Annotated in this window: 48 protein-coding genes and 2 pseudogenes (2 of these 50 only partly in view); 18 read left to right on the top strand and 32 right to left on the bottom strand. The window is 62.5% G+C overall.

Annotated elements, in window-relative coordinates:
* The 5 genes from J0A91_RS16430 to J0A91_RS16410 all read right to left on the bottom strand — a co-directional run.
* Positions 1-507, bottom strand: the start of a protein-coding gene (locus J0A91_RS16430) for a type I restriction-modification system subunit M (protein WP_069205803.1). It extends 963 nt beyond the left edge of the window; the window shows 507 of its 1,470 coding nt (coding positions 1-507); it begins with the start codon at positions 505-507; its stop codon lies beyond the left edge, outside the window.
* 10 nt (positions 508-517) lie between these two features.
* The gene (gene hsdR, locus J0A91_RS16425) at positions 518-2,869 is read right to left on the bottom strand and encodes an EcoAI/FtnUII family type I restriction enzme subunit R (RefSeq protein WP_069205802.1); all 2,352 of its coding nucleotides are present in this window, start codon (positions 2,867-2,869) and stop codon (positions 518-520) included.
* Between the two features lie 450 nt (positions 2,870-3,319).
* Positions 3,320-4,708 carry an MFS transporter gene (locus tag J0A91_RS16420; protein WP_083224729.1) on the bottom strand — a complete coding sequence of 463 codons (1,389 nt, stop codon included), beginning with the start codon at positions 4,706-4,708 and terminating at the stop codon, positions 3,320-3,322.
* Between the two features lie 19 nt (positions 4,709-4,727).
* Positions 4,728-5,747, bottom strand: coding sequence for a FecR family protein (locus J0A91_RS16415; protein ID WP_240502048.1), 1,020 nt, complete (start codon positions 5,745-5,747; stop codon positions 4,728-4,730).
* Positions 5,677-6,462, bottom strand: a complete 786-nt coding sequence (locus J0A91_RS16410) for a sigma-70 family RNA polymerase sigma factor (RefSeq protein WP_240502047.1) — start codon at positions 6,460-6,462, stop codon at positions 5,677-5,679. Before J0A91_RS16410 ends, J0A91_RS16415 begins: the two co-directional genes overlap by 71 nt.
* 18 nt (positions 6,463-6,480) lie before the next feature.
* Between J0A91_RS16410 and J0A91_RS16405 the strand changes: the two genes are divergently transcribed.
* From J0A91_RS16405 to J0A91_RS16385, 5 genes are read left to right on the top strand one after another with little or no spacing between them, the layout of a single operon-like run.
* Positions 6,481-9,333 carry a TonB-dependent receptor gene (locus J0A91_RS16405; RefSeq protein WP_069205799.1) on the top strand — a complete coding sequence of 951 codons (2,853 nt, stop codon included), beginning with the start codon at positions 6,481-6,483 and terminating at the stop codon, positions 9,331-9,333.
* A 16-nt stretch (positions 9,334-9,349) separates the two neighbouring features.
* The gene (locus J0A91_RS16400; RefSeq protein WP_069205798.1) at positions 9,350-11,458 is read left to right on the top strand and encodes a penicillin acylase family protein; all 2,109 of its coding nucleotides are present in this window, start codon (positions 9,350-9,352) and stop codon (positions 11,456-11,458) included.
* 23 nt (positions 11,459-11,481) lie between these two features.
* Positions 11,482-11,952, top strand: a complete 471-nt coding sequence (locus J0A91_RS16395; RefSeq protein ID WP_069205797.1) for a hypothetical protein — start codon at positions 11,482-11,484, stop codon at positions 11,950-11,952.
* Positions 11,949-13,220, top strand: a complete 1,272-nt coding sequence (locus tag J0A91_RS16390; RefSeq protein ID WP_069205796.1) for a dipeptidase — start codon at positions 11,949-11,951, stop codon at positions 13,218-13,220. The genes J0A91_RS16395 and J0A91_RS16390 overlap by 4 nt, the downstream gene beginning before the upstream one ends.
* Before the next feature lie 37 nt (positions 13,221-13,257).
* On the top strand, positions 13,258-14,838 hold the full coding sequence (locus J0A91_RS16385; RefSeq protein WP_069205795.1) for a CRTAC1 family protein: 1,581 nt from the start codon (positions 13,258-13,260) through the stop codon (positions 14,836-14,838).
* A 163-nt stretch (positions 14,839-15,001) separates the two neighbouring features.
* Here J0A91_RS16385 and J0A91_RS16380 read toward each other — a convergent pair.
* Both J0A91_RS16380 and rlxS read right to left on the bottom strand, forming a co-directional pair.
* Positions 15,002-15,419, bottom strand: a pseudogene (locus J0A91_RS16380) (transposase); the annotation flags it as partial.
* A gap of 350 nt (positions 15,420-15,769) precedes the next feature.
* Entirely contained in the window at positions 15,770-17,722 is a 1,953-nt protein-coding gene (gene rlxS / locus J0A91_RS16375; protein ID WP_069205793.1) for a relaxase/mobilization nuclease RlxS, read from the bottom strand.
* A gap of 281 nt (positions 17,723-18,003) precedes the next feature.
* Here rlxS and J0A91_RS16370 point away from each other — a divergent pair, with 281 nt between their 5' ends.
* Positions 18,004-18,366: a hypothetical protein gene (locus tag J0A91_RS16370; protein ID WP_069205792.1), complete on the top strand. Its 363-nt coding sequence runs from the start codon at positions 18,004-18,006 to the stop codon at positions 18,364-18,366.
* On the opposite strand, the gene J0A91_RS16365 is transcribed toward J0A91_RS16370, so the two are convergent.
* The 3 genes from J0A91_RS16365 to J0A91_RS16355 all read right to left on the bottom strand — a co-directional run bounded on the left by J0A91_RS16365 (position 18,363) and on the right by J0A91_RS16355 (position 21,481).
* Positions 18,363-19,274: a nucleotidyltransferase and HEPN domain-containing protein gene (locus J0A91_RS16365; protein WP_069205791.1), complete on the bottom strand. Its 912-nt coding sequence runs from the start codon at positions 19,272-19,274 to the stop codon at positions 18,363-18,365. The genes J0A91_RS16370 and J0A91_RS16365 overlap by 4 nt on opposite strands.
* 72 nt (positions 19,275-19,346) lie before the next feature.
* On the bottom strand, positions 19,347-19,676 hold the full coding sequence (locus J0A91_RS16360; RefSeq protein WP_083224728.1) for a sigma factor-like helix-turn-helix DNA-binding protein: 330 nt from the start codon (positions 19,674-19,676) through the stop codon (positions 19,347-19,349).
* A 56-nt stretch (positions 19,677-19,732) separates the two neighbouring features.
* A complete protein-coding gene (locus J0A91_RS16355) occupies positions 19,733-21,481 on the bottom strand; it encodes a ParB/RepB/Spo0J family partition protein (protein ID WP_069207414.1) in 1,749 nt (582 codons plus the stop codon).
* A gap of 503 nt (positions 21,482-21,984) precedes the next feature.
* On the opposite strand from J0A91_RS16355, the gene J0A91_RS16350 reads away from it, so the two are divergent.
* The 5 genes from J0A91_RS16350 to J0A91_RS16330 all read left to right on the top strand — a co-directional run bounded on the left by J0A91_RS16350 (position 21,985) and on the right by J0A91_RS16330 (position 27,887).
* Positions 21,985-23,922, top strand: coding sequence for a hypothetical protein (locus J0A91_RS16350; RefSeq protein WP_083224727.1), 1,938 nt, complete (start codon positions 21,985-21,987; stop codon positions 23,920-23,922).
* 346 nt (positions 23,923-24,268) lie between these two features.
* Positions 24,269-24,619: a hypothetical protein gene (locus J0A91_RS16345; RefSeq protein WP_150126945.1), complete on the top strand. Its 351-nt coding sequence runs from the start codon at positions 24,269-24,271 to the stop codon at positions 24,617-24,619.
* 89 nt (positions 24,620-24,708) lie between these two features.
* A complete protein-coding gene (locus J0A91_RS16340) occupies positions 24,709-25,461 on the top strand; it encodes a hypothetical protein (protein WP_150126944.1) in 753 nt (250 codons plus the stop codon).
* 450 nt (positions 25,462-25,911) lie between these two features.
* Positions 25,912-26,858 (top strand): IS630 family transposase gene (locus J0A91_RS16335; protein ID WP_150126793.1). Its coding sequence is split into 2 segments (ribosomal slippage): positions 25,912-26,257 and positions 26,257-26,858, totalling 948 coding nucleotides; the frame shifts between segments, so codons are not numbered across the junction.
* A gap of 66 nt (positions 26,859-26,924) precedes the next feature.
* Entirely contained in the window at positions 26,925-27,887 is a 963-nt protein-coding gene (locus tag J0A91_RS16330; RefSeq protein ID WP_206364916.1) for an IS5 family transposase, read from the top strand.
* Between the two features lie 428 nt (positions 27,888-28,315).
* On the opposite strand, the gene J0A91_RS16325 is transcribed toward J0A91_RS16330, so the two are convergent.
* From J0A91_RS16325 to J0A91_RS16305, 5 genes are all read right to left on the bottom strand, one after another.
* Entirely contained in the window at positions 28,316-29,575 is a 1,260-nt protein-coding gene (locus tag J0A91_RS16325; protein WP_069205790.1) for an NAD(P)/FAD-dependent oxidoreductase, read from the bottom strand.
* Positions 29,576-29,583: 8 nt separating this feature from the next.
* Positions 29,584-29,907, bottom strand: a complete 324-nt coding sequence (locus J0A91_RS16320; protein ID WP_069205789.1) for an NIPSNAP family protein — start codon at positions 29,905-29,907, stop codon at positions 29,584-29,586.
* Complete coding sequence (locus J0A91_RS16315; RefSeq protein WP_069205788.1) at positions 29,904-31,511, bottom strand: spinster family MFS transporter; 1,608 nt, start codon at positions 31,509-31,511, stop codon at positions 29,904-29,906. Before J0A91_RS16315 ends, J0A91_RS16320 begins: the two co-directional genes overlap by 4 nt.
* Positions 31,512-31,609: 98 nt before the next feature.
* Positions 31,610-32,107 carry a cupin domain-containing protein gene (locus J0A91_RS16310; RefSeq protein WP_069205787.1) on the bottom strand — a complete coding sequence of 166 codons (498 nt, stop codon included), beginning with the start codon at positions 32,105-32,107 and terminating at the stop codon, positions 31,610-31,612.
* A 192-nt stretch (positions 32,108-32,299) separates the two neighbouring features.
* Positions 32,300-33,244 carry a LysR family transcriptional regulator gene (locus J0A91_RS16305; protein ID WP_069205786.1) on the bottom strand — a complete coding sequence of 315 codons (945 nt, stop codon included), beginning with the start codon at positions 33,242-33,244 and terminating at the stop codon, positions 32,300-32,302.
* A 305-nt stretch (positions 33,245-33,549) separates the two neighbouring features.
* On the opposite strand from J0A91_RS16305, the gene J0A91_RS16300 reads away from it, so the two are divergent.
* The 4 genes from J0A91_RS16300 (at position 33,550) to J0A91_RS16285 (ending at position 36,710) form a co-directional block, all read left to right on the top strand.
* Complete coding sequence (locus J0A91_RS16300) at positions 33,550-34,248, top strand: dienelactone hydrolase family protein (RefSeq protein WP_069205785.1); 699 nt, start codon at positions 33,550-33,552, stop codon at positions 34,246-34,248.
* A gap of 31 nt (positions 34,249-34,279) precedes the next feature.
* Positions 34,280-35,269 carry an amidohydrolase family protein gene (locus J0A91_RS16295; protein ID WP_069205784.1) on the top strand — a complete coding sequence of 330 codons (990 nt, stop codon included), beginning with the start codon at positions 34,280-34,282 and terminating at the stop codon, positions 35,267-35,269.
* A gap of 38 nt (positions 35,270-35,307) precedes the next feature.
* Complete coding sequence (locus J0A91_RS16290; protein ID WP_069205783.1) at positions 35,308-35,919, top strand: glutathione S-transferase family protein; 612 nt, start codon at positions 35,308-35,310, stop codon at positions 35,917-35,919.
* Between the two features lie 65 nt (positions 35,920-35,984).
* Positions 35,985-36,710, top strand: a complete 726-nt coding sequence (locus J0A91_RS16285; RefSeq protein ID WP_069207412.1) for a class II aldolase/adducin family protein — start codon at positions 35,985-35,987, stop codon at positions 36,708-36,710.
* A 7-nt stretch (positions 36,711-36,717) separates the two neighbouring features.
* Here the strand turns inward: J0A91_RS16285 and J0A91_RS16280 are convergent, their stop codons facing one another.
* The 9 genes from J0A91_RS16280 to J0A91_RS24880 form a co-directional block, all read right to left on the bottom strand.
* Positions 36,718-37,227 carry a MarR family winged helix-turn-helix transcriptional regulator gene (locus tag J0A91_RS16280; RefSeq protein WP_150126943.1) on the bottom strand — a complete coding sequence of 170 codons (510 nt, stop codon included), beginning with the start codon at positions 37,225-37,227 and terminating at the stop codon, positions 36,718-36,720.
* Positions 37,228-37,345: 118 nt separating this feature from the next.
* Positions 37,346-37,693, bottom strand: coding sequence for a non-heme iron oxygenase ferredoxin subunit (locus J0A91_RS16275; RefSeq protein WP_069205781.1), 348 nt, complete (start codon positions 37,691-37,693; stop codon positions 37,346-37,348).
* Positions 37,690-39,021: a Rieske 2Fe-2S domain-containing protein gene (locus tag J0A91_RS16270; RefSeq protein ID WP_069205780.1), complete on the bottom strand. Its 1,332-nt coding sequence runs from the start codon at positions 39,019-39,021 to the stop codon at positions 37,690-37,692. The genes J0A91_RS16275 and J0A91_RS16270 overlap by 4 nt, the downstream gene beginning before the upstream one ends.
* Before the next feature lie 166 nt (positions 39,022-39,187).
* Positions 39,188-41,320, bottom strand: a complete 2,133-nt coding sequence (locus J0A91_RS16265) for a TonB-dependent receptor (protein ID WP_083224725.1) — start codon at positions 41,318-41,320, stop codon at positions 39,188-39,190.
* Between the two features lie 112 nt (positions 41,321-41,432).
* The gene (locus J0A91_RS16260) at positions 41,433-42,086 is read right to left on the bottom strand and encodes a c-type cytochrome (RefSeq protein ID WP_083224724.1); all 654 of its coding nucleotides are present in this window, start codon (positions 42,084-42,086) and stop codon (positions 41,433-41,435) included.
* A gap of 3 nt (positions 42,087-42,089) precedes the next feature.
* Complete coding sequence (locus tag J0A91_RS16255; protein WP_069205777.1) at positions 42,090-44,027, bottom strand: thiamine pyrophosphate-dependent enzyme; 1,938 nt, start codon at positions 44,025-44,027, stop codon at positions 42,090-42,092.
* 128 nt (positions 44,028-44,155) lie between these two features.
* Positions 44,156-44,677: a hypothetical protein gene (locus J0A91_RS24885; RefSeq protein ID WP_240502301.1), complete on the bottom strand. Its 522-nt coding sequence runs from the start codon at positions 44,675-44,677 to the stop codon at positions 44,156-44,158.
* A gap of 77 nt (positions 44,678-44,754) precedes the next feature.
* A complete protein-coding gene (locus tag J0A91_RS25075) occupies positions 44,755-44,943 on the bottom strand; it encodes a DODA-type extradiol aromatic ring-opening family dioxygenase (RefSeq protein WP_276204576.1) in 189 nt (62 codons plus the stop codon).
* Entirely contained in the window at positions 44,858-45,235 is a 378-nt protein-coding gene (locus tag J0A91_RS24880; protein WP_276204615.1) for a DODA-type extradiol aromatic ring-opening family dioxygenase, read from the bottom strand. Before J0A91_RS24880 ends, J0A91_RS25075 begins: the two co-directional genes overlap by 86 nt.
* Before the next feature lie 336 nt (positions 45,236-45,571).
* Here J0A91_RS24880 and J0A91_RS16245 point away from each other — a divergent pair, with 336 nt between their 5' ends.
* The 3 genes from J0A91_RS16245 to J0A91_RS16235 all read left to right on the top strand — a co-directional run bounded on the left by J0A91_RS16245 (position 45,572) and on the right by J0A91_RS16235 (position 47,997).
* Positions 45,572-45,946 carry a c-type cytochrome gene (locus tag J0A91_RS16245; protein ID WP_083224723.1) on the top strand — a complete coding sequence of 125 codons (375 nt, stop codon included), beginning with the start codon at positions 45,572-45,574 and terminating at the stop codon, positions 45,944-45,946.
* 107 nt (positions 45,947-46,053) lie between these two features.
* Complete coding sequence (locus J0A91_RS16240; RefSeq protein ID WP_069207410.1) at positions 46,054-46,809, top strand: class II aldolase/adducin family protein; 756 nt, start codon at positions 46,054-46,056, stop codon at positions 46,807-46,809.
* Positions 46,810-46,977: 168 nt separating this feature from the next.
* Positions 46,978-47,997 carry an IS110 family RNA-guided transposase gene (locus tag J0A91_RS16235; RefSeq protein WP_069205776.1) on the top strand — a complete coding sequence of 340 codons (1,020 nt, stop codon included), beginning with the start codon at positions 46,978-46,980 and terminating at the stop codon, positions 47,995-47,997.
* A gap of 273 nt (positions 47,998-48,270) precedes the next feature.
* Here J0A91_RS16235 and J0A91_RS25240 read toward each other — a convergent pair.
* The 8 genes and pseudogenes from J0A91_RS25240 to J0A91_RS16200 form a co-directional block, all read right to left on the bottom strand.
* A pseudogene (locus J0A91_RS25240) lies at positions 48,271-48,411 on the bottom strand (IS701 family transposase); the annotation flags it as partial.
* A gap of 147 nt (positions 48,412-48,558) precedes the next feature.
* Positions 48,559-50,049: a sulfatase family protein gene (locus J0A91_RS16230; protein ID WP_069205775.1), complete on the bottom strand. Its 1,491-nt coding sequence runs from the start codon at positions 50,047-50,049 to the stop codon at positions 48,559-48,561.
* Positions 50,050-50,102: 53 nt separating this feature from the next.
* Positions 50,103-50,633: a hypothetical protein gene (locus J0A91_RS16225; RefSeq protein WP_069205774.1), complete on the bottom strand. Its 531-nt coding sequence runs from the start codon at positions 50,631-50,633 to the stop codon at positions 50,103-50,105.
* A complete protein-coding gene (locus tag J0A91_RS16220) occupies positions 50,603-51,535 on the bottom strand; it encodes a formylglycine-generating enzyme family protein (protein ID WP_069205773.1) in 933 nt (310 codons plus the stop codon). The genes J0A91_RS16225 and J0A91_RS16220 overlap by 31 nt, the downstream gene beginning before the upstream one ends.
* Before the next feature lie 33 nt (positions 51,536-51,568).
* Positions 51,569-53,290: a sulfatase family protein gene (locus J0A91_RS16215; RefSeq protein WP_069205772.1), complete on the bottom strand. Its 1,722-nt coding sequence runs from the start codon at positions 53,288-53,290 to the stop codon at positions 51,569-51,571.
* Positions 53,291-53,306: 16 nt separating this feature from the next.
* Positions 53,307-55,202, bottom strand: coding sequence for a sulfatase-like hydrolase/transferase (locus tag J0A91_RS16210; RefSeq protein ID WP_069205771.1), 1,896 nt, complete (start codon positions 55,200-55,202; stop codon positions 53,307-53,309).
* 161 nt (positions 55,203-55,363) lie between these two features.
* Positions 55,364-56,416 carry a LacI family DNA-binding transcriptional regulator gene (locus J0A91_RS16205; protein ID WP_069205770.1) on the bottom strand — a complete coding sequence of 351 codons (1,053 nt, stop codon included), beginning with the start codon at positions 56,414-56,416 and terminating at the stop codon, positions 55,364-55,366.
* Positions 56,417-56,455: 39 nt separating this feature from the next.
* On the bottom strand, positions 56,456-57,671 hold the 3' portion of the coding sequence (locus J0A91_RS16200) for an MFS transporter (RefSeq protein ID WP_069207409.1). The gene runs 131 nt beyond the window's last position; only the last 1,216 of its 1,347 coding nucleotides appear in the window; its start codon lies beyond the right edge, outside the window; it ends in the stop codon at positions 56,456-56,458.

Here is a 57,671-nt window from a genome sequence, read left to right as displayed (position 1 = left end):
GCGAGGGGTGTAAAACTCGCCCGCGTTGCCCGCGCTCTGAAGGTCTTTCAGAATCTGCTCATAGATCGCGCCGAAGGTGTGGCGGTCATGGGTGCTGTTGAAGTCGATTCCGTTGATTTTGTTGACCACCTGCCGCATCAACGTGCCGGATTTCATGTAGTTGTAAGTATCCTCGAACACATCGCGGATGACCTGCGCGCGCTTGCCCACATCGCCGATGGTGGGAAGCTGGGTTTTGAGGGTGACGAACAGCTCTTCCACGAACTTAACCAGCGCATCGCCGGTGATGCCTTCGCGGTCCTGCGCCCAATTGCGCCAGCGAAATCGATCGGGGATAGGGGAGGTGAAACCGTCCTCGGTTAGTTCCAGCTCTTCCTCGCGGTCGTCGTAGATTTTGAGGAAAATCATCCAGACCATCTGGCTGATGCGCTGCGCGTCGCCATCGACACCAACGTCCTTGCGCATGATGTCCTGAATCGATTTGACCGCGCCGGAAACGTTGCTCATTCGCCGAAACTCATTCGTTGCCTGCCTGATCGTAAATCTGGTGTTCTAGCTCACTGAGGGCGGCTTCGTATCCGGCCTTGCCGCCGAACGCACCCTTGATGATTTCCAGCGGGGTGCCGATGCCGTCGAAGGGCTTGAGCCGCAACACCTTCGAATCCTCAATGGTGGAGATGCCCTCGTCCGCATATTTGTCGAGAAGCGCCTCCAGCACGGCGCGCGCCTTGTCACCATACTTGGTGAAGTAGTTGCGCTTCTTGACCTGCTCCGCCCGTTCGCGCCGGGTCAAAGGCGGCTGATCGTAGGCGATGTGGGCCAGCAGATCGAAGTCGCCGATGTCGCGCCCGACTGCCTCCTGGAGATTGGCGAGGACAACCCCGTATTCCTCCAGTTCGTCGATGATCGCCTGTTTGCGGTCAGCGTCGTTCCACCGCTGGATAAAATCATCCAGTGAGCTGAACTCCGACATGATCGCCTTGCGCGCGTAATCCCGATAGCTTTCGGTAATCAGCTTCCCGTCGCTGCCGACATATTCAATCCGCTCGGCAATGATGCGCACGGTGACACCGGACACTACAAGCTTGGTCCTGCCGCCTGAATCATCGTCGTCGTCATCATCGTCTTCGTCACCCGGCTCTTCCGGGTCCGGCGGGACAGGATCATCGTCATCGTCGGGTTCGTAGATGACGACCGGCGCACCGTCGAAGGCGTCATCGCGGAACAGCTCAGTCGCCTTTTTGAAATCCATGATGGTGAAAAAGAACTTGTTGTTATCTTCGTCGATCCGCGTCCCACGGCCAATGATCTGTTTGAAAATGGTCATGGATTTAATCGTCTGATCGAGAACGATCAGCTTGCAGGTTTTGGCATCGACGCCGGTGGTCAATAACTGCGACGTGGTGGCGATAACGGGAAACGGCTGTTCCGGGTCGATAAAATTGTCGAGTTGGGCTTTGCCTTCGACGCTGTCGCCGGTGATCCGCATGACATACCGGGAGTTGTCACGGGCGATCTTGCCAGCCGCGTTGACGATGGCCTTTCGCATCCGTTCGGCGTGGTCGATGTCCTCGCAAAAAATGATGGTCTTTGCCATCGGATCGGTCGCGTTAAGGTATTGCATAACCCGCTTGGCGACGAGCTTGGTCCGCTGATTAAGAACAAGAATGCGGTCCATATCGGCGCGGTTGTATTCGCGCTGTTCCACCGCATTGCCGAGATCATCAACCATACCCGTTGGAGGCGTCCACCCAAGGACGTCCTTGTCGATGTCGATGCGGATGACCTTGTAAGGAGCGAGGAAACCGTCCTCGATGCCCTGCTTAAGGCTGTAGGTGTAAACCGGGTCGCCAAAGTAGGTGATGTTGGACTCGTAAGCGGTTTCCTTCGGGGTGGCAGTCATGCCCACCTGAATCGCGCCGTTGAAATAGTCGAGAATCTCCCGCCACGCGCTGTCCTCCGAGGCGCTGCCCCGGTGGCATTCGTCGATCACGATCAGGTCAAAAAAATCGTGGGACACGGATTTGAAGATTTTGTCGGATTCCTCAGGGCCGGTCAGCGCCTGATAAAGCCCCAAATGAATCTCATAGGCGGGGTCGATCTTGCGGTTGCGCACCTTGGTCATGGCTTCGCCGAACGGCTTGAAGTCGTTCACCAACGTCTGGTCCACAAGGATATTGCGGTCCGCGAGGAACAGGATTCGCTTGGCCTGTCCAGCCTTCCATAGACGCCAGATGATCTGGAACGTCGTGTAAGTCTTGCCCGTGCCTGTTGCCATGACGAGCAGCACCCGGCGCTGCCCCTTGGCGATTGCCTCGATTGTGCGGTTGATGGCTTCGACTTGGTAGTAGCGCGCTTCCTTGCCTGTGCTGTCGAGATAGTAGGGCTGCTCGACCAACGGTTTTTCTTCAGGCTCAATGCCGTGAAATTGGCAATAGCGCGCGTAGAGAGTTTCCGCGTTCGGGAAGCCGTCCATCCCGAAAGATGTTTCTGTATCCTCGCCATCGGGCGCGGCGCGATTGTGTTGCGCGAAGCCGTCGCCGTTGGAACTAAAGGCGCTCGGAAGGTCTAGAATTTCAGCGTAGCCTAGCGCCTGCTGCAATCCATCGCTAACACCATGTTTGTTGTCCTTCGCTTCGACGATGGCGAGCGGCAATCCCGGCTGCCACGATAAAACATAGTCCGCGAACTTCTTTTTCTTCTTATTTCGAGACGAAAGGTTGCCCCGCACGATCACGGGGCCGGGGGTTAGCGTGACTTCGCGCCGCACTTGCTTGAACTGATCCCAACCGGCCTGCTTGATGGCAGGGGTTATGAATATGTCGCAAATATCGCTTTCACTCAGTTTTTGCTTTTCGACCTTGTCCACGCTGCCCCCTTCACCGCTCCCAATGCAGAATGTTGAGGGTGCACGCTACTAGTTTGTACGCCTTTTAAGCGCCCGCAGGCAAGCTACCCAACTGTCCCTTGAGGGTACCGGGCGTCCGCAGCAACACCGGGCAACGATATGGTTTGGTTGGGAACAGCCGTAACAGGAATGGCAGCAATCTCAGCTTCACGGATCGGAACCGGATAGTCGCCTATCGGCCAAGACTGCTCGGCCGAGAGCAGGATGTTGAGCACTCTCGAACGTCAGCTCATGCCTGAAGCGGACCTTCGCCCCCTGGCCCGTGAATGGCGTGTTTGTCCCACTTCGCGCCCTTCGCCGTCCCCGAATGTGCCCCTAAGTGTGAAAGCCAAGCACATCAACGAATGACCGGAATCGGGGAGCGCGCCGGGCAATCCGAACGGCGACTTATGGGTCATCTTTTCATACCATTTATTCGAAACCACGTCTCGGCGGATCGCTCGCACGAGCAGAAGCTTTCCGCGCCGCTGCCTTACGCTCCCGCTTTAGCTGCCGATCCAGTGCGATCTCGCTTGTCTCGCTCATGCGCAGATAGACGATTAACGATATCGCGATCATGCCCGAGACGTACCAGTAGAAGCCGCGCTCCAGCCCTGCGGATTTGAACGCCAGCGCGACATATTCCGCCGTGCCGCCGAAGATCGTGTTCGCCAGTGCATAGGGCAGGGCCACGCCCAGGGTACGGATGTTCGCCGGGAACAGTTCGGCTTTCACCACCGCGTTGATCGCGGTGTAGCCGGTTACGATCACCAGCGCGCCGAGGACGAGCAGGAAGGCCTCGAACGAGGTCGAAACCGTTTCCAGCCGGGTGAAGATCGGCACGGTCAGCGTCATGCCGGCAACGCCGAAGCTGATGAGCAGGGGCTTGCGGCCGACGCGATCCGACAGCCAGCCGGCAACGGGCTGCAACAGCATGTAGATGAACAACGCCGCCGCCATGATACCGGTCGCGGTATCGCGCGCGAAGCCGACCGAGTTGACGAGGAACTTCTGCATGTAGGTCGAGTAGGCATAGAACGCGAGCGTCCCGCCGGCGGTGAGCGCCATCACGATCAGCACCTGCTTGGGGTGATGTCTGAACAATTGGAGTCCGCTCGACCGCGGCGCCTTCGCGTCGGCTGCGACCGCTTTGAAGTCCTGCGTCTCGAGCAAACCGCGGCGCAGATAGAACACGCTGATCGCCAGCACCCCGCCGATCGCGAACGGCACGCGCCAGCCCCATTGCTCCAGCGCCGCGTCGGGCAACACGGTCTGAAGCAACAGCAGCACGCACAAGGCGATCAACTGCCCGGCGATCAGCGTGACATATTGGAAGCTGGAGAAGAAGCCGCGATGCTCGCGTTGCGCCATCTCGGAGAGATAGGTCGCGCTCGCGCCATATTCGCCACCGACCGAGAGACCCTGCAACAGCCGGGCGAGCAGCAGCAGCGCCGGTGCGCCCGCGCCGATCGTCGCATAGCCGGGGGTCGCCGCGATCAGCAGCGATCCGCCGCCCATCAGCATCACCGACAGCGTAAGCCCGGCTTTGCGGCCGTGGCGGTCGGCGTACATGCCCATCAGCCACGCGCCGAGCGGCCGCATGAGGAAGCCGACTGCGAAGATCGCCGCCGCGTTGAGCAATTGCGCCGTTCGGTCATCGGCGGGAAAGAACACCGGCGCGAAATAGAGCGTAAAGGCGGAATAGACGTACCAATCGTACCATTCGACGAGGTTGCCCATTGACCCGCCGAAGATCGAGCGGATGCGGCTGGATGTCGAGGGTGCGGCGGCGCCGGGATCGGCCGAGGATGAAACTGTCATGCGCTCCCAAACGGACGGGTCAGCGATCTCTGCCAGCGCTCGCCGAATCCGGCGAGCGATTTTCGGCGGGCAGCAGGATGATCGAATTGTCCTTGCCCGACACCGAGCGGACGTCGAAGCTCTGCGACAGCGCGGTCACGAACTGGTCGGAACTGCCGGCCTTGAAGGTGCCGCCGACCCGCAGCGAGGCGATCTGCGGATCGCCGATCACCAGCGGCGCGGTGCGATAGCGGTTGAACTCCTCGACCGCCTGCGCGAGCGTTTCGCCATCGAACTGGATCACCCCTTCCTGCCAGGCGGTGCGCTGCGCGATCTGGTCGGGCAGCAGCGCCGTCATCGAGACGGTGCCGCTGCGGATCGCGGCGGCGGTGCCCGCGCCGACCATCTGCGTCGGCGCGGCGCCTTCATGGACCGCAACCTTGCCTTCGATCACGGTCAGTTCGGTCAAATCGTTGCGGAGTCGCACCGCGAAGGCGGTGCCGACCGCGCGCACGGTCGCATCACCGGCCTGCACGATGAACGGGCGTTGCGTGTTGTGCGCGACATCGAATCGCGCTTCGCCCTTGAGCAGATGGACCAGCCGTTCCTTGTCGCGCATCGCGACTTCGACCGTGCTGTCGGTGTTGAGATGGACGATGCTGCCGTCGTCGAGCCGATAGCTCTTCTCCTGGCCCACGGCGGTGTGGAGGCGTTCGACCGCAGACCATTTCTGCAAGCCGATTGTCCCGGCGGTCGCGATCAGCATCGCCGCGACCATGCCCGCCACCATGCGGCGATCGAAGAACGCCTCGAACCGGCCCGCCGGGCCGGCGATCTCCTCCGGCCCGACCGAGGGCGCGACCTCGGTCAGCCGCTCGGCGAATTCCCAGGCAGATTCGGCTTGGGCGAATGCGAAGCCACGCGCGGGGTCTTCGGCGATCCAGGCGTAAACGGCATTCCAGGCATCGGGCGTGTCTAGCGTGCGCGCCTCAAGAAAGCGACGCGCTGCTTCCTGGTCGATCGCTTGCCGTTCCTCGGCGTTTTTGTATCGACCATCCAAAACCCAGATCCTCATATTGGCCGATGGCCTGCATGATCTTCAACGCGGCGCGGCCGATATGCTTGTCTACGGTCGAAACGGACAGACCCATCTCGTCTGCTATCTCCTGAACCGATTTATCGTGGACGCGTCGCAAAATAAATGCGCGACGGCATTGAATCGGCAGAGTTTCGATGATCGCTTCCAGCCGCCGCAACTCGTCGCGGGCCTGTAGCCGCGCCTCGGCGCCGCTGTCGATCGCGATCAGGTCGAGATCGGCGACGAGCGACAACGACACGATCTTGTCGCGGCGAACCTCGTCAATGATCATGTTGCGCGCGATCTGGAAGAGATACGCGCGGCCATGCACGATATGGTCGAACTCGACGGTGGCGAACGCGCGCGTCATCGCTTCGGATACGAGATCGTCGAGATCATCGCGCCGCGGCAGGATACGGCGAACGCGCTCGCGCAACGCTGCCTGATGCGGCAGGATCGTCGCTTTATACCAATCCAGACGCTTTCTGACCGACTCCACCGCAAACCCCCGATTGCCCGTATTCGATCTGCGATTCGCACCGCCCGAACGGTATTCCGAGGCAACATGGTTGCCGCTGGCGAATGGAATGTCCAGCGTTTTGCGCGCCGCACCTATTTGCGATGCAGTGCAATATATTTGAAATGCGCATTGGCAGAAGTGCGTGTGCCCTCCGTTATAGCAACCCGAACATAGCAAATTCGGGGGGTCTCAATAATGAAGCGGCGCAATCGATCACTCATCATCGCGGCCATCCTGTCGTCGACCGCCATCGTGGCGGACCCGGTCGCGGCTCAGGCAACGACCAAGGTCAGCGCGCGCTCGTTCGACATCCCGGCGCAATCAGTCGCGAGCGCAATGAGCGTCTTCGCCAGGCAATCGGGCGTGCAGATCCTGTTTCCCTACGATCGGGTGCGCAATATGCGAACGCACACGATCAGCGGCATCATGACGCCTGAGGCCGCGCTCAGCCAGATGATCGAGGGGACCGGCCTCAAGGTCGCGCGCTCGGGCAACGGCGTCGTCGCGCTCGCCGCGACCGGCGATACCAACATGGCGACCGCGATCCGCAAGGCCAGCCTTGACGTAGAGGGTGGCCGTGCGGCGGCGCCGGCGCCCATCGCGGCGCAGGCGCCTGGTCAGCAGCCCGAGGCGGCCGACGCGACCATCGACGAGCCCGAAACCGTCATCGTCACCGGCAGCCGCGGCATCCAGCGCAGCGTCGCCAAGAGCCCGACGCCGATCGACGTGATCTCCGCGACCGAACTGGAGAAAACCGGCAAACCCGGCGTCCTCGCCGCGCTGAACTCGCTGGTGCCATCCTTCAACGTGCCGACCCGTGCGGGCGGCGGCACGTCGACGGTGATCTCCACCGGGGGCTTGCGCGGTCTCAACCCGGATCAGACGCTGATCCTCGTCAACGGCAAGCGCCGCCACAAGACGTCGCTCATCAACGCGGTGTCTTCGCTCTACAATGGCTCGGTCCCCGCCGATCTCGACATGATCCCGACCTCGGCGGTGGATCACATCGAAGTGCTGCGCGATGGTGCCGCCGCGCAATATGGCTCGGACGCGATCGCTGGCGTCATCAACATCATCCTCAAACACGGCACCAACGGCGGCTCGGCGAGCTTCACGGCGGGTCAAAACATGGATCGTTCAGATGGCGAAAATTACCTCGCGCAACTGAGCTATGGCATGAAGCTCGGCGATGCCGGCTTCGCCGATGTCTTTGTCAACCTCAAGAAGCAGCAGGCCTCGAACCGCGCTGTGCCGATCGCGGGCTGCACGACGCTGGCGGCATCGACCTGCCTCTATTACCGCGCCGGCGACACCGCGATCGACCCGCGCGAGGCGAGTGCGGATCGGCTCGTCACCAAGAATTACGGTGCGTTCCCGACCCGGCAGATGAACCTCGGCTACAACGCCGGTTACGACATCGGTGGCGTGCAGGTCTATTCGTTCGGCACCTACAGCCAGCGCAACTCGCAGCTCGACTTCACCTTCCGCTACCCGAACAACGCGGCCTCGCTGCCCAACGTCTATCCCGATGGTTTCCGGCCGCGACTCAACATCTCCGAGGAGGATTTCGAGTTCGCGTTGGGCGTGAAGGGCACGCTATCGGGCTGGAACTGGGATCTCAGCAGCACCTATGGCAGCAACCGCGCCGGCCAATATGGCAGCAATACGCTCAATCCGTCGCTCGGGCCGACCAGCCCGCACGACGTCTATGTCGGTACACTGAAATCGACCGAATGGGTCAATTCGCTCGATATCACCAGGGGCTACGCGCTTGGCGGCGGCAACCTTCAGGTGTCGGGCGGCTTGCAGCACCGGCTTGAAACCTATGCGGTGATGGCGGGGGAACTCGCCAGCTATCAGGCGGGCACCTACACCTATGTCGTCAACGGGCGCACGATCCGTCCGGCACCTGGCGCGCAGGCTGCGGCCGGGTTCACCCCCGCCGACGCCGGCAGCAAGAAGCGCAACAATATCGCCGCCTATGTTGATCTCGCCTACGATCCCACACCCAATACGACGATCGGCGTGGCAGGCCGGTTCGAGCATTACGATGATGCCTCGGGTGACACCGCGATCGGCAAGGCCAACATCCGGCAAGCGATCACCCCCTGGCTGGCGCTGCGTGGTGCGGTCAGCTCGGGCTTCCGTGCGCCGGCGCTCGCGCAGCAGATCTATGCGTCCACCACCGGTCAGTTCCGCAACTTGCCAGACGGAACGCTTAACCTGTTGCAGATCAAGACGCTGCCGGTCGGTTCACCTGCCGCGATCGCGCTCGGGGCGACACCCCTCAAGCCCGAGACCTCGACCAACTTCAGCGCCGGCTTCGTGCTGAACCCGATCCACAACCTCAACATCACGGTCGATGGCTATCAGGTTTCGGTGAAGGACCGCATCGCGATCACCAGCACGCTAACCGGCACGGCAGTATCGAACATCCTCGTCGCCAACGGGCTGTCGCCGGATATCAGCGCGCAATATTACACCAACGCGATCGATACCCGCACGCGCGGTATAGACGTGGTCGCGAGCTACCGCCACAAGATCGCCAATTTCGCGACGATGTCTTGGAACATCGGCTACAATTACAATCAGACCGACATCACCCATATCAAAGCCAACCCGTCGCAGCTCGCCGCGCTGGGTACGAACTTCGTATTGTTCGATCGCCTGTCGCAATCGAACCTGACCACCAATCTGCCGCGCACCAAGCTGTTCATCGGCAACCTCACCACCCTCGGCAAGTTCACGGTCAACACGCGTGTCGTGCGCTACGGCAAGTTCGACGGCATCGCCAATCTGGTGGCTGGCGCCAACCCGACCGCTAACGACCGACACTTCAGCGCCAAGTGGATCACCGATCTCGAAGTCGGTTATGATCTGACACCGAAGATCAATCTCGCGGTGGGCAGCAACAACCTGTTCAACGTCTATCCCGACTATACCACCGCCTCGTTCAATGCGACGCTCGGGTCCAGTCAATATCCCACTACCGGCGGCTACGGCTTCACCGGCGGCTATTATTACGGCCGGGTCACGGTCGGTTTCTAAGCGCGAGGACGAGACGATGCGAAAGATGCTATTGAGTCTGGCCCTGGCCGGGGTTGCAGTGGGAGCGGCGTCGGCGCCGCTCCAGTCGAAGACCGCGAGCACCGCTTGGGCTGGCGGCGAGATTCTGTGGGACAGCTTCGGCGTGCCCCATATCTACGCCAAGACCGAAGCCGGCACCTTCTACGGCTTCGGCTATGCGCAGGCGCAGAGCCACGGCGACCTGCTGCTCCACATGTACGGCGAATCGCGCGGCAAGGCGGCCGAATATTGGGGTGCGAGTTTCGAAAGCCAGGACAAGTGGATCGCCGCCAACGACGTGCCGAGCCGCTCGATCGCCTGGTACAAGGCGCAGAAGCCGCAGATGCGCGCCGATCTCGACGCGTTCGCGGCCGGCATCAACGCCTATGCCGCCGCGCATCCCGACAAGATCGACCCTGCGGTGAAGATCGTCCTGCCGATCACCGGGCTGGACGTCATCCAGCACGCGCACCGGCTGATGAACTATATGTACATCGCCTCGGATCGGCGCGTTCTGGTCAACCCGGCGACCAACGAGGCGGGCGGATCGAACGCGTGGGCGGTCGCGCCGGCGCGTTCGGCGAGCGGTCATACGATGCTGCTCGCCAATCCGCATCTGCCCTGGGCGCCGAGCTTGCTGACCTATTACGAGGCGCAGGTGACCGGCCCCGGCATCAGCCTGTACGGCGCGACTCAAGTCGGGCTGCCGGTGCTGCGCTTCGGCTTCAACAACGATCTCGGCTTCACCAACACCGTCAACACCATCTCGGGCTATACCAGCTACGTGCTGAAGCTCGCCGATGGCGGCTATATGTTCGATGGCAAGGTGCTCCCGTTCAAGACGGTCGATAAAAGCTACAAGGTCAAGCAGCCCGACGGCACGCTCAAGACCGTCACTTTTACCCAGCGCTACGCGGTGCAGGGGCCGGTGTTCGATCTGCCGGGCGGCACCACGACGATCGCGCTGAAGGTGGCCGGGCTCGACCGGCCCGGCGTGCTCCAGCAATATCTCGACATGGGTAAGGCGCGCAATTGGGCGCAGTTCGAGGCCGCGCTCAAGACGCTGCAAGTCCCGATGTTCAACATCGTCTATGGGGACCGCGCCGGCAACATCCTGTATCTCGACAACGGCATCCTGCCCAAGCATCCCGAGGGCGGCGATTTCGCTCACTGGAGCCGTCCGGTGCCCGGCGACACCTCGGCGACGCTGTGGAAGGATGTCCATCCTTATGAAGACATGCCGAAGGTGTTCAACCCGGCCGGCGGCTTCGTGCAGAACACCAATGATCCGCCCTGGGTCTCGACCTGGCCGCGCGTGCTCGATTCCAAGAAATACCCGGCCTATGTCGCCATCGTCGGGCCGATGAGCCAGCGCTCGCAGATGTCGAACCGCCTGCTCGCCGGCACGAACAAGATCAGCTTCGACGATTTCGTCGCCAAGAAGGTGACCACCACCGCGCTGATGGCCGACCGGATGCTGCCCGATTTGCTCAAGGCGGCATCGACCAGCGACGATCCCGACATCAAGCAGGCGGTGGCGGTGCTGTCGGCGTGGGATCACCGCGACGAGCCGGACGCGCGCGGCGCGTTGCTGTTCGAGACGTGGGCGCTGATCTTCGCCCCCAACAACTTCACCAGCCAGGCCAATTATGCCGAAAAGTGGACGCTCGACAATCCGCTCGAAACCCCGCGCGGCCTGAAAGATCCGGCGGCGGCGGTGGCGATGCTCAAGCAGGCGGTCGCCAAGACCAAACAACTCTACGGCGCAATCGATCGGCCATATGGCGACGTGTCGCGCTTCCACATCGGCGACGTCAACCTGCCGGCCAACGGCGGCATGGGCAACACCGGCATCTTCCGCACGATCACTTGGGGGCCGATGAAGAACGGCGAGCGCACACCCGTCGCTGGCGAGACCTGGGTCTCGATGGTCGAGTTCGGCACGCCGATGAAGGCGGTTGGCATGATGAGCTACGGCAACAGCAGCCAGCCCGGCTCGAAGCACGCCAACGACCAGTTGAAGTTCCTCGCCAGCAAGACGTTCCGCACGCTCTGGATTAGCCGCGCCGACGTCGAGAAGAACCTCGAAGAAACCGATAAATTCTAAGCCTTTCAGCACAGGATCACGCCATGAAGATGCTATTTGCGCCGCTGCTGCTCGCCACGGCTGTCGCCGCGCCGGCGTTCGCCGCCGATCACAGCGGCACCTATCATTCGGTCGAATCGAAGAGCTTCTGGAGCAACGGCGAATTCCCAAAGGGGTTCAGCCTGACGATCGACCTGAAGTTCAGCCCCAACAAGCTCGAATATCACGCCGTCAACGACACGATGAAGGGCAAGCCGCCGTACAAGAACGATTTCGTCGCGACGCTCGACGATCAGGTCGGCCCGCTAAACGACAATGCACGCTACAATCAGATCCGCATCAAGACGCTCGGGCCGAACACCTATCAGGTGCTCGAGCAGAAGGACGGCGACGTGATCGTCGGGCAATATTGGGAATTCTCGAAGGATGGCAAATCGCTGGTGCGCTGGGGCGTCGGCAAGGCGCCGGATGGCAAGTCCAAGGCGTTTCAGGAGTGGTTCGAGAAGGTGAAATGAGCCAGCGCTCCAGCCGCACGGCGGCCGCTCTGGCAGGCGCTGCGCTGATGTTGGGCGGGGTAGGCGTCGCGATCGCATCGGCGGGGAAGGCCGCTGCCGATCCGGCGCGGGCCGTTCATGAGAAACTGATCGTCCTCGATACGCATTTCGACACGCCTGCCAATCTCGGTCGTCCCGGCTGGAGTATCATGGACCACCACGTCGCCGTCACCGATGGCGATCAGGTCGACTATCCGCGCATGGTGGAGGGCGGCGTCGATGGTGGGTTCTTCGCGATCTACACGCCATCCGGCCCGCGCACGCCGGAGGGCGACCGTGCCGCGCGCGATTTCGGTATCCAGCGTGCGGCGCAGATCCGCGAGATGGTGGCCAAGCACAGCGACGTGTTCAGCCTCGCCCTGACCGCCGACGATGCCCAGAAGGCGGTCGCGGCGCACAAGCGCTTCGTGTTCCTGAGCATGGAAAACGGCTATCCGTTCGAGGGCGATCTGACGCTGATGCGCACATTCCGCGCGCTCGGCGTCACGATGATGAGTCCGGTCCACTTCAAGAACAACGATCTCGCCGACAGCGCCACCGACGCGCCCGAATGGCATGGCCTCTCGCCCAAGGGTAAGGAGTTCATCGCCGAGGCCAATCGGCTCGGCATCGTCATCGACGTGTCGCATGCCTCTGACGATGTGCTGCGGCAGGCGATCGAACTTTCGAAGGCGCCGATCATCCTCTCGCATTCGGGAATGCGTGCGATCCATGACCATCCGCGCAACGTGTCGGACGCGGATGCCACGCTCGTTGCCGCAAAAGGCGGGGTCATCCAGATCAACGCGTACAGCGCCTATATGGTCGCCGCGCCTGCGCCCGATCCGGCGCGTGATGCCGCGATGAAGGCGTTGATGGCGGGCTTCATGCGGATGGACAGCATGAGCGTCGCCGACAAGCGCGCGCTGATGGCGCAGCGCAAGGCGATCGAGGCGAAATATCCGGCACCGCGCGCGAACTTCGCGATGTTTATGGCGCACCTGCTCCACGCGATCCGGCTGGTCGGTATCGACCATGTCGGTATCAGCGGCGATTTCGACGGCGGCGGCGGCATCGACGGACTCAACGACATCACCGACTATCCCAAGGTCACTGCGGCGTTGCTCAAGGCCGGCTACACCCCGGCCGATATCGGCAAGGTTTGGGGCGGTAACGCCTTGCGCGTGCTGCGCGAAGCGCAGGCGCTCGCCGATCCGGCGGCGGTGCCGAAGGTTCTCGTTACCAATTGATTTCAGCATTTCGGCCAGCAGGCGAGGCGAGGACACGATGACCAAGACACGAACACTCGCCCGGCTCGGCAGCGCGGCAACGGTGATCGCGGCGGCCTTTGTCGGCGTGCATGCGATCGCGGCGGCGCCCGCAGGCGACCAGCCGCCGGCCTTCTCCGAGCGGCAGCCCGAGACGTTCCACGTGCCCGGGTCGCTCTCCAACGCATGGGCGGATTTAGACCGTGACGGCGATCTCGATCTCGCGGTCTCGCTCAAGAGCGGCGAGATCCGGCTGTACCGCAACGACGCGGGCGCGCTGGTCGATATTGGCGCGGCGGTCGGCCTGCCGCGCGCGGGGCCCAAGCAGGAAGCGCGTGGGCTGAGCTGGGGCGATTACGATGGCGACGGCTATCCCGATCTGCTGGTCGGTTCGTCGATGCCGACGGGCGTGAGCATGCTGTTCCACAATCTCGCCGGCAAGCGCTTCGTCGATGTCGCGCCCGAGGTGGGGCTGACGATGCCGGGTCGGTCGTCGCGCCAGAACAATTGGATCGACTACGATAACGACGGTGATCTTGACCTTTACGCGACCGACCGAATCGGCGCGAACCGGTTGTATCGCAACGACGGCGGCCGGTTCGTCGACGCCTTTCCCGGCGCCGGGCCGACTGATGCGCGCTCGACCGTCGGCGCCTGCTGGCTCGACTATAACAAGGACGGCTATCTCGATCTGTTCCTCGCCAACCAGTCGGGCAAGACCGACGCGCTATGGCGCAACGACGGCGGCAACGGCTTCACCGATGTCGCGCCCGCGCTCGGCATGGCGATGACCACGCGCACCAAGGACGAAGGCGGCGTCGGCTGCGCGATCGGCGATTACGACAATGACGGCAATCTCGATATCTTCGTGCCCAATTACGGGCGCAACGTGCTGTGGCACAACAATGGCGACGGCACCTTCACCAACGTCGCCGAGACGATGGGCGTCGGCGTTGAGAATCATGCGGTCGGCGCATCGTGGGGCGATTACGACAATGACGGGTACATCGACCTGATGGTGATGTCGTACCACGGCGAGGCCGGGCAGCAGCAGCCGGCCGATGCCCTGTTCCACAATCTGAAGGGCGGGGGCTTCGTCAACGTGCTCAAGCCCGGCGATTTGCTCAGCGCGGGCGATCACGGGGTCGAATGGGTCGATTACGACAGGGATGGCGCGCTCGATCTGTCGATCACGCGCGGTTATAGTCCGGTCGGCGGCCACTATCTGTTCCACAACGATCTTCCCAAGGCGATCGCCCAGCGGAGCCTCAACGTGCTCGTGCTGGGGGCGGACGGTCACTACAATCAACAGGGCGCCGAAGTGCGGCTCTACGACGCGGCGGGCAAGATTCTGGGTGCGGCGCAGGTCTCGACCGGCGGCGGCTACGGCGTACAGGACGAACAGCCGCTGCATTTCGGCCTGGCGAAACTCGCAACAGTCACCGTCGAAGTGACGTTCATGGGCACGAAAGGGCGGACCATGCAGCGGATCGTCAAGGTCGATCCTCGCAAATACTGGGGCGGCGCTTTTGTTATAAAGCGTCGAGCCGCCTTACGGCGTTCAGGTCTAGGAGCCGATCGCGCGAAACATAGAATTTGATCAATTCAAAGCCGAAATCGTTGATGAATAAGTGGAAGGTTTCGGGAAGTGGAAAAAAGGGAAAATGAATTGTAGAATGTGTGGAGGTTGTTGTACGAAATAGATTGATTGGTATTTATCATATAATTTAATATAAGTATAATTATAGGGTTATTAGTGAATATTATAAGATACGGAGCGTCATCCGCGTACCGATTTCCGAGAAGCGATTTAGTATTGCGGCGCGGATTTTGAGATCGGTAACCTGCCGTTCGAAGGTTCGCGCTGCGGCGCGCTGGCCGGGGAGCTTGAAGCAACGCATCTTGGTCTCGACGAGGCTGCGGCGATGATAGCCGCTCCATGTCTTCCAGATTGTTCGGCCGAGCCGTTTGATCGCGCGAAGGGTTCCGTTGAGAGCCTCGACGCCTGCACCATCCTCCTTCCATGGCCGACCATTGCTGCGTACCGGAATGACGGCGTCGGCATGGCCGCCCGGCGATGGCAGCGCGGCACGTTTTTGTATCATAGGCGCCGTCCCCACCGACGGTCGCGATCCGCTCATTCGTCGGGATCTGCCACGAGAGTTGGTGAAGCCGATTCGCAGCGTACAGGCGCTGGACCGAACTCAGGGACACGCCCATCGCCTTGGCCATCGCCCGTCCAGTCCAATGGTTGGCTTCGCTTGGCGGCTCGGCGCCAGAACCTTGGCTATGAGTAAGGTGGTGAGCGGTGCCTTCCAGGGCGGCCTCTCATGAGTTGGGGCCTTCGAAAAACTCGTCGCGGTGCAAACGCCAAGTGGGCTCGTTCGGATGGAGGATGCAGGAACTCCTTCGAATGTCTGCTTCTGCCATAAACTAACCGTCGCTATCGGACCCACGAACGACGGGTTCAGTGCCAAAGCCGGTCTTCCACGACACCGATCAAGAACGGCCGCAAGGTTCGATTCCCCGGCTCAAAACGTGGCGATGCTGGGGCCGCTCCTTTCCCGTCCGATCGTCCAGCTTATGCCGCCCTCGCGCATGACGCCGGAGACCGACTTGCCGGCGGCGCGTTCGAGTACCGGCCGCCAGGGCGCCAGCGTGAACTCGCGAGACTTCTCGAGCACCGCGAACTTGCTGTCGCCGACCATCACGCTGCAACGATAAATTCCGTCCACCGATTGCCCATTGCGCGCTTCGTTGAAGACCAGTCCAAGCTCATCGGAAAGCTGTCGCGCAACACGGGTCAGTTCGCGCTGCTGGAGTAGCGTCAGCATATTGGCGCGGAACCGGATGGTCTCGCCGTCCTGCTCGGCAAGTTGCTGGTCGATCAGCCATTGCTGGCGCAGCGCCATCGCCTCGCGCACATCAGCTCCGAACCCGCGGCCAAGCTCGACCGGCGTTTCGGCGAGCATTTCGCGGTCGAGCCAGGTCGCGCCGTTGTGGCTGGTCTGCCGCTCGATCGTTTGCGCGGCCAGCGTGGTGATGACCACCGGCGTCCGCGCGGCGCGCTCGCGCTCATAGGCTTCGACTCGTTCGAGATGGTCGGGCGGGATAATCCATGTCCCATCGGGCTCGCGCTCGACACTCCGGGACTGCCGGCGGATCGCTTCGAGCCGGCGAACATGGGTTTGCGCGAACGTCTCGGTGGCGCCGGGGTCGTGCCTGAGATGTAGATCGACGCTGTAGCGGCCGCGGTTGGCGGCTGCGACGGCTGCGATGGTGCGATCGACCTGCCGGCTCGTGATTGGCGTTGGACTCACTCGGACGATGCTGCCGGGCGTGGTTTCAGCGGCATCCACGCCGATATCGACATAATGGCTGATGCCGTTGGTGCCATCGACGATGAGATAGTGGCGGTCGGCATGTTCGTCGGACAGGCCGCGCGCGATCACCTTGCCGGTGAGCGGGGAGGGGGCTTTGTCGGGCGCATAGATGGCATGGTCACTGGCGACCCGCTCGGGCGCGTGTTCGCGCATCTGGCGCTGCATGGTGCGGATGATGTCGTTGCGCTCACCCATGTTGCGCAGCGTCGGTTCAAGATCGTCGGCAAGCTGCCAGACGCCGCGCGAACGCTCGGTCGCTAGACCCATGCGGCCGAGCGTCTGCAAGCGCCCGGCGCGGAGTGATTGTTCGATGCTGTCGGAATGGGCAGGGCGCACCATGCCATCGTCGCCGATCGCAGCGATCAGCCGGCGGTCGATGCCGGTAAACCGCTCCTGCTCGATTTCGCGGGCGGCGGCACGCAGCATTTCCTGTGGCGAGCGCGGCCCGAGATCGAGATCGACCAGCTCGGCGGCGCGGCCACGCAGCCCGTGGGTCATGTAGCTGCGGGCAATGATCAGGTCTTTGCCGCGATCGTCCTTGCCGCGCACGATGACATGGGTGTGGGGATGGCCGGTATTGAAGTGATCGACCGCCACCCAGTCGAGCTTCGTACCGAGATCCTGTTCGACCCGATCCATCCAGCGCCGGACCAGCGGTTTGAGATCTTCATATTCGGCGCCGTCCTCAGGCGCGACGATGAACCGGAACTGGTGGCGATCAGCACTGCCGCGTTCGAGAAGTGCCTTGCCGTCAGCGGGCTCGTCGCCACGATCGTAAAGCTGGCCGCGTTCACCGTCGCGGGTCGTGCCGTCACGCTGGAGATAGCGCAGGTGCGCGGTCGCCCCGGCCAGCCCCTTGCCGGCGAGCTTGACGATCCGCGCTTTGACGATGACGCGGCGGCCCGACGCGCCGCTGCGATAGCTGGGCGACGACAGCATCGCGCCGGCGCCGCTGCCGCGCCCGATACGCGCACCGGTGAAGCTGCTGCGCTCGCGGCCGTTCATGCCGCCAGCGCGATTGATCTCGGCGCGCATTCGGTGGAGCAGGGGGCGGTCTTGGCCGACGCGGTTAAGCCAGATGTCAAAATAGTCGTCGGGCACGGATCGTCTCCCAAACCGGTCGGAACCGCCCCGATGAGGGGAGCACGAGGCGCGCCTTCAAGGTGCTCCAGCAAGAAGCCCGGAATTCCGCCATTTCCAATATCGGTGGAGGCAAGCCCTCGGGGGTGCCTCCATGGAAAACGACGTGCAGGTGCGGGTTAGCGGGCCTCGTGGAGGCACAGCTTTCAATCTTGCCTTACCGCCCACACCCGCTAGCTTGCCATATGTTCCTAATATGTTCTATTTCGATGCCACACGGAGTCGCAGCAGGGAGCGTCCAAATGGCCATTCGGATCGAGAGTATCGAAGGCGCGAAACTGCGGCTGAGCGGTGACATTCATGCCGTACTCGACCTGCCGGTTCGAGCCGCGCGTGAAGGGTTCGGGCTGGCGTTTTCGGACGGAACCTTGGTGCGCGGCGACTATGATAAAGCCACCGATCGCTGCCGGTTTTCATGTGCCATCGAGGGCGCAGGATTGATCGCGATCGCGTGCAAGGATGACGGCGATGTGCTCGATATCGGCTGGCGGATCGAGTGGATCAGCCTCGCCTCGGGGAACACGACGCTGTGCCCCAGCGCCCTCGATGCCGCCGAGAACGACGCTCAATTGTCGCTGGAAATCGGGATGCGCGAAGCCGCCTAAGCGGCTTCGGCGAGGCCTGCGAGGCGCTGTTCACAGGCATCGCGGACGAGGCTTTGCAGCCGTTCGATGCCTTCGGCAATCCAGTCGAGTTGCTCGCGCGTGATGGTGTAATGTGGCGAATAGCGTGCGTTGACATAGGCTTGCCGCAGCAGTTCGAAACAGCGTTGCTCGGTCTTGGTCGCGCGCGGCCATGCCTCGATCAGCGCAGGCACAAGGTCTTCGGCTTGCCCACGCAGGAAGTTTAGTTTGTGCGATTTGGGGCTGTAGAGAGTGAGGACCAACAAGACGCAATGGTATAGCCGCTCGACCGTTTGATGCATGAGGAAGGCGGCGTCGTTATTGTCGCCCTCTGCAACGTAGAAGTTGGCGCCCTTCAGCGCTGTGAGCGATTTGGGGAACCACTGATCGAAGTTCGCCCGCGCCTCGATGAGCGCGGCTTCCGGCGTCAACGGCTTGGGTTTGGCGAACGGGTGACCCTCTGCTTCGTACAGCACGATGCCTTGTTCGACGACATCGATGAAGAACGACCGGCCCCGCTGGAGTTGGTCGTTCACATCCTCGAAGCCGTGGACGATGAAGTTCACCGGCGCGCTGATCGTCCTGGCGATCGTGACCTCGCGGGTGAGATGGTCGTCGGCCTTGGCCCAATAGTCGACCGTGTCGGTAAGGCGCTGATCGCTCACCACCACCAGCAGATCATAGTCGGAGAAATACCCGCCGACCGGGTCTTCGACCCAGTCGCCACGCGCGTAGGAGCCATAGAGGATGACCTTGAGGATGCGGCCCTGCTTCTTCCACTTCTGGGTAGTGAGCACGATGGCGTCCTCGAACTCGGCGAACAGTATCTGCACCGCGCGTTCCAGATCGCGGCGTTTGCGGTCGGGCAAATGGTCGAGTTCGGATGTCATCGCAGTGATCCTACCCCCAGCCGACGAAGCCGCCAACCTCGCCACGAAGGACGAGGTTGGCGGGCGGCATTTTCACAGGCGCAGCCAGCGCCGCCACCACGATTTGCGCGCCGGGCGATCCGACATCATGCACACGAGATGCCGCATCGCGCGGGCCATATGCCGCTCGACCTGTGCGACCGATAGCCCGGTCACCTCGGCGATCTGCGCATAGGTCAACGCATCGAGCCGTACCGCGAGGAAGATCTCGCGCCGCAATCTCGGCATCGATGCGACCGCCGCCTCAAGCTTGCGCAGCGTCTCGGGATCGGGGCGTTCGACAGACGCGGGTTCGACCGCGCCGATCGTGCGCTGATAGGCGTGTCGGGCACGGTCTTGCGGGGATTGAGGATCATTCGTCATGGGATATCTCCCGTTTCGAAAAGACCGGCGGCCCGAAGACCGCCGGCCGATGGGGATCACGCCGCTTCGGCAAGCGGAGCGGGAATGAAATCGCTGCCATCGGGAACAGCCATCGGAGCGATGGCCGCACTGGCGGATGCCGAGCGTATGACGCTGCCGATGCCACCGCGATCGGTGTAGCCCGAGGCCGGAAAGCGCAGCCAACGCGGCACCCAGCGTTCGACCTTGCGGCGACCGCCTTCCCCTTCGAGATGATCGCGGATGATCTGGCGTTTGACTGCGCCGGTCGCCTTGGCGTTGGCCTCGGCAACCATATTGCCCGCCACCTCGGCCAGCATCGCATCGAGCACAGCACGATCGCGAACGGTGTCTAGCAAGGCGGCATCGGCCTGCCAGACGTCAGCCATATCGATGCCGAGATGCGCCCCGAGCAGATCGACGATGTCGCTGCGGGCATCGAGCGTCTCGCCCATCACCACCGCCTGAATGTCGAGCACGGTGGCATCGTCGAGCGAAATCAGCCGGGACAGTAGCTGCGCCAATCCTTCATCACTGCCGCCCGCGATGGTCGGAGCCTCGGCATCGAACCCGAGTACCCCCAGCAAAGCGCGGCGCTTGGCGTCGAATAGCGCTTCGGACAGACTGCTCTCGACGCTCTCGGCGGTGGCATCGGCAGCACGCTGCGGCTCGACCTTGACGGTCCAGAGCGATGATCCCGCGATCATGTGCGCGACCGCGACCCGCAAGGCGATGCCGGGGTGCCCGAGCAACCGCTCGCGCACGGCGGCATGGCGGTGCAAGTCGATATAGTCCTGTTGGCTGCTGGTGACCTCGCCGCGTTTGGGCTGCTCGATTGCCTCGCCCTTCGCGAGCTTGCGCGCTTCCTTCGCGGTCACATAGCCTTCGTGCAATGCGACGTCACCGCGTGGACTGGTGGCGATATAGACCCGACCGCCTTTGCGCTTGGGGCAGCGCACATGTTCCCAGCTATGGAACGGCTCACCCTGTGGCAGCACGACGACATCCTGCCAGCCGGCTTCACGATAGGCTTCAACCCGCGCCTCGATCGCCGCCGTCTGCGCGGTCCAGAACGATGCGACATCCGCGAAATAGCGATCGTCGCCGAACAGGTCGGAGACGATGCCGCCGGTGTAGCTGTCGAGATCGAACAGCGCCGCCGTCACCGGGATCGACGCCCCGCCGAAGGCCCATGATTTGAGCTGGTGCCCGGTCGGGCAATAAGCTTCGGGATCGTCGAGCAGCGCCAGCCACGCTCGCTGCTGTGCTTTCGAAATGAGCGTCAGATGCCGAACCGTGGCGGCATCGATCTCGCCACGCCGGTACAAGCCCCGGATGCGGGGCAGCAGATTGCCGAGCGCGAGCGTGCGCTTCACCTGTAGCTCGGTAAGTCCGAAGGTGGCGGCGATCTGGTCGGGTTTGCGGCCCTCACGCACTAGCCGGGTGAAGCTTTCCCAGCGCGTCACTTCGTCGGGATCAAGCCGGGCGATGTTCTCGATCAGCGAGGCTTCGAGTGCCGCCGCATCGTCACCGGCCTCGATCACCGCACAGGGCAGCGGATCATGCTCGCCGATCTCTTCGGCTACGGCCAATGCTGCCTGATAGCGCCGCTTACCCGCTACGATCTCATAGCTGTCGAGTGTCCCATTCGCCCGCACGATCAGCGGCACGAGTACGCCGCGTGCTCGGATGGAGGGCAGGATGTTGGCGATGTCGGCTTTGCCCTTGCCGCGCATGTTGAGGCCCGAGACAGTGAGGTTGGCGATGTCGATATGCTTGAGGTCCATGATCTTCACTCCTTCTCAACCGCCGCAACCGGCGCCGGAATGGCGGGTGGGCGGCAGGAGCGAACCGGCAGGCCCGCCGGCTGAGCCGGGCTGCATCCGCAGGACCGCAATGCAATGGAGGACCGAGGCATAGCCTCGGTTGCGGCCCGGCGCGGCGGGCCTAAAGGGTAGCGACGCCCACCCGCCAGATCGACGCCGCCAGGCCAACGCCGCCGCGCGTTCGCGCGGCGACCGCAGCGGACGGCGCATCAGCGCCGGCCTCTCCCGCGTTACGGATCGTAACCCCTTGTGGGACGAGACGCGGCAAGCGGCTCGGTGGCGCGCACGCGCCATAGAGCCGGGTCGCGCCAAAGGCGCGAAACGCCCTGTGCATGCCCCGACGTCCGCTTTCAAAAGAAGCTGTGGATCATTCGTTGCATTAACGAAACGGAAATCAAAAATCCCTTTTACGCGCGGCCCGGCCGCCGTTTGGCGGTTTGTCACGTCAAAGGTCCGTTCAATCCATGCCAATCAAGAAGACCGTCGACAGCGCTTCGAGCCTTGGCGGAGCCATCCCCGCCAAGCGCGGTCCCAAGCCCAAGCCCGTCGTCGAATTTCCTACTCCTCTCACGCTGGACTGGGTCGATCCAGCCACTTTCGCCGCCGCGCTGGTTCTGCACGCCGTGCGACACGGAGACAGCTTCCATCACCTCCAGCGCGCGATCGTCCGGCAGGACGAACGTTTCGATCGCAAGACCTTACGAGATTGGGCGGCTGGCACGAAGATCCCAGGCACCGCGATCAGCTTCACGATGCTCGAGCGCATCGAACGTCGCTACCGTCTGCCGGCGGGGTACTTCCGTGCCAAACTGCCGGAGTCGGGGAGGGCGGTCACCAGCCGGGAACGCTCGAATATTCCGCAGTCAGAGCGTCGACGGCTCGCCTGGCACCTCCCGCACGATTTCGACCAGCGTCCAGCCAGGGAGCGTGATGAGATCCTCGATTGGGTGCGGATGGTCATCATATCTGGAAGCACCAACTATCGGCGCTTTCAGGCCGAGGCGATGAAGCTGCGATATGCGCTACGCTTTCCAGCCCTCGACGAGATGGCAGGCCTCGCGCCGAAGCTTGGCCGCAAGGTTGCCGTCACCGGCGCCGGCGCGCCAGCCGAATTGGTGGCCGAGGTCGCTGATCTCATCCGCTTCAAAACGAAGACGCTCACCGCGATCGGCGAACAGCGAAGTGGCGTGTGGGGTGATGAGACCGCGTCCCAGAAGCTCGAGCATCTCGCGCTCATGTTCGGTGCCTTGGCCGCCGCACCGCAAGGCGAAGTGGCCGGCCTGGGATTGCCTGTAGAGAATTTGTCGATGGCGATGCTCGTCTTGCCGGCGCTGTGGGACTGGTATCTGCAATGGCGAGAGGCCCGACGCGGCTTCTACACGGCTTGGGAAATCAATATGCTGGGTCTGATCCTGGCGCTCACCCGCCGCGAAACGGGTTGGCTGTGGCAGAACGAGCATCTTGCCGAGCGTCTTGTTGCAGTTCCGCCGCTTGCTGATGACGCCGAGGTGCAGTCCGCCCGCGCGGACTGGAGGGCGGCGTGTGAGAGAATGCATGTCCATGCGCTCGCCCGGACAAAGGAGGTGGCGCGTGTTGCCCGCGTGCATCGCGACCCCTTCGAACCGATCCTCGCCGTGCTTGAAAGCGATAGCCCGGTTGGAGAATATCGCCGCATCACGACCACGATTCTGGATCGTCTGCCGGACGCGGATCGCTATCCCAAGGCTGCCGCGGAAGCGGTTCGGGGGTTTCTGATGCTCCGACTGGGCCTGCATCTGGGCGTCAGGCAAAAGAACTTGCGGCAGTTGCTGATCTGTCCGCGCGGCGGCACGCCGCGATCGGAGCGGCAGCTCGAGATCCTGAAGCGGGGCGAAATGCGCTGGAGCGCGCGTGAGCAGGGCTGGGAGGTTCTGATCCCGTCCGCCGCTTTCAAGAACGCGAGCTCGTCATTTTTCGGCAAGAAGCCCTTCCGGCTGTTGCTTCCCGATTTCGAGCAATTGTACGAACAGATCGAAGCCTACCTATCGATGCATCGCGGTGTGCTGCTCGGTGCGGCGGTCGATTCGGGCACGTTTTTCGTGAAGACCGTCAAACTGTCCAGTTCCGATGCGGCCTACAACCAGGCGACCTTTTACGAGGCATGGCGGCTGACGATCCAGCGCTACGGCATCTACAATCCCTATACAGGCAAAGGGGCGATCAAGGGCTTGCTGCCGCATGGGCCACACAATGTTCGCGACATCCTCGCGACGCATATCCTCAAGCAAACTGGCTCGTATGAGCAGGCGAGCTATGCCATCCAGGATACGCCCGAGATGGTTGCAGAGCATTACGGCCGGTTCCTGCCCCAGGATAAATCCGCTCTCGCCGCCAAAATCCTGAACCAGGTTTGGGCGGCTTGAAACACGTGGAATTGCTCGCAGCGTCGGCTGCCGAGTGTTTCTATGACCGATAGCATGAATTCGATTTGAAGAGCAGCGCTTGGGACAATCCTGCCGTTCCAGAGCGACAGGCCGAACAGCAGATCTCGTTAGAACCCGACATTCAGCAGCTGCCTTGGGGCTATGTCGCCACGCCATCCTATGCCGCGAGGCTCGTTTGGGCTAGCTAACGTGCAGCGATCTGTGTCCATCGATGCAAATGGTCGAGGGTTATCGAGGTACTCTGATGGTGGCGCGACGGTGGAAGCAAAATCGAGACCCCCTCTATCGAGGGGATCATTCCGTGTCAGTCTGCGCACCAACGTCCTTGGCCGATGAATCCATTGTTCGCCATATCTTGTATTTAGAAGGGCCGGGTCGTGAAACACCCTACCTTTCGACGACTGAGCATCGCGAGGTAGCCAGTAGATTTGCCCAGCCTAATGGCGTTTGGGAGACAACCGTTCCCATCGCAGCCAGTGTCGGCGTTCGCCACATTAGCAATGTCGAACTTCTCGGACTGATGAAAGGGAATGGCCAAGGCTTGGCGAAATGGCCGAGCGCATCTGAGGTTTCAACCGCTCGCCGCTATGCCGAAGAGAGGGGAGAGCATTTACTCGACTTTCGAACGGTTAATGACCCTTCGACTTCTACAAAAGAAATATTTAAAAAGTCATGATGCTGCAATCTTGCCAGAATTGTTGGTTCAATGGCCTTCAATATGGGTCGGTAGGGCTCTCATACGGGTATTGTGCGCGCCACAAAGTAGTGCTCAATAACGCTGATGAGACGACTTGTGGTCAGCATATTAGAAAGGACTTAGGATTTGAAAGAGCGCAAGAAGTATCGAGGGTTCACTCAAAGCATTTCGATAATAGAATAATTGTTCGTGTTCTCGGTGGAGAGCACCTAGCTAGAGACTTTTCGTCCTCCTTGCAGGATGAGGAGCGGCTCAGACGTGACGAAGTAGCGGATGCAGTAATAGACTTCGGTGTTCTAGACACAACGATATCGTCACTTGCTCAGCTTAAGCCAATGCATACAGCACGCTCTGTTATTGCAATGACGAGTCTTGGGCGAGCATATGTTAGGAACTGCAGGATTAGAGGAGGCTCTTGGACGAGCGGTATAAACCTTTATTGGTGGAATAAAAACCGCTTGGATCAAATTCCAGAATTATTAGTCGATGACATAAGATACACGGGAGCGACCAGTTTGAAGCGTCAAGCGGATCTGGCGATCTGGTCTGTGATGATGCTACGTTTGTGCTTCATAGACGATATAGTTGAAGCCGCATTCGTCGAGAATGATGAAATAGGCCTTGAGAGAGGAATTACTGACCGAGCTGCAACCGCAGTTCAAGACTTTGATCTGAGAAAGTTAGGAGTGTGGATTCGTAGAGAACTTCTTCCCTCCCTTGCCGCGAGGCTTAACAACGATCGGTATCGCAGCATAGTTGGTGAGTTGAAGCGCAAATCCGAGGACGGATTTATATTGCCCGGGGAAGAGATTAATAAATAAAGACGTGTTGCGATCGAAAAGAGCGCTTATCGTATTACATAAAGTTCACCTTTGTACCAACACAGCGCGTTCGTCTTCCCAATTGTCGGCAACCGTAGATCGTCACTTAGCCGGCGGTTTTGGGCAATAGCAGTCGTTCAGCCACAGGTTTCGGAACGGCTGGAGGTGGTCGGCCGCAGAAGGGCCTCGCAGCGCAGGCGGGCGGAATGACTACCAGGCGCCCGAAGCTGAGGCCAATCCAAGCCTACAGCAGGCGCTCAGAATCTTCACCCAGAAGTAGCAACCCGATCGCTCGCACCGCCGTTTATAGGCGCTGTGAAGCATGCCTCCGGCCCCGCCTGTTAATTTTAGTGGGGTATTAGAGCATAAATCGACCTGATTGAATCGCGGGCGATTCCCAAAGCCGTTGCGATCTGATTCAGTGCGACCTCCGATCAAGGAGGTTGATACATGCCCAGGGCGTTGTCGGTTGATCTACGCAAGCGGGTAATCGCGGCGATCGAGGCTGGCGCGTCGTGCCGGCAGGCTGCGAAGCGGTTCGGCATCAGCGCGTCGAGCGCCATCCGGTGGCATGCGCTTTCGAAGGCCAGAGATGACGTCGCCCCGCAGCGACAAGGGGGCGACCGCCGATCGAAGCGGATCGAGGGCCATGCCGATACGATCCTGGGAGAACTGGCCAGAACACCGGACATCACACTTGTGGATCTGCGGAACTCGCTTGCCGGGCAAGGGATAGCGGTGAGCGTGGCAGGCCTGTGGCGCTTTTTCGAGCGGCGGCAGATCACGCTTAAAAAAAGTCCGGGCATGCGACCGAGCAGGATCGCCCCGACGTCTTGATACGGCGCGAGGCCTGGTTCGAGGGTCAGCCCGATCTCGATCCGCACACGCTGGTGTTCATCGACGAAACCTCGGCCAATACGAAGATGGCCCGTCTGCATGGACGTGCGCCGCGAGGCGAACGCCTACGTGCCTCCATCCCCCACGGCCATTGGAAGACCACCACATTCGTCGGCGCCCTAACGACTTTGGGGATGACCGCGCCGATGGTGCTTGACGGACCGATGACCGGCGAATGGTTTCTCGCCTATACCCAGCAGGTGCTTGTGCCCACGCTCCACCGTGGCGACGTCGTCATTCTCGACAATCTGCCCGCTCACAAGGGCGATGAGGTGCGTAAGGCCGTCGAGGCCGCCGGCGCCACGCTCTTGTTTCTTCCGCCGTATTCGCCCGATTTCAATCCGATCGAGAACGCCTTCTCGAAACTCAAGACCTTGCTACGCAAAGCCGCCGCCAGAACGGTTGATGAACTCTGGCGCATTATCGGTCAATCTATCGACGAATTCACCCCGGCAGAGTGCAAAAATTACTTCGCTCACTGCGGATATGATGCTTTTTGATCGAAAAATGCTCTAAAGAGACCTGTGCGCGGGTGGGCGTAGACGGCGGTCGCAAGTCGTGATTCTATGGTGCCTCTGGTGGCGGAGGCGGGTGTGGCGCATCGGGCGATTGGGCAGCAGGGTTTCGGGTTTTCGCAGCGGGAGCGGCCGCGATCGACGCTGGACGAGATCGCCGCGCTGATCGAGTGGGAGCCGATTGCGACGTTGCTGGGGCGGCTGTATCCGGCGACGAAGGGAGAGCCGGCTTGGCCGCCGCTGGCGATGTTCAGGGGGATGCTGCTGGCGGTCTGGTACGACCTGTCGGATGTGAAGCTCGCCGATGCGCTTGACGATCGCGCTTCGTTCCGCCGCTTCTGCGGTTTCTCCGGCACCGAGGCGACGCCCGAGCGCACGGCGTTTGTCCGCTTCCGCCGGCTGCTGGTCGCCCATGACCTCGACCGCGCGCTGTTCGATGCGGTTACAAGCCAGCTCACCGCCAAGGCGATCACGGTGAAGGCCGGCACCATTGTCGATGCAACGATCATCGCATCTGCGAGCGAGAACGACGGCGATGGCCGGTGGGTGAAGCACCGCGGCAAGCGCGCGACGCACGGCTTCAAAGCGCATGTGGCTTGCGATGCGGACACCGCCCTGGTCGAGCGGATCGCGGTCACGCCGGCCAACGTCAACGATGGCCGTGCCGGCCCGGACGCGCTGCCCGACTGTCCCGGCGAGGTCTTCGCCGACAGCGCCTATCGCGGATCGCACTTCGGGGGCGCCGTCCGCGCCAAGGGCGGCACGCCGCGTGTCGTGCTCAACGCCATGTGGGGCCGCGACGAGGAAGAGACGCTCGGCCGACTGCGGGATTGGAACCAGCCGATCCATCGCGTCCGGGGCCGGATCGAGAAAGTCTTCGGCACCTGGAAACGCTCGTACGGACTGCGACGGATGCGATGGCGAGGCCTAGCCAAAGCCGCCGCCCAGATCCACCTCACCGCCATCGCCTACAACCTCAAGCGAACCTTCAATCTCCTCGCCGCGACCGCCTGAAAAGCGGAGAGGACCGATCGCGTCGATCGAGACGCCGGCCAACGAGCGATCCGACAAAAACACGCTAGCACAATGCCCTACGCCCACCCGCGCACAGGTCTCCTAAATATCTGTTAAAGCCAATAAAGGTGGCGTTAGAGGGGGTCCCAATCGGCGCCGATCGGGACCCTTTGAAAAATCATATTCCTCCGCGCTTTCAAATGGTTGCGCTGAGAAGGAACGGGGTCCCGCTTCGATGCTTATCTGCACCCGTGTCGCGGCCGGGAAAGCGTAGCCAGAAAGGCGAGGTGGCCATTGGGCAAATCGAACCTGATCCGGTCGGCGAAGGTCTCTCCCAGACGTTCAGCGAAGCCGAGTCGCCGCTCGGCATAGATCTGGCGCACCTTACGCGCGTGCACTCACGTCTTTCTCCTCCATCAGCTTTCAGGTCAGGCGCCCGCGATCTCGGTGAGCAGCACCTCCCTCAGCGATATGTGCAAACGGGCGAGCATCGCCCGGTCGGGACGAGTTCCTCGCGCGACGAGTGTGCGTCCCTGGACGTAGTCCTTCGAGGAGTTGACGCAATCCAGAGCGACCACTCGTCCCTGCTTGAGATAGACGACGCTGAAGCTGCGTGCCGCTGGGTCGCCCCGCAATACGACGTCGTCATGCCCCGCCGAGAGTCCCACGCTCTGCAGTTTGAGGTCGTACTGATCAGACCAAAACCATGGAGGCGTCTCGTAGGAGGCGCCCTGGCCAATGATCGTCTTCGCCGCGACCACGGCTTGGTCGGTGGCGTTCTGGACGGATTCGACGCGCACCTCGGCGCCATCGGCATAGCGGTTCGCATGGACCGCACAGTCGCCAACGGCGAACACGCCGAATAAGCTGGTTCGGCACTGCGCGTCCACCACGATGCCGCGCTCCCCCCCGACCGCACCAGCTCCGAGCAGCGGAGCCACCGCGGGAACGATGCCGATGCCGACGATCACGAGGTCGCACTCGATTAGCGTGCCGTCCGTCAACCGAACGCCGCATATTTTGCCATCCCGGCCCCGGAGGCTGTCCACTGCGGTCTCGAGCCTGATATCAACGCCGCGGGCCCGGTGCTCGGCTTCGTAGAAGCGCGAGATTCGCTCGCCGGCCACGCGCGCCAAGACCCTGTCGAGCGCTTCGACGAGCACGACATCCTTGCCGAGTTCCCGCAGGACTGCTGCGGCCTCCAATCCGATATACCCGCCTCCGATCACAACCGCTCGGCGGATGACAGGTAGCTCGTCCCTGAGGTTGCGGACGTTGGCATGCGAACGAATGGTGTGGACGCCTTTTAGGTCGGCCCCTTCGCATTTGAGCCGGCGAGCCGTGCCACCGGCGGCCCACACCAGTTGATGATAGGCTATCGGCGGTCCGCCCTCCAACGTGACGAGACGCGCAATGTGGTCAACCGCGATTACCCGTTGTCCCAGCAGCATTGTTATGCCCTGCGCACTCCAGAAGCCCGGCGGCCGAATAAGGATTTGATCGAAGGTTGCCTTGCCCGAAAGATATTCCTTCGATAGCGGCGGTCGCTCATAAGGAAGATCCGGCTCTCCGCCCATGATCGCGACGGTTCCCTTGAACCCGCCGTTCCGCAGTGCGATCGCGGTCTCAGCGCCGCCGTGGCCGGAGCCGACGATCAGCACGTCGTAGCCGGTCGCCGGATGTTCCATTGGAGACATCATTCATGGGCCTCGGGCGATGTGAGAGGTGCGTCGATCATGAGCCGGCTTTCCTGCGCCATGATGATCGGTGAGATCGCCTCCGCGAACGCGAGCCACCCGGCGTCTTGCCAGAGGGCAGAGCGTCGCGCTGCACGGTCCGCAAACGAGGCGTAGCGCCATAGGTGGACGATCTGATTAAGGTCGCCGACCTCGGTCGCATAATATCCGAGTGGCGACCCCAAGGTGCGCCACTGGATCGCCTGGCCGAGGTTGCGGTAGAGTTCAAAGTAGCGGACCATCGATCCGAAGGAGAGGGTGTAGATGCGCATCTCGACGATCATCGATTGCGCTCCGCGCGAGGCATGGTGAGCGGAATGGCGACACCGGCGCGTGCCTCTCTCGTACTCTCGAGTGCGACCAATTGTCGCGACGCGTACCAGAGAGCCGCGAGGATCAACGGCGCGGCTGCATAGAGCGAAAAGATGCCGATGCGCAGGCTGCCGGCCGCCATGCCGATCTTCCCCGCGACATATGGGCCTAGTGCAAGCCCTACGAGGCTCATTCCGAGCAGGAAGGTCGCGCCCGCGGTTGCGCGCATTCGGGGCAGGACAAGATCGTTGATCGTCGCGATGGCGGCGCCGGACCACGCCGAGCTCACGAAAGTCGTGGCGGGCACCAGGATGAAGTAAAGCAGCGGATCACTGGTCGCGAACATCGCGACGGTCAGCGGCACCGACAGGATGAGTGACGCCGCTACCGTGAAGAGGCGACCTCGAGGGTCGCCTCGTCGCCAGCGATCGGCGATCAGCCCACCACAGATCACGCCAAGCGCAGAGCCCAGCGCCGACCCCCAGCCGACCAGCATCGAGACCTCCTGCAGAGAGGTGATCTGCGACAGGAAGAGAGCGGGCGCGTCAGGGCCGTCATAGAAGGTGCGCAGCGCGTAGGGCGAAGCCCAGAAGCCGGTCGAGTAGGTTATGAATGCGATCGCGCCGAAGGCCACCACGAGCACCACCACGACGGGCGTTCCCCATATCAGGCGAAAGGTCGCTACGTCTCGATGGCGCAGCGTCTGCACCCACGACGCGACCGCATACACACCGGTCCCGTAGATAACCCACTGTGCGACGTCGCCGCTGACGGCGGCGACTGCCGCCGCCGCCACGCCGATGGCCGCGAGCATCGCGAGGTTGACCCCGAGCTCGCCGGGCCGCCGTGCTGCCGTGATCATGGTCAGAGGGGGAACGATGGTGGCCAGCTCTTCGCCCAGTCGGCGCCATGGGGAGACACCGCGTATCCTTCGCTCACGCCAGTCGGGATCGCGGATGCCGAGGACGAGCGCCGCCATCAACAATCCGGGGAAACCGAGCATCACGAACGTCGCTTGCCATGGGGCGAGACCGAGAGGGGCAGTGCCGGGATCTGGGAAACGGGTCCGCCACCAGGACATTAGCAGGCCGCCGGCGGGCAGGCTGAGACCCAGGCCAATGTAGAGGCCGCTCGTGTAGATCGACAGTGCTGTCGCCCGGCGCTTTTCTGGAAAGAGGTCGGTGATCAGCGAATATGCGGCGGGTGACGTGCTTGCTTCGCCGATGCCGACACCCACGCGGGCCAGCGCCAGCATCGCAAAGGTAGCCGCAAATCCCGAAAGGGTTGTCATGAGCGACCAGCCGATCAGGCCCGCGGCCACCATCCAGACGCGGTTCCAGCTGTCGGCGAGACGTCCCAGCGGAATGCCGAAGAGCGCGTAGAAGATGGCGAACGCTGTGCCGTATAGGAAACCGAGCTGGGCATCATTCAATTTGAGGTCGAGCTTAATGCCCTCGGCAAGGATGGATAGGATCTGCCGGTCGATGAAGCTGATGATGTAGACCAAGGTAAGCACGGCGAGGATGAACCACGCTCGTGCCCCACCGACCGCGTCGGACTTCGCGCCAGGCGACATTCTTCTCTCCCGTCTGGCGTCATACGTTCACTTCGCCGCCGGAGGTGCATAGGAGTTGAAGGAGATATCGTCAACACATTGATGATATCTCCTGTGTCTCAGGTCTTCTCGCTTTTGCGGGCGTCCGTGATCGCCTGGAAGTGTTCGACCTGTTCGGCGAACCCCTCCTGGAAGTTCCTGATGAGGTTGGTCGTCTTGCGGCTGCCGTCGGGCTCCTCGGTGATGCGCTCGTAAGCGCCGACTGCCTTCGCGAACACCTCGACCGTGGTGCAGCCATTTGGGCCAGCGGTCTTCGGACCATATAGTTCGTGGGCCGCATGCATGAGAACGTCGCCGGGGTGGAGGGTTCGCCCATCGACTTCGAGAGAGCCCCGGACGACGGTCTCGAAGCGATCGCAGGGGTGCGCGTGACGGGTAATCACGAATCCTGGCTCCATCTGCAGGATGAAGGCCATAGGTGTGTCGTCGTCGTCGGGGTCGCCAATGGCGAAGAGCGACGCTTTGTTTCCGATTGTGGAGGCCTGCTCGAACATGGAGCGGAAGCGCTCGGGCGATTGCCAATAGTCGGCATCGTGATCCAGCGAATAGGTGGGCATTGTTTTCCTCTCGGCGGGCCGCCTCGCATGTGCTCGAGAGGCCGCTTACCAGAGTATCCGCAGCGCACCTCCCTCGGCGGGTCGGGTCGGTGCTCGGACTAAATGTTGGAGCTGCCGCCATAAAACGACTTATGAAGCCCGAGTCATGACGGAAACGACTAGCACGAGCGCGCGGCGAACCACTCCCTGAAGCTAGGTGAGAGGGCCGATCACAGTACCTTCGAGGACGAGCTCCTCGATACTGTTGCGCAGGAACGCGGCTAGCCGTTCCGCCCCCCGGGTCCGCGATCGGTCCGCGAACCACACGAGGCCGGCAGGCCTGCTGGCCTGTTCGGCCTGGATGGGCATCGCCTTGAGACTTCCCCTCTGAAGCTCGCCCGCCACCATGAGGGCCGGCAGGACGGTGATCATGTCTGACGATTGGAGAATTTCGCACAGGAACCCGACCGAACCCGCGCGGACGAGGCCAGAGGGACGAAGTCCCAGCTCCTCGGCGAACGCCTCGATCTCTGGCCCGAAACGCTGCGAATAGGTCGGCAGAACCGCCTCGAAGTCGAGCACACTTGTTGACGCGTCGGTGAACAACGGATGACCGGGTCGCGCGACGAGGGCCAGTGGCTCGTTGTAGAGGCGTTCCATGACGAACCTGTCCTCCTCCGGACCGCGGTAAATCCGTCCCAACATGAGGTCGATCTCGCCCGAAGACAGCTGCACCAGCAGGTCGTTCGTCAGGCCCTCGATCACGCGCACCTGAAGGCCGGGGACGCTCTCGACGATTGTCGTCAGGAATCTCGGCAGCAGGCCGAGCGCCGCCGACGGTAGCGCCCCGATGGTGACGGTGTCGGTCGAACCCGCCATGCTGCGGTCGAGCTCGTCCTCGAGACGCCGGAGCGTTGCAAGGATAGACTTCGCCGCGCGCACCGGCCCGTCGCCGTGCATGCTTCTAACGACTCCGCGTGCCGAACGGTCGAACACCCTTGTCTGCAGGATGGTCTCGGCCTCGTGAAGTGACTTCGACAGCGCCGATTGCGTCATGCCGAGCGACACAGCGGCGCGCGACAGGCTGCCGCACTGATCGATCGCGGCGATCGCCCTGAGCTGACGCAGGGACAATCTGCTATCCAGAAAACGTTGCATCGTGGAACTCCGTTCGCTGCCACAGCCATTGGAGCGCAGTCTCTTACTCGCGATGGTATTACGAGTCCGACTGGCTTGGAAGGCGTAGAACAAGTGTGGTTGCCCTAGCCCGCCTTTTTGGGATGCGGTTTCCGCCGCGTGAAGGCATGACCAACTGGAATGGCTAGGGCGGGATTATTCGCGGCGTGGTGCAGCGCCGAGGTCGTATTGAGCCGCCGGCGGGCGAAGCCGCCCGGAGGCAGGATGACCGGGGTTGATGCGAAGTTGAACTCGGCACTCGCCGGAATTGATTGGAAAGATGAAGCATGACTTACTCCACCACCATCGCCGCGTCTGACCAAAGCGGCGAGTTCGCGGTCTACGTCGCCGAGCCCGCTGGCACGCCGCGCGCCGCGATCGTCGTTGTTCAGGAGATCTTCGGCGTGAATGCCGGCATCCGCCGCAAGTGCGACCTGCTCGCGCAGGAGGGCTATTTGGCTCTGGCGCCCGACCTGTTCTGGCGGCTCGAGCCGGGACTCCAACTCGATGCCGACAACGCGGCTTCGATGGCCAAGGGCGTCGAGCTCGTCGTCAAGTTCGACACTGACGTCGGGGTCACGGACCTCCAGACGACGATCGACCAAGCGCGTGCCTTGTCCGGAAATCGCAAGGTCGGGATCGTCGGCTACTGCCTGGGGGGAAGGATGGCAGCTTATGCGGCGGCACGCACCGATGTCGATGCATCGGTCGGCTATTACGGGGTCATGATCGAGAACATGCTGGGCGGGAAGGACGCGATCCGCAATCCGCTGATGCTGCACATTCCAGAGCACGACGACCACGTGCCGAAGGAAGTGCAGGAGAAGATCCATGCTGCCTTCGATGCGCACCCCCAAGTCACGCTGTATGACTATCCCGGCGAGCACCACGGCTTTGCCGACATGTTCGGCAAGCGGCGGTCCGAGGCCGGCGCTGAGCTTGCCGACAAGCGTTCAAGAGACTTTTTCGAATCCGCGCTCGCGTGATTTCGAACGCATTGCCTTCAGGACGATTCCCATGAAGATCATCGCGCTGGAGGAGCATGTCGTTCCTCGTCAGGTAAGCGAGGAATGGGTCCGCACTGCCGATCGCCAGGACCCCAGCGTGGCCTACACCCCGCAGCACCTCGCGAAAAGGCTCGAGGATCTGGGCGACCTGCGGTTGTCGGAAATGGACGACGCTGGCATCGACGTTCAGGTCCTGTCGCTGCCGCCGCCTGCGTTTCAGAATTTCGGGCCTGATGACGCCATCGCGCTGTCGCGCGACTTCAATGAGGTGATGGCGGCGACGGTTGCCAGTCGACCCGACAGGTTCGAGGCTTTTGCCTCGCTGCCGATGCCGGACCCGGAGGCAGCCGCCGCTGAGCTGGACCGCGCGGTGCGCAAGCTCGGACTGCAGGGTGCGCTGCTTTGCGGCCGGACTGGCGATCTGCACATGGACGATCGGGTGTTCGACCCGGTGTACGCGGCGGCGGAGCGGCTCGGCACGCCGTTGTACATTCATCCCCAGATGCCGCCCCCGAGCGTGATGGACGCCTATTATAAGGGATTCGAGCCGGTCGCCGGGTTCATGCTCGCCACGGCGGCAGTGGGTTGGCATTACGAAGCCGGGCTCGAGTTCCTCCGCATGGTCATGGGAGGCGTTTTTGACCGCTTTCCGACACTTCAGGTCATGCTCGGTCACTGGGGCGAGGTCGTCCTGTTCTACGTGGACCGCATCGCCGTCCTCGACAAGGCCAACCTCAAGCTCGAGCGGCCGGTCAAGGAGTACTTCCAACAGAACGCCTACTATACGCCGAGCGGCATCTTCACTGAGGACTATCTGAACTGGACGATCGCGACAGTCGGTGTCGGGCGGATCATCTTCTCGCAGGACTATCCCTACCAGATGTCCGGCGGCGGGGGTGCGCGCGCATTTCTGGAGACGGCGTCGATATCACAGGACGATAAGGAGCGGATTGCTCACCGTAACTGGGAGGATCTGACGTCACGGATCGTCCGCTCGTGAATCGGGATTGTCATCTCGATAGATCCGGCACGGAGCGCATGAGGCTGTACTTCTCGCCGGGTGCATGCTCGATGGTCGTCCGCATGGTGTTGAACCACGTCCAGGAGCCGTTCGAGGCGGTCCCGGTCGACCTCTCGGCGGGCGAGCAACGGGCTCCCGGTTTCCGAGCGATAAATTCGAAGGGCAAGGTGCCGACGCTGGTGAGGGAGGACGGCTCCGTCCTAACCGAGCTTGGCACGATCCTCGCGTGGGTTGCGGCGCGACACCCGGAGCATGGGCTGCTGCCGACCGATAATGAGGCGAGGACTCGCGTCCAGGAGGCTGTCGAATACTGCATTTCAACCATCCATGCGCTTGGGACGACCCGCATCTTCGTCCCCTCGGCCTTCGGCAAGGCGGAAGACGAGGAAGCGATCAAAGCGGAAGGGCGGCGCATAGTCGGTGAAGGGCTGCGGGTGCTCGAGGGGCGCATGGCCGGCGACGTTCACTTGGCCGACGAGTTGTCGATCGCCGATTTCGTCATATACTGGCTCGCGCTCGGGGCAGTCATGTCGGGGTTGCCGCTCCCGCCCCGAATCCACCATGACTACACCGCGATGCAGCAGCTCGATGCCGTGCGGCAGAGCCTGACTGACGAGGGCTTCGTATAGTCGCTGGGCGTGCATTGCCGGCCGCCGGGCCGCCCTTAGGGCGCACCGCGCCGGAGATAGACAGCATGACAGATATCGACGACGCTAAGAACCAGCTGGTGGTCGCGAACCGCATCCTCGCAAGGGAGGGCGTGACAGATGCGTATGGCCACGTCAGCATACGTAGCCCCATCCGCCCTGACCGGTTTCTGCTGTCACGTTCCTGCAGTCCGGCTCTGGTAGGGATCGACGACATTCTCGAATTCGATCTCGACGGTCTAGTGGCCGGAACGGATCGGCGTCCACCATATGTCGAGCGCTTCATCCACGCCGCGATCTACGCGGCCCGGCCCGAAGTGTCCGCGGTGGTACATAGCCACGCTACCGACGTCCTCCCTTACACGGTGACATCGACACCGCTCCGCGCCGTCATTCACAGCGCGGGCGTGATCGGATACGAGCTTCCATGTTGGGACATTCGCGACCGCTTTGACGACACGAACATGCTTGTGGTCGACATGGCGCAAGGTCGAGATCTGGCTGAGCGGCTCGGTGCCAACAAGGTCGTGCTGATGCGCGGTCATGGCTTCAGCGCCGTGGCCGGGTCGCTGGTCGAGGCGATCCGCATCTGCGTCTATTTGCGTGTCAACGCAGCAGTGCTTGAGAAGGCGCTCGCGCTTGGCGAGGTGACCTACCTGAGCGAGGGTGAGATCGAGCGGATCGGCGGCATCGACCCAGGAGCGCCGGAGGTGCAGCGGGCCTGGCGATACTGGGCTACGCGGGCGGGCTGCGAGGATATGCTCGACGGATGAGCCGGCTCTAGCGCGGCATGGCCCCAAGATCCTCGGGATGATCGCCGGCCACGTTCATTTTCACGTCTACGGCCTCGCGCAGCGCCTTGAACAGCTTGTCGAACACTTTCGGATTGTCCGCACGGAACTGCTCGTCGGCACGCCGCAGGATGGCTGCCGCTTCCTTTAATTTCGTCTCGCCCTCGGCGCTCAGGCTGACGACGCGTGCGCGCGCATCGCGGGCGTGGCTGGCTACATCGACCAGGCCCTTTTTGCTGAGCGGTTTCATCACTTGAGAGGCTAGCGCCGTGCTGATGCCGCAGGCGTCCGCGAGCTCGCGCTGGGTCACGCCCTTCACGTTGGACTCCAGCAACCAACCGAGACCGATCATCAGGACGAATTGCATCTCCGTAAGGTCGATCTTGGCGAGTTCGGCGTTGAGCTGGCGGTGCCAGATCGAAGACATGAGCCTCAGCAGGTAGCCGAGCACATCGTAGGATGAGTTGTACCCAGTAATTTCCGAGAGCTTTAGACTCATTGCTATTGCGGACTCCAACCCGATACGATCACCCTCGAGCGTTATGGGTCGGGGGAAGATCGTGTCAACCAAGGTCCCCACATATCTGCAACATGGTGACCAGATTGGGTCCAGATCTTTAGCTCTTTGGCGGATTGGCCACCGGACAGACGAATACGATCCCGCCGTCGACCCTGGTGGGGTACGTGGCGATGGGTTCGTAGCACGGGGAGGCGATCGCCTCACCCGTGCGAATGTCGAAGCTGCCCATATGAATTGGACAGAAGACCTGGTTGCCTTCGGTGTGTCCATCCGAAAGCCGCGCGTAGGCGTGTGAGCAGATGTTCCCGAGCGCGAAGAAACCGCCGTCGGACCTGCACAGGACCATCTCCACCCCGTCAGCGGTGACCATCGAGGGGAATTCGGAATCTATCTCCTCGACTGGCAGCGTGGGAACCCAGCCGCCGTCGGCCGCCGTATCGCTCACGCCAGCGCCTCGGTCTTGGCGCTCCGCTCTGCCTTGAGTGTCGGCATCGGCGGGTTCTGCAGGTAGTCGCGACCAACCTGTTCGGCGATGCGTACCAACACAGGCGGTTCGTTGGGCGACCCGCCAATCGTATTCGCCGGCAATATCCGGTCGTTCGCAAACGTCGGGGGCAGTTCACTCTCGGTTAGGTAGAACCCCTTCGGGTCCTTGCCCTCCGCGACGGCTTTGATGCCCTGACGAACGTACCGACGGAACATGACGATCCCGCGATCATGCGTGCCCAGATGCTCCAGCGCGATGATGTTGATCGGGCCCTGTCCGACTTGAGCCTCATGGTCGCCGGGCAGCCACTGGCGATCCGCGTAGGGTCGGTCGTCGCGTTGCCCGAAGACCTCGAGCGCGCGCCGTTTCTCGAACGGCATCGTCTCCTCGGCGGCGACATGACTGACGTAGAAGTTGATGCTCTTGTCGTCATCGACCGGCAGCGTCCAGAATGTCATGAACGGCGGCGTTGCCTCCTTCGGTGAGGAACCCGCCTCGAAGATCGAGCTGATGCAGTGGATGTTCGGGCCGAAGAATTCGGCCGAGCGAACCCAGACGTAGTCGCCCGAGCGACGGGCGGCGAGATACATGGCGCCCGCGGGTGTTTCCATGAAGGTCAGTTCGGGGAAGTGCTCGAACTCGTCGGCGAAGTGCTCCACACCACGCTTTTGCGGTATGACGTGGAGAATGTTGGTGTGGTGCGGATCGACCACATTCTCCTTGATCTGCACCCAGTTGCACTTGAGCTCGAGGCGCTCGCCAGGGACTAGTTCGACGCCGGGGATGTCAAAGCGATCCAGCATTGGAAAGGCTGGAATGCGTTCGGGCGGACCCATATAGACGAAGGCGATGCCCGCGAAGACGCGGACTGGATACCCGCCCTGCGTCACCTCGCACTTCAGGCGCTCAGCATTCGGGTCGCCGGGGATGTCGAGCAGCGTCCCGTTCGGCGCGAACAGCCGCCCGTGATAGCAGCAGCGGATGCCGCGCTTCTCGACGATGCCGAATTCGAGCGAGGTGTTGCGATGGCAGCAATGGAGATGGAGCACGCCGACCTCACCGCTGCCATTCTTGAAAGCAACGAGGTCCTCACCGAGCGCGCGGACCCGCAGGGGGAGCTCGCCGAGTTCGCTGACATACGCGACCGGATGCCAGAAGCGCCGCAGGTATTCGCCACCAGGAGTGCCGCGTCCGACGCCGCACAGCATCATATCTGGCGTCGCGACCTGCTTGCGGTAATAGCCGTCGTAAGCGGACGGCATGCGGGTGTCGTTCGTGGTCGTCATAGCCTCTCCCACCGCCTCGTGGGCGGTTCAAACTAGTCAACGTATTGACTATATTGCACTGTGCGCCGTGTCAACGCGCAATCGACAGCGGCGTCTTGAAAGCGGTACGGCAGGAGACCTGGGGTCCCCTGCCGTGCTGCAAGTCAGCGTCTATCGGCCGGGGCCTTCACCACTTGATGGAGAGTCGTCCCCCGAAGGTCCGCGGCGGCTCGAGGCCGCCGCTCGCGGCAGCGGTCGCCGACCCCCCGTTGATCGTCGTGAAGACGGTGGCGTCCTCTATGTTGCGAACGTAGAACTGGATGTTCCAGCGGTCGCTGCTGGGGGCGAAGGTTAGTGAGGCGTCGGTGCGATGGAAGGCATCTTGCCGCTGGGTTGGAAGGTTGTTGAAGGCGCCGTAGTGTCCGTCCTCGTACTGCGTGTCGACGCGCCCGGTGAGCGTCGCGCCACCCGGCAGTTCGAAGCGCTTCTCGATTCCCCCCTGCAGATTGACGTCGGGCGCATTGATCATCTGGTTGCCGTTGAAGTTGTAGCCGACGCCCGCAAAATCATCGTAGCGAGCGTGCTGGAGCACGATTGCGCCGTTGATCGACCAAGTAGGCGTGATACGGGCACGCAGATTGACGTCGACGCCGTAGATCGTCGATTTCTCGGCGTTGAGCACGGTCGACAGTCCGGTGGCGCTCACGAACTGGATCGCCTGGAAGTTCTTGTAGAGATAATGGAAGGCCTCGACGTTGAGCTCCAGCCGATTGTCGAAGAACCGCGACTTCAAACCACCGGAGATAGCGGTGAGCTTAGATTCAGGAACGACTGGGTTCATCGGGTTGGTGGCCGTCGGCCCGGCATCCGGGTTGTAGCCGAATCCGATGTAACCGGACTGGAGATTGGCGTAGACAAGCACGCGGTCGGCGAGGTCGTAGTCGGCGCCGAGCTTATAGTCGGGCCGCGACTGCGCCCGGTCGAACGCGATCCGAACGCCTGCGGCACCGGTGCCCGACGCCTCGATCTTGTCGCGCGAATAACGCGCGCCGGCCGTGAATCGTAGCTTATCAGTCACCGACACGATCGCCTGAGCGAACGCGGCATAGTTGGTGTTAGTCTGATCGGTCAGGTTGAGTAGCACGGGCGTGAACGCCGTAGGTGACGTGTAGCGGTATTGGCTGTCCGTAAAGTTGGTCTTGTTATGCAGATAAAACAGACCAGCGGTGAGTTTCACCGGCCCGACACTGCCGTTCCAGCGGAGCTCCTGCGATAACTGGCGCTCGCGGTCGAAGACATAGAGCTTGTTGCCTGCGGAGCCGCTGAAATAAAGGTATTCCGCCTTGAAGTCGACATAGGCCGGAATGTAGGTGAACGTGCTGCCGCCGGCATCGAGCGTTACGTTCGCTCCGACGATATCATTCCTATTGTCCTGATAGTTTTCGCTGCCGTTCAATGGATTGCCGGCGACCCCGACCGCAGGCAGCCGGAACGGATGGTTCCGATCGGCCGGCGGGTTTGGGACTAGATTGGTGATCGGCTTGCCCGTGTCATGGCCGTGCTGGTAGAAGACGTAGGCCCGCAACCCCTCCGCGGGCTTGACCAGCGCCGAGATACGACCACTCCAGTTATTCTGCGCGGCCAATCCGTTGCCATAGAAGGAATCGCGGCGTTTGTAGATGCCAGCGACGCGGAAGCTCAGCGCGTCCAAGACGGCCAGGTTCTGACCACCGGTGACTTCTAGGGCATTGTAGCTCCCGTATGACGCCTGCACATTACCCGAAAAGTCGTCTTTGGGAGCCTGCGAGTACAGGTTGATCGCGCCGCCAGCCGCGGATCCGCCGTACAGCGTCCCTTGCGGGCCGGCGATGGATTCCACACGGTCCAGATCGTAAGTCAGGCCGAAGGTGCCGTAGCGCTGGATGATCACGCCGTTGAGGAGCAGCGCCGAGGCCGCCTGGAAGTTTGGAAGGTCGCTGCGTGTGCCAATTCCGCGAATAAACACCTGCGTGACGGGCCCTTGTGCGCGCAGATTGGCGCTTGGGAGGATTTTGCCCAGCGAGATCGCGTCCGTGATACCGCGCGTCTGAAGCTCCTCGCCACCGACCGCCACGATCGAGGCGGGTGCGCGTTGTGCGTTCTCGGATGTCTTGCGCGCCGTGACGACGATGTCGGTCAAGCCGGTCGTGTCGGTGGTCTGCGGCGTCTCCGGCGTGCCCGCAGGCACTGGCGGACTGGCCATTTGAGCATGCGCGGGTGCGCTGATCGCGCACACCATCGCGATTGCCGACACGCCTGTCGGACGAAGGATTGTTTTCATTGCCTCTCCCCTGATGCTGCCACCGTCTTCGAGCGGCCTCCGCCGTGTTATCTTCGGACCGAGAGATCGTCAATGTATTGACAACATTAACGTGGTTTTTATTCCGGCAGTGTCAGGACGGCGTCGCCACAAAGCGAGCGACAGCATCCGTCTCTGCCTTGGAAAGCGGATCGGGGGTCAGGCTGGGCATACCTTCAGGTGGATCGAGGATCAGCGCGGCTATCGCCGACGCGTCGCGGTTCTTGCCCTCCTTGATCAGGTTTGGCGCTATGCCGCCCTCTCGCGCGGCTCCATGACACACGGCGCAGTTCCGCCGGTAGAGCGCCTCCCCGTCCGCGACGGTGTTGGCCGTATTCGGCCGCGCTCCGGACGCCGCGACTTTTGCAAGCGCGGGTACGGCCGTGTAGGGGCGGCCGGCCTGAAGCAATCGGACGAAGCGCTCAATCTGGCCAAGGTCGTCGTCGGGCAACGCCCACGACGTATAGGGGGGCATCGCACCCTTCGGATTCCGGACGTATCGGCGGAAGGAGGTGTCATCCAGCCGCGACGCCGAAAGCGGAGGTCCGGACAGAATCGATCCCTGGCCCGCCAGGCCGTGGCACTGGTAGCAGCCCTGCCGGACGTAGAGCCGCTGCCCGGGATCGCCCGTCTCATAGGGGGCGGTCAGTCGTGCGATCGACTGGGCGCTTGTGCGCGCGCTGCTCGGGCTCAAAATGATGGCCACTGACAGCACGACAGTCGGAACGAGGAGAAGTGGAATGCGCACCGGTCACCTCATCTGCGTCAGAGTGTCCAGAAGTGCGGGACGTCCGCTCTTCACGACCTCGAGCGCCCGTTGAAGAGCGCCCACCAACTCGTTCGGCTTCGAAATCGGCCCCTCGGCATGAACACCCATACCTCTTGCGATCTGGGCGAAGTCGATCTCTGGGTCAGTCATCATCGTTCCGATGGCCCAGGAGTAAGGGTCTCGGTCGCGCCGTCCCGCCATGCGCTTGAGGTGCATCGTCTCCTGGTGCCACGAACGGTTATTGTGCATCACCATCAATAAAGGGAGCCGGTGATGCGCGGCGGTCCAGAGAGCGCCGGGAAGCATCATGAGGTCGCCATCACACTGGATGGCGACCGCAATGCGGCCAGCGTCCCGGTGGGCAAGCGCCGCGCCGACTGCCGCTGGTGCGCCATATCCAACACCGTAGCCACCCTCGCCACCGATGTATTGGTGGTATTTCGTGAAATCCCAAAGCCGCTGGGGCCATGAACTGACGAAGGCGTGGTTCGAGACAAGTCCCCAGTCAAGCCCGCTGATCTGCTCCCAAATCTCCATCGAAAGCCGGGCCGTGCTGATCGGAGAGGCATCCCAGCCAATCGCCGCAGCCGATGCGTCGTCGGCTCGCATCGTCGTGTAGGCCGCCTTGAGTTTCTCCGTCCGTGCCCCGATCGTCGCCAACTGCTCGGGCGAAGCCTGCCGGTGGACGGCGGCGATCAGCGACGGCAGGCTCGCCTCCGCATCCGCGTCGATCGCCAGATCCGCGGCGAAATACCGCTGGGCGTCCTGCACGACGGACCTCACATAGCCATAGTTGGCGCTAATCCCGATCACCTTCGCGTCGCCGTTCGCGATCCTTCGCGAGGGGCGGCCGATGACATCGGGCACGGCGTTGATAGTGCCCCAGAGGTCGGTCAGTTCGAGACCGAGGATCGCGTCGGCCTGGCGCACGAGCGTGTTCTGGAGGCTTGTCTGACACAGATAGTGCGTGGTCGGCATGTTGAGCCGGCCCGCGCGATCTATCACTGGGGCGTTCAGGAGCGTCGCCAATTCGACGATCAGGTCCACGCCCCGCTGTGAGCGTGCTGCGCGGTCGGCAACAATCAGCGGTGCCGATGCGGCGAGAAGGATACCGGCGGCGCGTTCAATCGCCTCGGGCGCTGCTGCCGGCGGCGACACCGGCGCACGCGCGGGGACCTTAAGCCGGGCGCCTTCCCCGACATCCTCTTCCTGGAGCTCGGAGTCAGCCACGATCATCACTGGCTCATAGGGCGGCGTCATCGAGAGTTCGTGCGCCCGCATGTAGGATTCCGCATAGTGCTCGAGGCTGACGGGAGTGTCATCGTATTTGACATATTCGCGGACGAATGCGCCGAGATCCTGTGCGGAGTGCACCCACTCTACACCGGGACGCCGCTTCGTGGCGTCAAGGCTGTTGCCCGCGATCACCATCATCGGCGCGCGGTCACACCAAGCGTTGTAGATCGCCATCGATGCGTGAAGGAGCCCGACCGTGCTGTGCACCAGGCACGCCATGGGCTGGTTAGCGACCTTTGCGTAACCGTGCGCAATTCCGGCTGAAATCTCTTCATGCACGCAGACGATCAATTCAGGCGCGCGGTTACCCCCATAGTTAACGATCGACTCGTGGAGACCGCGGAAGGTCGCGCCCGCCATGGCAGCGACGTAGCGCGTGTCGGTCGCCTTGAGCAGGTCGACCATGAAGTCCGATCCGGGGCGCTTGACCAGCTGCGGTTCGTCGTCGACGAGCGGGAGCGCGCCGTTCTCCGCGGCGGCAGCCGCCGTACCGGGCGGCGCTACCTTCCTCGGTGCGGGCTCCCCCTGGCCTTGCGCGAAAACGGGCACCGCAGGCGCGGCAACGCCTGCCAGCACTGAAGCCTTGATAAAGCTGCGACGGCCGAGATGTTTGGCGTCTTTCATGTCTCTCCATCCCGGCGATATTGGTTCCGCCGTTAACAGAGAATCGCACAGACGCCGCATATCGTCAATACATTGACATATTTTCGCTCGCGTTGCGTCTTCGATTTGCGGGCGAGTATACCATCGGCTCATTTCTCGCCTAAGGTGCTGCCGACGGAATCGAGGGGCTCAGGAGCGTTCCGGCTCGCCCGGAACTTCTCAAGCGTCTCTCCGTGCATGCCGACATAGACGACTGCATTGGGCAGGCCGAGCACTGCGGCGAGCTTCTCGAGACCGAAGAAAATGGCGCCCCGTTCGATGAGCCCGCTCCGGTCGCAACTCGAGATCAACGCCTGATCGATGGGGTCGAGCCCCGAGCCCGCGAGAGCTCCCGCTTCATCTGCCAGGAAGGCGGTGCGATGCTCTGGCACGACCATCTGCTGGAGAAAGCGGTTCAGGTCGTACCGCTCGACGCTCAGTCCGAGTGTGAACGATTGCCTTTGCGGCAGCTCAAGCGTCGCGCGATCGAGCTCCGACACGGGCCGCAGCATTCCAGTACGAGACCTGTTCTCGAGCAATAGGGTGGAGATGCCGGTCATCGACGGCAGGTAATAATCGCGCGAGAGAACCTCCGGACGCGCCGCCAGTGCACCTCGCATGATTAGCCACATCACGGCCTCGGAACTCTCCCACCCGCCGCGCATCGCGAGCTCGCTCTAGCTCATCCGCACCACCGTCTCGGGATCGTCTACGATGAGGTCAACGAACTGCCGATCCCATTCGGGGTCTTTGAAGCCCGCCCGTGGACCTGATGCGACGGCCCGCCGGTGGCGACGATCGCGACCGCAAGATCATCGTGATAGCTCTCGATCGCCCGACGCAGTGCCTGCCCGAGCTTCCAGCAGCGCAGGGCGCTCGGAACTGGGGTCTGCAGCACTCCGACGGCCAACGGGGATCATCGCGAACGGCCAGCGCTCGGCATGATCGGCGAGGAGACTCATCGGAGAGAAGCAGCCGTGGTCAAGCCCCCGCCGCTGGAAGAAGGTCATGTCGAACTCGTCGGCGACAAGGCGCTCGGCGATATGTCGAGCGAGCGCGGGGTGGCCGTCGATTGCGGGAATCGCTCGCGTGCCGCCGCCCTCGTCAGCGACCGAGTGGCTGGCGCCCACGCCCAGTGCGAAGGTCGAATAGTGGTCGAAGAAGAAACAGGTGACGTGGTCGTTGTAGATTGTGAAAATCAGGTGGCCTGTGCTCGTGCAGCCATTGCGTCAGCGGAGCATAGGCCGCGAAGATCGGCGCCCAAGAAGGATCTTGCTGCTTCCCGGCGTCGAGCGCGAAGCCGATCATCGGCGTGTGCGACGTCCAAATACCACCGATTATGCGCGCCATTCCTATCTCACTCAATCCACTTAGTTGGGCCGTCATGCCGCGAGGCCAGCGCCGCGGCAGCGTGCTGGAGGGGGAGACCTTGCCTAGACTTCAATATCGGCGTTAAGGGGCAACAGTCACAATATCAACGTATTGACGATATTCGGCATGCATGGCACATTGCCGGAGGAGGAGAGATGATGAGATACTTATCGCTAGCTGGGAGCCTCTGCCTAGCCATCGCTACCGCCGCGCTTGCTGCCCAACCGCCGGCCAGCGTACAGAAGGGGCGTCGGTTCTTCGCTCAGTGCGTCTCCTGTCATTCGATGGATGGCTCTGCTGGCGTAGGTCCAACCCTGCTCGGAGTGTTTGGCCGTAAGTCGGGCGCCGCTACGGGGTTTGGATACTCGCCAGCGATGAAGGGCGCCGGGATCGTCTGGAACGATGCTGCGCTTGATTCCTTTCTCCGTGCTCCGCAGCGCTTTTTGCCGCGCAACAAGATGCCTTATGCGGGGATGGCGAACGAGCAGGACCGCCGAGACGTGATCGCGTATCTGAAGGCGGCGAAGTAGTGTCACGCAACTCTATGGAGCGGACGCAGACGGGCACAATCAGCAGGAGGGCCGCAATCACTTCAGCCGTGTCCTTGGTGGCGACAGGACTCATGCCGCGAACGCTTATGGCGACGCCTGTCGCTCCCGCTCCCACGTTGGAGCGGGCCATCGTCGATGTCGTGATCGCGAATCGGATACTGGCGAACCAGGAGGTCGTGGATGCGTACGGCCATGTCAGCATGCGGCATCCGACGAACGCAAACCGGTTCCTGCTGTCGAGGTCGCGGAGCCCCGAGCTCGTCGAGGCGGGCGACATCGTGGAGTTCAACCTCGATGGCACAGCTGCGATACCGGAGAAGGCGCCCTTCTACATAGAGCGATTTATCCATGCGGGGATCTACGCCGCTCGGCCAGACGTAAATTCCGTCGTCCATGCACACGCGGCGGAAGTGTTGCCATTCACGATCTCAAAGACTCCCCTCGAGCCCGTCATCCAGAATGCCGGTGTTGTCGGGTCGCGAGTGCCCGTCTGGGACAGCCGCGCCCATTTCGGAGATACCAATCTGCTCGTCAGTGACATCGCGATGGGCGCTGACATCGCCGCAAAGCTCGGCAAGGAGCGCGTCGTTCTGATGCGGGGCCATGGCTTTGCGGCAGCGGGACGCAATCTTATCGAGGTGCTGCGCATGGCGATCTATCTGCGTCTCGACGCAAGGGTATTGACGGAGGCGCTAAAGCTCGGCCCCGTGGTTCCACTTTCTGAAGGGGAGATCAAGAAGATCGCGGACGTCGCACCCACGGCGCCCGAGCTTCAGCGTGCCTGGGCGTACTGGGCGACCAAAGCGGGATGCGCCGATCTGCTGGAGAAGCCGACTCCTTAGTACCGATTGGCTCGATTCGGTACACGTGTCGGTGACGGTCCAAGCCTTAACAGAAGGTCTCATCCGGAGACGGCTCGGATGGTCTGACGTGATGGCGTGGACGGCCCCTGCACCAGCGTAGCTGTGCAATACTGCGGTCGTTGTAGGTCCACGTCTAGGAGTCGGCAGATGAAGCAGGAGGTTGTCACCGTCGGGTTGGATTTGGCGAAGAGCGTTTTTCAGGTGCACGCGATCGCCCGCGACGGTGCCGTGCTGGTGCGGCGCAAGCTACGGCGCGCAGAGCTAATCGGCTTCTTCACTGATCTTCCAGGGTGCCTGGTCGGCATGGAGGCATGTGCGTCGGCGCATCACTGGGCACGGGAGCTGATAAAGTTGGGGCATGAGGTACGGCTGATGCCACGGGCCTATGTGAAGCCCTATGTGAAGCGCGGGAAGACCGACGCAGCCGACGCCGAGGCCATTTGCGAGGCGGTGACGCGTCCAACGATGCGGTTCGTTGCGGTGAAGACCGTAGACCAGCAGGCGATGTTGATGCTGCACAAAAGCCGCGACCTGATGGTGCGGCAGCGGACGATGCTCATCAACGCGCTTCGAGGGCACCTGGCTGAGTACGGCGTCGTGACAGGTGTCGGCGCGGGCGGCGTGACCGCGATGCTAAAAGCGTTGCACGAACAGCAAGACAAGCTGCCCGTTCACGCCGGCTCGGCCCTGCACGCCCTTGCCGCCCAGCTACGGGCGCTCTCGAGCGAGGTCGACCGGCTCGAAGCGCAGATACTCGCGTGGCACCGAGCCGACGAGACGAGCCGCCGGCTCGCCACGATACCGGGCATCGGTCCGATCACCGCGTTCGCCATATCAGCGGCAGTGCCGGATGCCTCGCTGTTCCGATCTGGGCGACAATTCGCAGCATGGTTCGGGCTTACCCCGAGAGCGAACAGCTCCGGCGGCAAGGAGCGTCTCGGCGAGATCACCAAGCAGGGTGACGGCTATTTGCGACGGCTACTCGTAGTCGGCGCGACGGCAGTCATGCGTATGGCGCGCAAGAATGCAGCTCGCCAACCTTGGTTGGCACAGCTTCTCGAGCGCAAACCGGCGAAGATCGCGACCGTAGCGCTCGCCAACAAGACAGTGCGCATTGCCTGGGCGGTGATGTCGCGCAACGAAGTCTACGCGGCGTCCGCCGCGTGACCGTCGTCCGCGCCGCCGGGTAACGCCCGTGGCCGGAAGGCGTAGGAGTAGCTGAGTAGTGATGACGACCCGGTCAGACCGGGGGTCGGCAAAACCTAGGGGGTCACAGCGCTTCGAGCGCGATGACGTGATTAGGGAGCCGGCCTGCGGACTTCATCAGGGCCAGCAGCCATACGGTGCTGCGCGAACAGGCCGAACACATGGATGCACCCGACCGGTGCTCATCGCTGTACAAACGCTCTTGCGCCGCAGGGGTCGTCGACACATGACCCCCGCCTTGCGCGCCACTGGCATCATCAGACCCGTACAATAATCCCGAAGCGGCTCGGCCCGATCGGCATGCCCAATGACCTCGATCAAGGCTTCCACATATCCATCAAATGCCGTTGCTTCGCTGCAGTCCTCGCTCACCATGGCGCTCATCCATCGCTGTGACTCCGCAGCCTATCACAACCCGGCGCCCAGCGAATCTCCCAACGCACCCGTTTCTGACTCAGTAAGATTAGGTGTAGTTCTGTGTGCCGGCACGGTCAGGCCAATTCTAGTCCAAGTCCCAAGGGTTCACTCGCCGCCACCGCCACTGATACGGAAGCGAGCCGGATCTTGGGGCACGTTCATCGGTTTGCCAGCGATCGCGGCTTGCAAGTTGGCGAACTGCGGGTCCGAGGTGCGCCGCATTTCCGCGAGCAGCGCGGTGCGCATTGCGGCGATCCGGGCCACATGGCGCTTCTCGCCGATCAGGTTGCGGCGCTGCCCGGGATCGTCGTGCAGGTCGTAGAAAGCGAGCGGAATGCCCTCGACATATTGCTTGACGCGTGCGGCGATCTTCGGATCGCCGTTCGCAGCGGCGACCATGGCGGGCCAGGTCAGGCCGAACATGCTCTCCAGCTTCATCTGCAATATACCGTCCGCCCATGCCTGGAACACCAGCGCGTAGCGGTCGTCCTGGATCGCGCGTGATGGATAGGCCATACCGCTCGATACCTCGTTGACGTATGTCACCTGATAGCGCGGGGCGGTGAATGCTTGGCCGAGCATCAGCGGCATCCAAGACTGGCCGTCGAGCGCGCTCGGCGGCGCGATGCCGAGCAAGTCGAGCAGGGTCGGCAGGATATCGAGGTTCGTCGTGAGCTCGCCGAACTGGCGCGGCGCGGCCATGCCTGGCCAGGCGATCAACACCGGCACCCGAGTGCCGTGATCGTAGCAGGTCGCCTTGGCGAACGGGAAAGGCATGCCATGATCGGCACAGAAGACGATAGCGGTGTTATGCGCCTCGCCGCTTTCCTCCAGAGCTCGCAAGATCGCGCCGATCGCGAGGTCCATCCGCTGCGCGCTGTTCCAATATTGCGCGAGTTCGCGGCGCACGTCGGGCAGGTCTTCCAGCATCGCCGGGACCGTCACGTCGTCCGGTCCGACCTCATGAGGGATCACGTACGGTCCCTTGTTCCCGTGATCGGCCTTGGCCGCAGCGCGACTGCCGTAGAAGGGGCGGTGTGGATCGTTGATGTTGCACTGGACGAAGAAGGGCTTGTTCTGTGCCTTCGCCTCCTCGACCGCGACGGTAAGACCGTGGGCGTGGACCAGTGTATGGCGGTCTTTGCCGTTCTGCAGATAGTCCCAAGGAAAGCATGACCAAGGCTGCATATGATCGACTTTGTGGATTGCGGCGGCGAAATATCCCTGATCCTGCAGGATCGTCGTCAGCGTCGGGGTGTCGGACTTCACCGGGATGAAGCCGGTGCCGCCGCTATGGTGTGGCAGCAGGCCGGTCATGAACGCCTGACGCGAGGGCATGCAGATCGGTGCGACCGTGCGGTTGTTGACGAACCGGTGCGCGCGCGCCGCCAGTGCGTCCAGGTTCGGCGTCAGCTTCTGCATGCCGCCCATGAAGCCCGGGATGGAAGAATCCAGATCGTCTGCGGTGATGAACAGCAGGTTGGTGCGTTCGCCCTGCGGCTTTGGCTCGGGGTGCCGTTGCGCCCATCCCGCCGAAGGAACGATGCCCATCAGCGCCGCGGCCGCCGCACCCTTCAGCAACTCCCTCTTCCGCATTGATCGCCCTTTCTATGACATTGGTACGTCGCGATGATCATCGCGCTGTCGGTTCAAAGCCGCCTCGTACTAGCAGCGTTTGATGTGGTCGCGCTCAGTGTCTGCATGACTAGGATTTCGCGCGCATCGTGATGCCGGCGCCAAAGCCGTGTCGTCTCGGCCAAACGCTGCACCGCATTGTTCTGCTCGGCCAGTTCGGCCGGTGGCACCGATAGCCGCGTGATGGCGCTGGTGACATGCCGTTCCAGGATCATCCGCCGAACCGCGACCATGTCATAGCCCGTGCCGCCGGCGCCGAGCGGATCACCGCTTGGCAATGACGCATGCATCATCGTGCCGACCTTTTCCTCCAGCGTCATCCGCATGAGCAGATCGTCGATACGGACGTCGGCGGAGCGGCGCGAATCCTCGTATGGATCGAGACGACCGTTATGGTTGAGGTCGCGGTAGACCGGCGAGGCATCACTCCCCGACGCCGCGAGGAGAAGCCCGGCGAGCGGGAGGAGTATGCGGGCATGAGCTGCGGTCATACGGATATGGCGATCATCAAGTGTCAGCGCGATACAGGGCGGCGCAAAACGCATCGGAAGCCGATATGCGTCGTCGATGTATCGATCGTCTCGGGGTGACGCGCGGCGGGGCGATAGCGCTGGCAATAATTCTCCGCGCACAGGTGCGAGCCGCCCTTGATGACCTTGCGGCCGATGCGCAGGCCGGGCTGTGCCGGATCGTAGCTCTGGAATTGTTTGGCACCGCGCGGATTGCTCACCGCGCAGCAACTCTTGCGCGCGGTGCCGGTCGGGGAAGGGGGGGAGTCTGCCCACCAATCCTGCGTCCATTCCCAGACGTTGCCGATCAGGTCGTAGGCACCATAGGGATTGGCCGGGAAGCTGCGGACCGGTGATGTCCCCTCCCAGCCGTCGAGGCGCAGGTTGGCGAAGGGAAACCGGCCGTGCCAATAATTCGCCAGTATCTGCCCGTCGGGAGCCAGATTGTCGCCCCAGGCATAATCGGCGTCGTCCAGCCCGCCACGCGCGGCAAATTCGAACTCGGCTTCGGTCGGGAGTGCCTTCCCGGCCCAGCGGGCATAGGCTTCGGCATCGGCGAAGGCGATGTGGACGACGGGATGATCGTCGAGTCCTGCGATGTCGCTGCCGGAGCCGGTCGGGTGCCGCCAGTCCGCACCGTGAACGAACCGCCACCAGCCGCTCGGGTCGGCCATATCGACAGGGCCAGAAGGTTTGACGAAGACCAGCGATCCCGCTTTCGCCATCTCCACCGGCAAGTCGGGATAAGCATGCGGATCAGGCGGAATTTCGGCAACGGTGACATGACCTGTCGCCGTCACGAAGCGCGAGAAATCACGATTGGTCACCAGCGTTTCGTCGATCCAGAAATCATCTACACGAACGCGGCGTTGGGGCGCCTCTTCGGGATAGAAACGGTCCGAACCCATTGTGAAGATGCCGCCCGCGATTGGGCGCATGCCAGGGATATCTGAAATGTCCATCGGCTGATCTTATGGCTTCGAGCCCGAGGTGACATCATTGCCGTCGCGCCCAACCACCGGCATCGGACGAAGGGCTTGGCCGCTGGCATGCGCCGCCGCCTTCGCGAGACTGTCGGGCAGGATGTCGTCGAGCCGGTCCAGGCGGTTGGGCTCGACGAGCCAGTCCTGCGGGAAGGGTGCCGCGCCGGTGCCGTCGCGATTGCGGCGGACCGATCCGATCGACAGCCGTTGCGTATAGGGAATGACATGGTGTCCGCTGCGGTCGGCAAGTTGTTCGTACATCGCTTGCCGCAACGCGATCTTGTCGGCGAGATATTCGGGATCGTTGACGAGGTTGTGCATCTCGTCCGGATCCTTGGTGACGTCGTACAGTTCGTCAGTGTCGTAGACGCCGTAATATTGGATGTACTTCAGCGGTCCACGCCGGATCGCGAAGGTGCCGGGCGTCATCGGGAAGCTCCATTCCCAATAATATTCGTAGACGAAATCGGGCGCTTTCCACGCGGTGGCATCGATCTTGCCGGTAATGAGCGGCCAGGCGCTGACACCTTCGAACTGTTTCGGTCGCGCTACGCCAGCGAGATCGAGGAAGGTCGGCGCGTAATCGAGGTTGCGCAATTGCCCCTGATTGACCTTGCCGGCCGGGACTGTGCCGGGTTCGTACATCACCATTGGTACGCGGACCGAAGGTTCGTAGGCGGTACGCTTGTCGATAAGCCCGTGCTCGCCAATCTGGAAGCCGTTGTCGGCAGTGAAGACGACCAGCGTGTCCTTTTCCAGCCCGCGCTGCTTGAGGTACGACATGATCCGCCCCACGCTGTCATCGACTGCGGACAGGGTCGAATAGTAATAGCGAAGATACTCCGCCATCGTCATGTCGGAATTGTAGAAAAAATCGACCCCGTGCCAACTGTTGCGCTGATTGTAGACCCACATCGGCTTGCCGGCGTAGTTTTGCGGCGTGTTGGCCGCACTGGTCGGTAGGCGGAAGTTCACGCCGTCATATTGATGGGCATACCGTGGCGGTGGCAGGGGGTCGGAGTGGACCGCCTTATGGCTGAGATAGAGGAAGAACGGCTTGTTCGGGTCGCGCTCCTTTTCCAACCACGACATCGCATAGTCGGTCAGTTCGTCGGTGAGATAACCCTTCTGCGTGACCGGCTTGCCATCGATGTTGAGCATATTGCGTTCGCCGCGTGCGGCGGCGGCGGGGGCGATGCCGTTCGTCGGATAATAGGCGCCTTGGCCTTTGAAGCTGATCCACTTGTCGAAACCCGAACGCGGAGCGTCGGTGTCGCTGCCCATGTGCCACTTACCGATAAATGCGGTTTGGTAGCCCGCCTGCTGGAGGTAACGCGGGAAGAAGGTCAGCCCATCTTCGGACGAGTGGTTGTTGTCGACCACCCCGTGATTGCGGGCTGTCATTCCGGTAAGGATGGTCGCCCGGCTCGGGCTGCACAGCGACGAGGTGACGACGGTGTTCGGGAAATAGGTGCCACCGCGAGCAAGCGCGTCGATATTGGGCGTCTTGAGTCCTGGTTGCAGAAAGCCCATGCCGTCGTAGCGCAAGTCGTCGAGCAGGATGAAGATGACGTTGCGCGGCTTCACCGCGGCTACCGCAGGAGATGCGACGGTCGGCGCGGCTGTTTGTGCCTGCGCGGTCTGTCCGACTGCAATCGCAGCGAACAGGGCGCCGGTAGCCAGCAGACGCGTCACAGTGAGAACCTTCATGGATGGGCTTCCTGAATTAGCGGGGCGGGTTTCGTCGCATGCGTTCGATATCGAAGATCGGCCGGTGCGGGTCGTAGCGATCCTCGAGCGTCTCGATCAGATATTGCGACGCGTTGCGGAGATAATCGGTCTCGTCGTTCATCATCGCCCGAAGCGGCGCTATTGCGCCGCGGGCGGCCGGGCCGAGGCGGGTCAGGACATTCACGGTCTGAAGCCGGACTGGCATCACATTGGACGGCGCCAGCAACGTTGCAAGCGCCCTGACCGCCGCATCGGCGCGACCCGCGGCCGCGAAGGCTTCCGCCGCGGCGACACGAACCTGGGGTGACGGATCGTTCGCCATCATCGTGCCGAGCGTCGCGGCCGCCGGTGCCGCCCGCGCGCCAAGCATGGCCAGGCCAGTCGCGCCCCACCAGCGTATCGTCGCGTCGCGATCGGCCAGCGCTGATCGCAGCAACGTGATCTTGCGCGGATCGCGTCGCGCTGCCGCTTGGGCGAGGGCCATGATTCGTTTCAGCGGATAGGCACCTGGCATTCGGCTCGCGCGATAACCTTCGCTCGCGATCCCTTCGGGCATGAAACCATTGTCGCCGATCTGAAGCATATGATCGTCAAGCGCGCGGCGCATCGCGAGAATGCGTGGCGTATGTGTCGGAGCGGCAATGCGGTTGTCGATCTGGTCGGGATCGGCCGTGAGGTCGTAGAACTCCTCATAAGGCCGCGGCTCGAACGGGCGAGTTTGGACCGGCGTCAACTTGCCGTCGCGCCGCAACACATCCCAATCCTGATATCCGGTCGCCAACCATTCAAAGGCCTGGTTCTGGATCGTTGGCAGATAGGGCAGATAGTTGCGGATATACCGATAGCGCCCGTCGCCGACCGTGCGGACCATGTCGTAGCGCTCGTCCATCCGGTTGCGCATACCGAAGGCGTAGCGCTGTGGCCGGATGGTGCCTTGACCCAGGAACGGCCGGCCTTGCATCGTCGCCGGGATCGGTAGGCCGACGATCGACAACAGGGTCGGCGCGAGATCGATAAACGACACCGGCGCGGTGACTTCGCTGCCGGCGCGCTGCGGCATCAGGTGCGCCCATTTGGGCGGGACGCGCACCACCATCGCGCAGTGCAGGCCCTGCTCGTAGCAATAGCGCTTGCTGCGGGGTAGCACCCCGCCGTTGTCTGAATAGTAGAAAACGATCGTGTCGTCGGAGAGGCCGGCGGCGTCTAGTTCGGCGAGCTTTTCGCCGATCTGCCCGTCCATCGTTTCGATCAGATTGTAATAGCTGGCGTAATCGCGGCGGATGCCTGGTGTGTCGGGCAGATATGCGGGCAGGCGGATGTCATTGGGCTTCACGCGGCCCGCCGTAGGCGCGAACAGCCGCGATTCATGCGTGGTCATGAAATTGAACACGGCCATGAACGGCTTGCCCGCCGGCCGGTTCTTCCAATGCGCCTGCGGGCTACTCGAGTCCCAAATTCGGTCCGGGTCAACGTCGCAATTATAGTCGGTCTTAGCGTTGTTCGTGCAGTAATAGCCCGCAGCGCGCAGCAACTCCGGATAGGTCTTGACGACGTCAGGCAGCGCCGCGTTGGCCCGCATATGGTTGGCGGGCGCGTTCGCCTCCGGGTAGACGCCGGTCAATATGCCGAAGCGCGACGGCGCACAGACCGGCGCGTTGCTGAACGCGTTGCGATAGAGCAACCCTGCCTTGGCGAGTGCGTCGATCGTGGGCGTGTGCGCCAACCGGTCACCATAAGCGCCGATGAATGGATTGTTGTCCTCGCTGACCAACCACAGGATGTTGGGCCGCTCGCCCGGACCGGTCGCGAACGCCGGGCGGTTCACCAATGCGGCAGCGGCGACGCCGCCGGCGCGCAACACGCTACGACGCGATATCCGGCTCTTTCGCATGCTCTCTCCCGACGATTGACGCTGTGCCGTTCTTCGCCAGCTTGGCTCACCTTCCGATCCCGGACCGACGGTGTCAACGAAAAAATATTAGCGCTAAATTTAGCCGTTCGACCGCTTCACCGCGAGGTGTGCCAGCCTGCACGGCGCCGGATGAAGTGGCGTCACTCCCCGGGACGTGCGGTCGACTCGCGAATGATCAGTTGATGGTCGAGATAAGTGACCTGTGGATCGACCTCTCCGCTCGTCACGATGCCGATCGCCCGGCGCGCCGCCATCGCGGCAATCTGCGTGACGGGCTGCCGGATCGTGGTGAGGGTTGGCCAGATCTTAAGGGCGAGTGGACCGTCGTCAAACCCTGCGACAGACAACTGGCCGGGGATGTCGATTCCCATACGATGCGCAACTGATACGATCGCCGCGGCGATCTCATCATTACTGGCGAAGATCGCGGTCGGGCGCGGCGAAATCGCCAGTAACTCGTTCGCCGCCGCCAGCCCGGACTCGTAGGTGAGGTTGGCGGACGCGACCATCTCCGGCTGTGCGATGATTCCCGCATTGGTCAAGGCATCGCGATAGCCTTCGTATCGTGTCTTGTCCGCATGGAGCCGCGATCCGATGCGGATGAAGCCGATACGGGTATGGCCGAGCGAGATCAGATAGGCCGTCATCTCGCGCGCGGCTGCGCGATCATCGATGCGCACGCCGGGAATGCCCGGCAATTCGTCGCCCGGCGAAATCGCGACCAGCGGCAGCGGAAACGCGCCGGGCGCGCAATGGTCGCTGATGAGTTCGCAATAGGGTGGAGGGGAGATGATCGCGCCGATCCCCGTGGCGCGCAGCGCTTCGGCGGAGGCGATCAACTCGTCCAGCTTCGGTGCTTCGAACCGTCGCATGACGAGTTGCGCGCCGCTTTCGCTGGTTTCCTCCAGCGCGCCGCTCAGAATCGAGCTCAGGAAGCCGCTGTCGAGATTCCGCGAGAACAGGCCGATCCGGATCGTAGCGGCGCTGGCGAGCGACCGTGCGGCGAGGTTCGGCATGTAACCAAGTTCGCGTGCCGCAGCGATGACCGCCTCGCGCGTCGTGGCGCGCACATTGTGACGGTTGTTGAGGACGTTCGACACGGTCATCGCCGACACGCCCGCGCGCTCCGCCACGGTCTGGATAGTCACCGATTGGCTGGCGCGGCGCGTGGCGCGGGACATGGTCTTGGTCATGTCCCACGCATGTGCTGGAAACTGCGCCGCAATGCCAGACTATATGGACATGCGATCGGCATCGGGGGTGGCCAGCGCCGCCGCATAGCCCTTCAACCCCAGCAACAGGAACAAAAGCGCCAGCGGCGACGCGATCGCGCATACGGCTGCGATCGCGAGCGGCAGCTCTCCCGGGTCGGCGAACCAATAGTCGGTGACCAGCGCGATGGCGAGCGGTCCGCCGGCGGCGCCGATCAGGTTGACGAGCAGCATGTATCCGGACGAGACGAGCGCGCGCATACGGTTCGGGGTGACCTCCTGTAACGCCGCCAAACCGCCGCCGAAATTGAACCCGGCGAAAAAGTTCATCATCCCGATCAGCGTCAACGCCCATGTCGCGGTGCTCATCAGCGGGAAGGCGACCGAGACCGGAATGAGGGCGGAAAAGCCGAGCAGCGCCGCTTGGAGATTGGCGTAGCGAAAACCCCGGCGGCGGAGGAACCCGGCGAAGAGGCCGCCAGCGAACGTCCCTGCCACCCCGCAGACCAGCACGAGCGGGCCGTAGCTCGCACCGATCTGCCCCGTCGTCATGCCGAACTTGCGCTCGAGAAAGGCTGGAATCCACGCGCCGGTCGCGTTGCCGACCAAGATCATCAATGCGAAGCCGACACCGATGCCGGTATAAGCCTGCCACCGCCCCCGGAGTTGCGCGAAGAAGCGTGGCAGAGGGACGATCGTCGTCTCCCCCGTGCTACCCTGACGCACCGGTTCGCGGATCGCGAGCAGGACGATCGACAGGAGGATTCCGGGAATACCGAGCAGCAGAAAGATCAACTGCCATCCCTTCACGTCGCCGATCACCGGCAGCGCGACGACCGCCGAGGGCGGGACGTGGGTGGCGATCAATCCGCCGAGCACGAGCGCGAGCGCGCCGCCGACGTAGATGCCCATCTGATAGATGCCGAGCGCAACGGGCAGGCGGTCCTTGGGAAACGTGTCGGCGAGGATAGAATAGGCCGCAGGGCTCAGTCCGCCCTCGCCAGCCCCGACGCCGACTCGCGCCAGGAAAAGGGCGGGGAAGCTGCGCGCGATTCCGCAGATGGCGGTTGCGACACTCCATATAAACACCGCGCCGACGACGATGTTGCGTCGATTGGAGCGATCGGCGATCCGCGCGACGGGAATTCCGACGATGACGTAGAACAGGGTAAAACTGAGTCCATAGAGCAGACTCATGCCTGTATCGCTGACGTGGAGGTCCGCTTTGATCGGCTGG

Source organism: Sphingomonas panacis, assembly GCF_001717955.1.
Taxonomy (GTDB): domain Bacteria; phylum Pseudomonadota; class Alphaproteobacteria; order Sphingomonadales; family Sphingomonadaceae; genus Sphingomonas; species Sphingomonas panacis.
Note: the sequence above shows the minus strand (reverse complement) of the source record. Positions and strands in the feature narration are given on the sequence as shown.

Excerpts from the sequence above, each read along its gene's own strand:
- J0A91_RS16420 (WP_083224729.1), bottom strand. The coding sequence starts at position 4,708 with ATGACAGTTTCATCCTCGGCCGATCCCGGCGCCGCCGCACCCTCGACA.
- J0A91_RS16405 (WP_069205799.1), top strand. The coding sequence starts at position 6,481 with ATGAAGCGGCGCAATCGATCACTCATCATCGCGGCCATCCTGTCGTCG.
- J0A91_RS16400 (WP_069205798.1), top strand. The coding sequence starts at position 9,350 with ATGCGAAAGATGCTATTGAGTCTGGCCCTGGCCGGGGTTGCAGTGGGA.
- J0A91_RS16395 (WP_069205797.1), top strand. The coding sequence starts at position 11,482 with ATGAAGATGCTATTTGCGCCGCTGCTGCTCGCCACGGCTGTCGCCGCG.
- J0A91_RS16390 (WP_069205796.1), top strand. The coding sequence starts at position 11,949 with ATGAGCCAGCGCTCCAGCCGCACGGCGGCCGCTCTGGCAGGCGCTGCG.
- J0A91_RS16385 (WP_069205795.1), top strand. The coding sequence starts at position 13,258 with ATGACCAAGACACGAACACTCGCCCGGCTCGGCAGCGCGGCAACGGTG.
- J0A91_RS16370 (WP_069205792.1), top strand. The coding sequence starts at position 18,004 with ATGGCCATTCGGATCGAGAGTATCGAAGGCGCGAAACTGCGGCTGAGC.
- J0A91_RS16365 (WP_069205791.1), bottom strand. The coding sequence starts at position 19,274 with ATGACATCCGAACTCGACCATTTGCCCGACCGCAAACGCCGCGATCTG.
- J0A91_RS16360 (WP_083224728.1), bottom strand. The coding sequence starts at position 19,676 with ATGACGAATGATCCTCAATCCCCGCAAGACCGTGCCCGACACGCCTAT.
- J0A91_RS16355 (WP_069207414.1), bottom strand. The coding sequence starts at position 21,481 with ATGGACCTCAAGCATATCGACATCGCCAACCTCACTGTCTCGGGCCTC.
- J0A91_RS16350 (WP_083224727.1), top strand. The coding sequence starts at position 21,985 with ATGCCAATCAAGAAGACCGTCGACAGCGCTTCGAGCCTTGGCGGAGCC.
- J0A91_RS16330 (WP_206364916.1), top strand. The coding sequence starts at position 26,925 with ATGGTGCCTCTGGTGGCGGAGGCGGGTGTGGCGCATCGGGCGATTGGG.
- J0A91_RS16325 (WP_069205790.1), bottom strand. The coding sequence starts at position 29,575 with ATGGAACATCCGGCGACCGGCTACGACGTGCTGATCGTCGGCTCCGGC.
- J0A91_RS16320 (WP_069205789.1), bottom strand. The coding sequence starts at position 29,907 with ATGATCGTCGAGATGCGCATCTACACCCTCTCCTTCGGATCGATGGTC.
- J0A91_RS16315 (WP_069205788.1), bottom strand. The coding sequence starts at position 31,511 with ATGTCGCCTGGCGCGAAGTCCGACGCGGTCGGTGGGGCACGAGCGTGG.
- J0A91_RS16310 (WP_069205787.1), bottom strand. The coding sequence starts at position 32,107 with ATGCCCACCTATTCGCTGGATCACGATGCCGACTATTGGCAATCGCCC.
- J0A91_RS16305 (WP_069205786.1), bottom strand. The coding sequence starts at position 33,244 with ATGCAACGTTTTCTGGATAGCAGATTGTCCCTGCGTCAGCTCAGGGCG.
- J0A91_RS16300 (WP_069205785.1), top strand. The coding sequence starts at position 33,550 with ATGACTTACTCCACCACCATCGCCGCGTCTGACCAAAGCGGCGAGTTC.
- J0A91_RS16295 (WP_069205784.1), top strand. The coding sequence starts at position 34,280 with ATGAAGATCATCGCGCTGGAGGAGCATGTCGTTCCTCGTCAGGTAAGC.
- J0A91_RS16290 (WP_069205783.1), top strand. The coding sequence starts at position 35,308 with ATGAGGCTGTACTTCTCGCCGGGTGCATGCTCGATGGTCGTCCGCATG.
- J0A91_RS16285 (WP_069207412.1), top strand. The coding sequence starts at position 35,985 with ATGACAGATATCGACGACGCTAAGAACCAGCTGGTGGTCGCGAACCGC.
- J0A91_RS16280 (WP_150126943.1), bottom strand. The coding sequence starts at position 37,227 with ATGAGTCTAAAGCTCTCGGAAATTACTGGGTACAACTCATCCTACGAT.
- J0A91_RS16270 (WP_069205780.1), bottom strand. The coding sequence starts at position 39,021 with ATGACGACCACGAACGACACCCGCATGCCGTCCGCTTACGACGGCTAT.
- J0A91_RS16265 (WP_083224725.1), bottom strand. The coding sequence starts at position 41,320 with ATGAAAACAATCCTTCGTCCGACAGGCGTGTCGGCAATCGCGATGGTG.
- J0A91_RS16255 (WP_069205777.1), bottom strand. The coding sequence starts at position 44,027 with ATGAAAGACGCCAAACATCTCGGCCGTCGCAGCTTTATCAAGGCTTCA.
- J0A91_RS24885 (WP_240502301.1), bottom strand. The coding sequence starts at position 44,677 with ATGTGGCTAATCATGCGAGGTGCACTGGCGGCGCGTCCGGAGGTTCTC.
- J0A91_RS16245 (WP_083224723.1), top strand. The coding sequence starts at position 45,572 with ATGATGAGATACTTATCGCTAGCTGGGAGCCTCTGCCTAGCCATCGCT.
- J0A91_RS16240 (WP_069207410.1), top strand. The coding sequence starts at position 46,054 with ATGGCGACGCCTGTCGCTCCCGCTCCCACGTTGGAGCGGGCCATCGTC.
- J0A91_RS16235 (WP_069205776.1), top strand. The coding sequence starts at position 46,978 with ATGAAGCAGGAGGTTGTCACCGTCGGGTTGGATTTGGCGAAGAGCGTT.
- J0A91_RS16230 (WP_069205775.1), bottom strand. The coding sequence starts at position 50,049 with ATGCGGAAGAGGGAGTTGCTGAAGGGTGCGGCGGCCGCGGCGCTGATG.
- J0A91_RS16225 (WP_069205774.1), bottom strand. The coding sequence starts at position 50,633 with ATGCGTTTTGCGCCGCCCTGTATCGCGCTGACACTTGATGATCGCCAT.
- J0A91_RS16220 (WP_069205773.1), bottom strand. The coding sequence starts at position 51,535 with ATGCGCCCAATCGCGGGCGGCATCTTCACAATGGGTTCGGACCGTTTC.
- J0A91_RS16215 (WP_069205772.1), bottom strand. The coding sequence starts at position 53,290 with ATGAAGGTTCTCACTGTGACGCGTCTGCTGGCTACCGGCGCCCTGTTC.
- J0A91_RS16210 (WP_069205771.1), bottom strand. The coding sequence starts at position 55,202 with ATGCGAAAGAGCCGGATATCGCGTCGTAGCGTGTTGCGCGCCGGCGGC.
- J0A91_RS16205 (WP_069205770.1), bottom strand. The coding sequence starts at position 56,416 with ATGACCAAGACCATGTCCCGCGCCACGCGCCGCGCCAGCCAATCGGTG.